This is a genomic window from Sorangium sp. So ce1153 (genome assembly GCF_051521595.1).
Taxonomy (GTDB): Bacteria; Myxococcota_A; Polyangia; order Polyangiales; family Polyangiaceae; genus Sorangium.
Genome location: NZ_CP150361.1, coordinates 6,957,690 through 7,015,360, shown reverse-complemented (window position 1 = coordinate 7,015,360; position 57,671 = coordinate 6,957,690). Strand labels below are relative to the sequence as shown.

Here is a 57,671-nt window from a genome sequence, read left to right as displayed (position 1 = left end):
CAAGGTCCTGAAGAGCGAGTTCCCGAGCCAGCGCGCGCTGGCGTCGCTCCGGCACGAGTACAACGTCCTCCGCGAGCTCGACGTCGAGGGCGTCGTCAAGGCCTACGGCCTGGAGAAGCACAAGAACGGCGTCGCCCTCGTGCTGGAGCGGCCCGGCGAAACGACGCTCCACGACATCCTCCGCGCTGGCCGGCTGGAGCTCGAGGCGGCGCTGAAGATCGCCCGCTCGGCCGCCCGGGTCCTCGACGAGATCCACCGCCGCAAGGTGATTCACAAGGACATCAAGCCGCAGAACCTCCTCGTCGACCCGGACACGCGCGAGGTCCATCTCGTGGGGTTCAGCATCGCCACGCTCCTGCCGCAGGAGACCCAGCAGGCGGTGAGCCCCGAGGCGCTCGAGGGGACGCTCGCGTACATGTCGCCCGAGCAGACCGGCCGCATGAACCGCGTCATCGACCGGCGCACCGACCTCTACTCGCTCGGCGTGACGCTCTACCAGATGCTCACCGGCGTCCTGCCGTTCGCCGAGGGCGAGCCGATGGACATGATCCATGGGCACATCGCGAGGACGCCCGTGCCCCCGTCCGAGCGGGTCCCGGGCGTGCCCGAGGCGGTCTCCCGGATCGTCATGAAGCTCCTCTCCAAGAACGCGGAGGACCGCTATCAGAGCGCCTTCGGGCTCGTCGCCGACCTCGACGCGTGCCTGCGCCAGCTCTCGACCTCCGGCGCCGTCGCGCCGTTCCCGCTCGGCCAGCGCGACGTGCCCGATACGCTGCGCATCCCGCAGAAGCTCTACGGCCGCGACGAGGAGGCGCGCGCGGTGCTCGCCGCCTTCGAGCGCGCCGCCGGGGGCGAGCGCGAGCTCCTCCTCGTGTCGGGGTACTCGGGCATGGGCAAATCGGCCCTGGTGAGCGAGATCCAGAAGGCGATCGCCCAGCGGGGCGGCTACTTCGCCGCGGGCAAGTTCGACCACCTCAACCGCAGCGTCCCCTACGCCTCGACCGCGCGGGCGTTCCGCGAGCTCATCCGGCACATCCTGACCGAGCGGCCGGAGCAGCTCGCGCGGTGGAGCGCGGAGCTCGAGCGGGCCCTCGGGGGCAGCGGCCAGCTCCTCGTCGACCTCGTCCCGGAGCTCCAGTGGATCATCGGCCCGCAGCCGGCCGTCCAGCCGCTCGGCCCGGCGGAGTCGCAGGGCCGCTTCCACGCGGTCTTCAAGGCGTTCCTCCACGTCTTCGCGACGGCCGAGCACCCGCTCGTCCTCTTCCTCGACGACCTGCAGTGGGCCGACCCGGCCTCGCTCAAGCTGCTCCAGGTCCTGGCCGCGGATCCGGAGCGCGCGCACCTGCTCCTCATCGGCGCCTTCCGGGACAACGAGGTCTACGCGGGCCACCCGCTGCGCCTCGCGCTCGGCGAGATCGCGAAGGCGGGCGCGCCGCTGCGCGAGCTCGAGCTCAAGCCGCTCGCCCTCTCTGACGTCGTCGAGCTCCTCTCGGACACGCTCTCCGCTGCCCGCGAGGAGGTCGAGCCGCTCGCCCGCGTCGTGTTCGACCGGACCCAGAGCAACCCGTTCTTCGTGCGGCAGTTCCTGGGCGCGCTCCACGCCGAGGGCATGCTCCGCTTCGAGGCGGGCGCGTGGACGTGGGACATGGAGCGCATCCGGCGGCGCACCGTGACCGACAACGTCGTGGAGTTCATGGCGCGCAAGCTCGCCGAGCTCGAGCCCGACCTCCAGCGCGTCCTCAAGCTCGCGGCGTGCATCGGGCACGAGTTCGACCTGCGCACGCTCGCGATCATCGGCGAGCGGCCGCCGCACGAGACGGTGGCCGCGCTGTGGAAGATCCTGCAAGAGGGCCTGATCTCGCCCGTGGACGCCGACTACCGCCTCGCCCACGCGACCGACGGCGACGGGCGGAGCGGGATCGACTGGCACGTCAACTACCGCTTCTTGCACGATCGCGTCCAGCAGGCGGCCTACTCGCTCATCAGCGAGGACCAGCGGCGAGAGGTGCACCTGCGGATCGGGCGCCTCATGCTCGCCAGCAGCTACGGCCCGGCGCGGGACGAGGCGCTCTTCGACATCGTCAATCACTTCAACATCGCCTCGCCCCTCGTGAGCTCCCCCGAGGAGCGCGCCGCGGCCGCCGAGCTGAACCTCGCCGCCGGCCGGAGGGCCAAGGCGGCCACCGCCTACGAGGCGGCCGCGGGCTATTTCCGCGCGGGCATGGGGTTCTTGCCCGGCGGCGGCTTCGAGGAGCAGTACGACCTCGCCCTCGCGCTGCACAAGGAGCGCGCCGAGGTCGAGTCGCTGTGCGGCGCGTTCGAGGAGGCGGAGCGGCTCTGCGCCGCGGCGCTCGCGCGCGCCCGGACGGCGATGGACAAGGTGTCGATCCACATCGTGCAGGCGAATCAGTACCTGCTCCAGTGGCGCAACCACGAGGCGACCGTGGTGCAGAAGGCCGGCCTCGCGCTCCTCGGGTGCCCGATCCCCGAAGGGCAGGCGGAGGTCGCCGCGCTGCTCGAGCAGGAGCTCGCGGCGGTGCCCGTCCTCCTCGGCGGGCGGAGCATCGAGGAGCTCGCGCGCGCCCCGCGGGCGACGAGCCCCGAGCACCCGGTGATGCTCGAGCTGCTCGTGAACCTGTTCTTCGGCGCGTACAACTCCAGCGATCAGACGCTCGCCAACCTCGCCATCGTGAAGATGGTGACCCTCTCCCTGCAGCACGGGAACAGCGACATGTCCGCGTTCGGATACGTCGCGTACGGGATGGTGGTGGGCCCGCTGCTCGGCGAGTACGCGACGGCCTACCGCTTCGGTAGGATGGCCATCGAGCTGGCCGACCAGCTCGACAACCTCGTCCTGCGGGCCAAGACGTACCACATCTTCTCCGCGGACGTGCACAGCTGGACGCAGCACCTGCGGTGGGCAGACCCTTATTACGACAGGGTCCACGAGCTCGGGCTGGAGGCCGGCGACTGGACGGCGATGGGGTACATGATCAGCCAGAGCGGCTCGGACAGGCTCACCTACGGGATGGCCTTGCCGGAGCTCTCGCAGCTGACCGAGACGCACCTCGCCTTCCTGAAGCGCGCCAGGAGCCACGATATCATCGATATCCTGCTCGCCGGCGTGATCCAGCCCATCCGCTGCCTGCAAGGGCTCACGAGGAGCCAGCTCAGCTTCGACGACGACGGCTTCAGCGAGGCGTCGTACACGGCGAAGCACGGCGGCTCGCCCTACCACATGGGGTGGCTCTATTACGCGAAGATCCGGAATGCCTATCTCTTCGGCGACCGGGCGAGCTTCGCCGAGCTCATGCCGCAGCTCGCCGTCGTCGAGAGCGCCTTGCCCACGCACGCCAAGGTGCCCGAGGCGACGTTCTATACAGCGCTCATGCGGCTCGCCGCCTGGGAGGGCGCCGGCGGCGCCGAGCGGCGGGAGCACGAGGCGCACCTCGAGAGGCTGCTCGCGCGGCTGAAGCGCTGGGCCGACGCCGGGCCGGACAACGTGCTTCACAAGCACCTCCTCGTGCTCGCCGAGAAGGCCCGCGTCGAGGGGCGGACGGCGGAGGCCATGGAGCTCTACGAGCGGGGCATCGAGGCCGCGCGGCAGGCGGATTACATCAACAACCAGGCGCTCGGGAACGAGCTTTACGGCAGGTTCTGGCTCACCCAGGGCAGGCTCGAGTTCGCGGGCATGTTCCTGCGCCGGGCGCTCAACCTGTACGAGCGCTGGGGGGCGAGCGCCAAGGTGAAGGCGCTGCGCGAGGAGCTCGCGCCGCTCTTCGCCCCGGCCGCCGGCGGGCCCGCGGCCATCTCGCCGCTGGCCGCGACGACCGACACCGCCCTCGGCGGGCTCGCCGTGGGCGACCTCTGCGATCTCGCCACGGTCCTGAAGACGGCGCAGGCCATCTCGAGCGAGATCGTGCTCGACAAGGTGCTCGATCAGGTGCTGCGCAGCGTGATCAAGAGCGCCGGGGCGAGCCGGGGCTTCCTGATCCTCGCGCGCGGCGACGCGCTGACGGTCGAGGCGATGATCTCGGTCGACCCGGACACGGTGCGACTCGGGCTCTCGACGCCCATGGAGGAGCGCCTCGATCTCGCCCGCCCGGTGGTCCACTACGTCGCGCGCTCGCGCGAGGCGGTCGTGATCGGGCGGGCCGAGGACGACCCGCGCCTCGCCGACGATCCTCACGTGATCTCGCGCCGGCCGCGGTCGATCCTGGGCTTGCCGCTGCTCCACCAGGGCAGGCTGAGCGGCGTCCTCTACCTGGAGAACCACCTCGCCGAGCACGCCTTCACCGCGGATCGTATCGAGCTCTTGCGGCTGCTCTCGTCGCAGGCCGCGGTGGCGGTGGAGAACGCCCTGCTCTACGCGAACCTGGAGGCCGTGAGCGCCGAGCTCCGGCAGGCCAACGAGCGGCTGGAGCAGGAGGTCAAGCAGCGCACCGAGGAGCTCTCGCAGGCGAACGCGCGCCTGTCGGAGCAGAGCGAGGAGCTGAAGGAGACCAACCTGCGCCTCCTGCACGAGCTCGGCGAGCGCGAGCGCGCCGAGCGAGCCCGCGCCGAGCTGCACGAGGCGGTGATCCAGTTCCAGCGGGCGAAGATCGCGGAGCTCTCGACCCCGCTCGTGCCGATCACCAACGACGTCATGGTCATGCCGCTCATCGGCACGCTGGACGAGGAGCGGGCGCAGGAGGTGCTCCAGACGCTGCTCGACGGCGCGACGCGGAGCCGCGCCCGGGTCGTCATCATCGACGTGACGGGGATCAAGGAGGTCGACCAGCGCGTCGCGAACGCGCTGATCAACGCGGCGAACGCGCTCCGGCTGCTCGGGGCCCAGGCCGTGCTGACCGGCATCCGCGGCGAGGTAGCGCGGGCGCTCGTCGCGCTCGACGTCGACCTGACGCGCATCGTGATCCGCGGGACCTTGCAGAGCGGGATCGCCTACGCCGTCGGGCGCTCGCGCGCCGCGTTCGCATAGCGCCTGGTCAGCCGGATTCGCCCCTGTCGGACGGGAACAGGAACTCCGAAGTCAAGCCTGGATCTCGCGGATGGCTGGGATACCGTGACCTTCATGCCTTCTGTACAAGTCTGCCGCTCCGCCGCCACATCGTGGTTCAATCTCACGGCCCCCCTGGTGATGCTCGTTGCGCTGGGGTGCTCCTCGGAGAGCAACACGAGCGGGAACGCGGGAGGCAGCGGCGGAGGCACGGCCACGGGCGACGCCTCGACGGGCAGCGCCGGCACGGGCGACGCCGCGACGGGCAGCGCCAGCACGGGCAGCGCCAGCACGGGCGAGGCCGGCACGGGCGGCGCCGGCGCGGGGGGAACCGGGGGTTCCGGCGGGACCGGCGGCTCAGCGACGGCGGCGGACGCCGCGGCCATGGTCCCCGACATGGGCGTCGGGACCAACATCGGCAACACGCTGGAGAACACCACCACGTGGGAGACGGGCTGGGGCCAGCCGCTGATCACGAAGACGTTCATCGACGGCATGGCCAGCCATGGCATCAAGACGGTGCGCGTGCCCGTCGCCTGGGACACCTACGCCGCCAACGGCACGATCGACGCTGCCAAGATGGCCCGAGTCAAGGAGGTGGTGGGCTGGATCGAGGCCGCCGGCATGTACTCGATCGTGAACATCCACTGGGACGGGGGCTGGATCTTCAACGAGGACAACGACAACAAGTACAAGCTCACCGACGACGTCAAAGCCAAGTACGCCTCCTACTGGACCCAGATCGCCACGGCCTTCAGCGGCGTTGGCCACAAGCTGATCCTCGAGGGGATGAACGAGGAGGGAAACTACTGGGTCAACGGCGTTCAGGGGGGGACTCCGGACTACGCCGCCCTGAACGAGATGAACCAGATCTTCGTCAGCACCGTGCGCGAGCAGGGCGGCTACAACGCGAGCCGCGCCCTGCTCATCTCCGGCTTCGTGACGGACATCGACAGGACCTGTGTGAGCGATTTCAAGGTGCCTGCGGATCCGGCCGGCACGAAGAGCCTCTTCCTCTCGATCCACTACTACACGCCCTACACCTTCTGCGGCCTCGACACGGTGGAGAGCTGGGGCTCTCCCAAGACGACGTGGGGCACGGAGCCCGAGAAGGCGGAGCTGAAGAGCCTGTTCGACAAGCTCGGCGCGTTCAGCGCCGAGCGTAGCGTCCCGGTCATCCTCGGCGAGTTCGGCGTCACGCTGGGCGAGAACTACCCCCGTGAGCCGGCGTCGCGGCGGCTGTGGATGCAGTCGGTGGTGGAGGCGGCGCAGTCTCGGGGCATCGTTCCCGTGCTGTGGGACACGGGGTCGGAGATCAAGCGCACCGACGGCTCGTTCTCGTCGGAGTGGCAGGCCGTCATGGACGCCGTCGAGCCTTAGCGGCGCCAAGGAGAGCCGAGCTGCGAAATCCGCCCCGTTATCGTGCAGGTGCGGCGGCCGAGAGGAGCTCGAGGTCGACGTCGGCGTGCTGCTCGCGCAGCTCGAGGACGAAGCGGAAGGCCGGAGCAAGCCGAGCGCGTCGGCATCAGCCCGGGCCACTGCGACGACGGCCCCTAGCCCTACTTTCGCGAAGCCGACAGGGGTTGGATGTGTAGACGCACGGCGCGCACCGAAAATCGTGCACGTCCCCTGGATGCGGCGACCTGTCGTCGCTACATGAACGAAAAATGCACATCTTCGAGCGGGAGGTGGACGGTCGCCGCTACCGGATCGCGGCGCAGTCGGTGTGGGACGCGGTAGCGGGGCGCTCGGTCGCGAGGCAGGTTGTCCTCGGGCCGGCGGACCCGCCGCCGACGGTCGACCTCGGGCGAACTCGGACGGTCGGAACGAGGGCGGTGGGGGACGTCGGCGCGCTCGTTTGGGTTGCCGAGCAGCTCGACTTGGTGAGGCTGATCAACGAGGCGTGCGGTGACTACGGCTCGAAGAACGGGCCGTCCGTGGGCGAGATGGCTGTCGCCGTCGCGCTTCAGCGCGCATGCGCGCCGGGCCCGACGTGTGACCTGGGGGATTTCCTAGACGGCGCATTGCCGCGGGTCTCGTGCCTGCCCGGGTCAGCATTCACGGGGCAGGCGTTCCACCGCATCGCGCAGCAGGTCACCGATCAGGAGCTGGAGGCCGCCCAGGTGGCGATCGCTCGGGCGGCGATCGGTCGGTTTGCTCTGTCAGCCGACGTGCTGGCGTTCGACACGACCAACTTCGACACGCACATCGCCACAACGACCCCCGGCGAGCTGGCGCGTCGCGGACACGCCAAGAGCAAACGAAGCGACCTGCGGGTGGTGGGACTCGGCCTGCTCGTGAGCGAGACCGGGCACGTGCCGCTCTTGTACCGCGCCTTCGGCGGCAACAGCTCGGATCAGGCCGTGCTCGAGGAATGCTTGCAAGGGCTGAGCGAGCTGCACAGCGCGCTCGACGCCGGGGAGCAGCGAACCAGCCCCGGTCATCGGACACTCGTACGCGACGGTGGCTTCTGGAGCCCTCAGCTGGAGCTTCATCTGGAAGTCACCGGCTACTACAGCCTCATCTCGTTGCCCCTGGGACACAGCGCGGCCGAATGGGCGCTGCAGCAAGCTGCGCAGAAAGGCGCGATGCGGCACCTGACCGGACAGTACGAGGACGTACGCGCTGCCCGCGTGCGGACCCAGGTCGGCGATCTTGACCGCACGCTCGTCGTCATTGAGAGCCTCACGCTGCTCGAGGGGCAGAAGCGCGGCATCGAAGCGCGGCTGACCAAGGCCAAGGAGGAACTGGGCAGGCTTGAGGCACTGGTGGAGGCCGGCCGCATTCGACGCGCGTCCCTCGAGCAGCGCGTACGCAAGGCGCTCGCGCGCGAGCACTTGGCCAGCTTCGTCTTGGTCGAGATCGACGGTCAGGAGCAGGCCCCGACACTGAGCTGGCGGGTCGACGCCGCTCGCCGGCGAGAGCTCGAGGCAACGCGCCTGGGCAAGCGTGTGCTCTGCACCGACCACCACACCTGGAGCACCGAACGCATCGTCCATGCCTTTCGCGGCCAGTGGAACGTCGAAGAGCTCTTCCGTCGCTCGAAGAAAGGAGGCGTTGTGCCCTGGGGTCCCTCCCATCAGTGGGCCGACGGCTCGCTGCGGCTTCACACCTTCGCGACGGTGCTCGGGCTGATGCTCGTCAGCCTGGCACGCATCGCCCTTGGCACCGACGCCTCCGCCCGCGCCATGATGGACAGCCTCGGCGACATCCGCGCCACGCTGGTCCGGACCGCAACGGGCGCCCAGGGACGGCGCCCCACGATCCCGCTCGCGCCCGAACTGAATGCAGAACAGCGCCGCGCTGCGCGCATCTTCGAGCTCGACCGTTGGCTTCCAGGTCTTTCTTCATCTAGACGCCGACAGAGCGCAGCATCTGGAAAGCAAGCGCCTTCCTAAACCTCAGGAACGCGCGTTGCGAAAGTAGGGCTAGAGTAGCACAGGTCACGCGGGCGCCTCGGCCGGCCGCCGCTGCGTCAGGTTGTGCTGCGGGTGCGCCCTACGTACCGGTTCGCCGTCTCCACATGCCGGTGTCCGTGGCGGCGCGCTGTTTGATCGTCGGTTCGAGCCCCCTCAGTCAGATCTCGCCGTTGGTGTTGGCGCGCTGCGTCGCTCTCGCATCGCATGGCAAGCGTCCGGTCGCAGCCGCTCCGCGACGCGATGCGCGTCGCCGGGCGGACACAACACGGGATTGTCATGGAATTGTTGACGATCGACCAAAGTTGTCGGATCATGCCACTGTAGGCATTGGAACAGTGGCAGAGCAACGTGACAGTCAAGCAAAACGTCGCACAAAATTCCCCCATTGAGGCGCGACTCCGCATGCGTCCAATCGACGTTCCGCAGGCGGACAATCTGGCGCGGGTGCGGCTCGTTCTTAATGCGCTAGCAGAAGGCGAACGAACTCTGCAGCAGATCGCAAAACGAACTAAAATCAGCCATCGCCACGTTCAGTACTACTTGCAGAGCGCAAGAGTCCTCAAATTCGCTACCGGAACTACGATCACTGACTTCGGCGCGAAACTCCTCGCGACGCCGGCGCGATCGTTCGACGAGCGCCATGTATTCAAGCGCGCAATCGAGGGCAGCGATATATTGTTGCCCATTGCCGCAGATCTGTTTAGCGCCGATCCACCGGATCACGCCGCGCTGACGAAACGGATCAAGCAGTGGTCTGGGCTGTCAACCAGTACAGCAGCGCGTCGCGCAAAAACTCTACTCGCCTGGAGGCGCCAGATCCTAGCGCCTCCATCAACAGAAAAGAAATTGTCGCAGCTCTCGCTACCCTTGGAGGGCGTAGCTTCGCCTTCCGCTGGCATTATCGCTCATTCAGCAAGGAGCGCACCAATGTCACTCTCCGCCGATATCGATCGACGACTTGGACTCGCTTTCAGGCCGCACGCACCTATAGAGGATCGCGACGCGTTTCAAGGAAGAGTAGTCGAGCGCGAACGTGTGGAAGCCGCCATTGCTTCTCCAGGGCTGCACGTTATCATCTATGGCGAACGAGGCGCCGGAAAAACGTCTCTCGCCAATGTGTCCGTATCCGGAAACAAGAGCGTTAGGCTATTCTGCGAGAAACGCGCCTCATTTTCTGATCTCTGTGCAAGTATTGTTTTGGAGTACGTTAAGCTGCAGCCACCTCAGCTAATATTTGACGCAACGAGTAATTCGATCCGCGTAGTAAACCAGGTCTTTCGGCTTGATGCTTTGAACGGCAACAGTCTTCGATCGATTCTCCCAACGGGCGAGGACATTTGCATTGTTCTTGACGAGGTGGACAGGCTTGCCAGTCCTGAGACTCTTGGGCAGCTGGCTGAGCTATGCAAGAACCTGTCAACCTATCAAACCAACGTTACCATTATCATGGTTGGTGTAGCGGACACCGCCGACGAGCTGTTGCGTGGGCATGCTTCAAACGTTCGAAATTTAAAACAGGTTCATCTTGGCCGTATGACGGCCGATGAGCTGAAATCTATCCTGCGGCACGGAGAAGCGATCCTGTCTCTTGCGTTCAATCGGGAAGTTGAGACGCGTATCATCGAAGCCTGCGATCTATTCCCCTACTATCTTCACCTCTTGGCCATGAACTCGGCAAAGAGCGCGCTGCGCCGAGGTAGCTCTGAAGTCACTCTGCAGGACTACCTCTCCGGAGTCGAGTCAGCTGCCAGTGATTGTGATGAGACGCTCCGCAGCGTCTATGAAACCGCGGTGCTCTCCGTTAAGCAATCGGAAATATATCGGTTGACCGTTTGGGCAATGGCCGAGATGGGCACCAGTGCCACAGTTGGCCCGATCGCGGAGCGGGTAAATGCGCTTGCGCGAAAGGAGGGGCGAAAAACAGTTACAGTTCAGTCGATTGGCCAGGCCATTCGACGCCTTTGCGAACCCGAGCGCAAAGAAATATTGACGAGTAGAGATCCGTCGTTTTACGGGTTTTCCAACCCGCTTATGAGAGGATATGTCCGACTCATTCGAGAACGCTCATGACGCCGCTCGATTTGGAGCGCGAAGTACTGGATGTCCTTCGCAACTTCTGGCGCATGCGGGCAGCGCTGATTTTTCTGCGTCAAGAAGCAGAGAGTAAAGTAACCGCCTTGGGAAGGCTCACGGTTCGATTCGACAATGTCCCGAACTGTAGCGTTGCTCCGGATTTTTTGCATGGGGAGACGCTTGATACGACGCTCTCGGGCATTGCTTCGTTTGAGCAATCGCGTATGCGAAACGACGTTCTTCTGGCAATGATATCACGGATCGAATTGTATTTTTCCGATCGGCTGGCGGCGCTGGGGCGGCTCCCCAGTGATGCAACACTTGGTCGCTTGCAACGATTGTGCGAATCGATGGCAGTCGTTCCTCGGAAATTTATTGAGTCGTTTGATGAAGTGCGCGAACGGCGAAATGTCATAATTCATCACCACGGGATCGCGACGGCAAGGTATGCTCAGGCAGCGTCGCGGATCCCATCGCTGTCATCTTTGTTGCCCGGCGTGAGCGTTGTTACGGACGAATCATATCTGTCATATGCGGCCGATGTGCTTGTGCAATACGGACGCTACATTCCGTAAGACGCAACCTAACTTTCTTCCGCTGTTCGAAGCGTCTTAGCGTCGCCGCCGAGACATCTTGCCGCCGCTGCCGGCAGATCTCCACGCACCCGGAGTAGACGCAGGCTCAGCGCAAGGATTGAGAGCGTTCAACGTCGGAATGTCCCGGCGTGACCGAGCGCCCGTTAACGCGCCGCTCGGCGCGTGCGTTCTACCGAGGACTACTTACTATCGTAGCTGCCGCTCACGAGCCGCCGCCACAGGCGCCGATCCCATGGGTGAAGATCGACCGGTCGTCCTCCTCGTCTTCCATGGCGTCCGGATCGAACGGTAGCGCCTGCGGATCGACGACTGAGAAGATCGCGCGTTGCTTCTCGTCCAGGAAAGGGTGGATCCGGAGCCGCCCGTCTTTGGCGGCAGCCATCGGTCCCGGTGGGCGCGCCGGCGCGCCGGAACGGCTCCGGGACCTCGTCGAGCGAGAGCCGGCCCGAGCGGGGCGCGGGGTACCGGGCCCGTGCGAGCGACAGGTGCGGAGCGGCCTGGTGTCGGCGAGGCCTCAGCCGCGCCGACGTGGACAAGAGATGGACGCCAACGCTGGCGGCGGTCCGATCTCGCCGGCGCCCACCACGACCTTGTGGCCGCTGCGCCTCGACCTTGGCAAGAGCCGCAATGGGTCGCGCCCATGGCGATGACCGGGAGCATCCCGCCGAATACGTGGCCTGCCCATCACGGGTAGACGTACCCGAGAACGCCCTCATACACATAACAATGCCCATAGCAGAAACCGCTCGGATAATAGTCCTTCGTGTAGTAGTGATCGCCGGCGCTATCAGACCAATATCGGTGGATCGGAACCGTGCCAGCATATTGCTGGGGAAGAATGTGCCCAGTGACGCCTTCGTAGCTATAGTTTATCGCACCCCCTCCCAGCTCGCTCCAATTCGTGGTAAAGAAATGGTCACCAATAGTCTCGTTCCAGTACTGATAAATTGGAACGGTCCCAGTTTCGGCATTGCGAAAGATTGATCCTTCCGATTTTTCGAAACCGTATCCGAAAGTAGCATAACCAAAATCATTTCGAGTGACAGTGTAGTAGTGATCGAGAGCCGAATCGTTCCAGTACCTCCAGAGCGGCGTGAGGCTAATGTCGGGCATCTGCTCGTCATCGAATACCGACGCGCTCGCGACGGCGCCTGTTGGATTGGCCCATCCGCTGCATCCTTCTCGCTCGGTGCACACCTCGAAGCGCTTCATATTCTGAATCCTAGGATAACCGACGAACCAGCACCCGTTGCTCGGTGCCCATACCGTTTTCACCAGTCCAGGCTTATTCCGCAGCTCGTACCAGACGCGGACCCTATTGCCGTCGACCTGGTTGTCGCACCACCAGAAATTCGTGCGATTGACGCAAGCCTTGCCATTTTTACCGTGCTTGACGCATCGGCGCCCGACATCTGGGGCGCACGCCAGCTTGCAAGCCGCAAATCCTCCCAGCCCACATGCGAGGGGGCCCCAGGCGCCGAAGGCCAAGCATCCTGCCGCCACCATGGGCGCAGCTTGGACCCCAACGTCCACAACGCCACAGACGTCGTCGCAGGTTAGCTTCAACGCTTGCTGCGCTTCGCCTACGGGTTCCTCGCTGACCAGTCCGACACTGTCCGCTGGAATGCCATCGTCGCCGACGTCTGTGCCGACCTGGGAAATACCGTCTTCGCCCGAACTTGTGTTGTCATCGATAGCGCCACACGCCGTGACGAACACAGCTGCCATCAGGGCCATCTTCTTCATGCGAATCTCCTCGCGCGTGTTGGAAGAGGTTGGGTATCGATACCCAAGCGCACCAGCGTCCGATGCGGTAGACGCTAGCATGGACCAGTTGTTTACTTTAGTTCCATTCTGGAATCTTGCGCGCAAACACAGCGACCGAGCTCCGCGGACAATAGGCGCGACTCTGCGTGCACGTCCGCGCGCTCTGTCAGCAGCACGCAACGCGAGGGCTCCGGAAGACGGCACCCCGGCCGCAGAACAGGCGTCGAGTTCGCGGAGCTCCACGGCCGCACCGCGCGTGAGCCTCCGAGCGCAGCGGTCCTCGCGGCGTCTCCCGGACCGGTATGCACCCAGGCGTTCCGGCTGGAGTTCGGGCTTAGACGGTCTCGTCGACCGGCAGCAGCGGCGCGGTGAACATCCGTCTGTCGAACCGCCACCCAGATCATGCAGGTGACCCTGATGGACGAGGGCGCCGCCCGGACGGTCACGATGCCCTTGGCTGGGCGGATACGGCGCGCCGGCGCGCCTGCGCGGCGGCGTTCGCGCTGGCGTTCCGCCCGCGAACCGAGCCTCGCTAGTCTGCGATCCTCGCGCGCCCCGCCGGTGCCACCGGCAACCCGAGCGGCTGACCGGTCGCTTCGCAAACAACCCGGGCTGCCACCTCATCCCCGACGGCGCCGCTCAGGGGAGCGGCAAGCTCGGCAACCACGGCAGCCCGAAGCGACGGGTCGGCCGTCGCGATCTCCCCAGCCGCGGGGCTCGCCGGTTGGGCCCATGCCTTTCGAGGGGCTGCGATCGTCGTCGTGCCTACGCGAAATGCCCTCGGAGCCCGCGGATCGCTCCGGTCCGCCACCGCGGGTTCGCCCTCGAGCCATGGGATACTGGTCTCGAGCGGACGTCGCCGCGTCGAAACGTGTGGACACGTCCTCAACGGATCGCGCATGATGAGCGCGCGAGTCGGCCGGGGGGCCGAGCTCCGTCGCACGGCGCGCGCACACACATGATGCGCGCGGGTCGTGCCGGGGCAGGGCGGCTCCTCGCGGGCGGAGGGGTGAGGCGCATGGTGAAGGGGATCGGTCGGTTCATCGTCGGGGTCTGCGTGGCGGCGGCGCTCGCGGCCCTCGGGTGCGAGGGCGGCGGGGGCCAGGCGGCGGCGCCGGGCGGCAAGCCGAAGCTCGCCTACATCACCAACGGCGTCGCGCCGTTCTGGACCATCGCCGAGAAGGGCGTCATCGACGGGGCGAAGGAGTACAACGCCGACGTGAGCGTGGTGATGCCGAGCGACGTCAACGACCAGATGCAGCGGGTCGAGGACCTGCTCATCCGCGGCGTCGACGGCATCGCGATCAGCCCGATCGACGCGGAGAACCAGGTCCCGCTGATCAACAAGGCGGCCGCCAAGACCAAGCTCATCACGCAGGACTCGGACGCGCCGAAGAGCGACCGGATCGTGTACATCGGCATCGACAACTACGTCGCTGGCCGGATGGCGGGGCAGCTCGTGAAGGAGGCGATCCCCGGCGGCGGCAAGGTGGCTATCCTGGTCGGGCGCCTCGAGGGCGACAACGCGCGCAAGCGGCGGCAGGGCGTCCTCGACGAGCTCCTCGACCGCGCGGACACCAGCGCCGGCAGCGACCCGCTGGGCGAGGTGCTGAAGGGGGCGAAGTACACCGTCGTCGCGACGCTGACCGACCAGATCGACGCCGCCAAGGCGAAGAGCAACGCCGAAGACATGATGTCTGCGCACCCGGACCTCGTGGGGCTGATCGGCCTGAACGCGTACCACACGCCGGCCTTGCTCGAGGCGGTCAAGCAGGCAGGGAAGATGAGCTCGATCCAGGTCGTCGGCTTCGACGAGCAGGAGGCGACGCTGCGCGCGATCCAGGACGGCGAGGTGGTCGGCACGGTGGTCCAGAACCCGTACATGTACGGCAAGGAGTCGGTGCGCGTGCTCGCGGCGCTCGTGCGCGGGGACGACGCCGTGGTGCCGCCGGGCAAGTTCATCTCCCTGCCGGCCCGGCAGATCCGCAAGGCCAACCTGCCCGAGTTCTGGGCGGACCTGAAGCAGAAGACGCAAAAATCCCAGTGAAACCGCGGGCTTGCGCCGCGGAGCCCGCGCGGCGCGCCGCCCTGGCCGAAGGCCCCTGACGCGCATGACGCCCTCCTCGCCCGACCCAGGCGCAGCCCCGCTGCTCGAAGCGCGCGGGCTCACCAAGCGCTTCCCCGGCGTGCTCGCGCTCCGCGACGTCCACCTCTCGCTCGGCCGCGGCGAAGTGCTCGGCATCGTCGGCGAGAACGGGGCCGGCAAGAGCACGCTCATGAAGATCCTCGCCGGCGTCGAGGCGCCTGACGCGGGCGAGATGCTCTTCGACGGGCGGCCCGTCGCGCTCGGCTCGGTGAGAGAGGCGCTCTCCCGGGGGATCGCGCTCATCCACCAGGAGCTCAACCTGGCGGAGAACCTCGATATCGCGGCCAACATCTTCCTCGGCCGCGAGCGGCGGCGGGGCGGCTTCATCGACGAGGGCAGGATGGAGCGCGAGGCGCGGGCGATCCTCGCGCGGGTCGGCCTCGCAGAGTCGCCGCGCGCGCTCGTGGGCAGCCTGTCGCTCGGGCAGCGGCACCTCGTGGAGATCGCGAAGGCGCTCTCGGCGAACGCGCGGGTGCTCATCATGGATGAGCCGACGTCGTGCCTGTGCCCGCGCGAGGCAGAGGCCCTCTTCCAGGTCGTGCGGGAGCTCCGCGCGGACGGCATCAGCGTCGTGTACATCTCTCATCGCCTCGGCGAGGTGAAGGCGCTCTGCGACCGCGTGCTCGTGCTGCGCGACGGCGAGAACGCCGGCGAGCTGCCGCGCGAGGAGATGAGCCACGATCGCATCGTGCGGCTGATGGTGGGCCGCGACCTCTCCCAGTTCTATCCGCACGTCCCGCACCCTCCGGGCGCGCCGGTGCTCGAGGTCTCCGGCCTGCGGACGGCGCGGCACCCGGAGCACGCGCTCTCGTTCACGGTCCGCGCCGGGGAGATCGTCGGCGTGGCGGGGCTCCTCGGCGCGGGGCGCACGTCGCTCTTGAGCACGCTGTTCGGGGTCACGCCGGCGGCGGCGGGCGCGGTGCGCGTGGCCGGGCGTGAGCTCACCCCGCGCACCCCGCGCGACGCCATCGCCGCGGGGATCGGCCTCGTCCCCGAGGACCGCCAGCAGCAGGGCATCATCCTGGAGATGGCCATCCGGGCGAACGTGAGCCTCCCGAGCCTGCGCCGGGCGCAGCGCCACGGGGTCCTCGACCGCGCGGGCGAGCGCCGGATGTCGGCGCAGATCGTCCGTGAGCTCGACGTGAAGACGCCGAGCGACGTGCAGCCGGCGCAGCACCTCTCCGGCGGCAATCAACAGAAGGTGGTCATCGGAAAGTGGCTGTCCACATCGCCGCGCGTGCTCTTGCTGGACGAGCCGACGCGCGGCATCGACGTCGGCGCGAAGCACGAGATATACCAGCTGATGGAGCGGCTGGCCGCGAGCGGCATGGCCACCCTGTTCGTGTCGAGCGACATGGAAGAGGTGATGGGCATGTCCGACCGGGCGCTGGTGATGCACGAGGGGCGCATCGCCGGGGAGCTCGGCCGCGCCGAGCTGAGCGAGGAAGCGATCATGCAGCTCGCGACCGGCTGCGGCGCCGCGGCCTGAGCTGGGGCCGGCGGGGCGCGTTCGAGGCCAGAGGAGCATGCCTGTGACGACGACACGTGATGTTGGGGCGCGCGATCCCGCGCCGCCCGCGCTGCCCGCGTCCAGCACGCGGCGGAAGGTGCTCGGCGTCTTCTGGCTGCTCCTCGCCGTCTCGCTCGGCACCGCGCTCCTGAACGGCAGGTTCCTCCTGGCGGAGAACATCGAGAACCTGATCCGGCGGACCGCGCTGTTCGGGATCCTCAGCATCGGGGCCGGCTTCGTGATCATCACGGGCGGTATCGACCTGTCGATCGGCTCCGTGGTGGCGCTCGCCGGCTGCATGCTGCCGTGGCTCCTCACGGTCCACGGCTGGTCGCCTTCCCTGGCCGTGCCCTTGCTGCTCGGCATCGCCCTCTGCATCGGGCTCGCGCACGGGCTGCTGATCACGAAGCTCCGGCTCCAGCCGTTCGTCGTCACGCTGTGCGGGCTCCTGCTCTACCGGGGCACCGCGCGCGGCATCGCGGGCGACCAGACGCAGGGGTTCGGCGTCGGGTTCGAGTCGTTCCGTTACCTGTCGGTCGGCACCCCGTTCTCCGTGCCCGTGCCGTTCCTGTCGTGGATCTCCGAGGGGCGCTTCAGCCCGTATGCGGTGCACCCGTTCACCGGCGTGAAGACGCGCCTTGCGTGGGTCACGTGGATCGACGTCCCGATGCCGTTCCTCCTGTTCCTCGCGGTCGCTGTGGCGGCGTCGGTCTTCCTGAACCGGACCATCTACGGTCGCTACCTGATGGCGCTCGGCCGCAACGAGCAGGCGGCGCGCTACAGCGGGGTCGACACCGACCGGATGACGATCCTCGCGTATGTGATCTGCGCGCTGCTGTCGTGCTTCGGAGGCATGCTGTTCGCGCTCGAGGTCAACTCGGCCCAGCCGGTGGACTTCGGCAATTTCTACGAGCTCTATGCGATCGCCGCCGCCGTGCTCGGCGGCTTCAGCCTGCGCGGCGGCGAGGGCGCGGTGCTGGGCGTCGTCCTCGGCACCGCGCTGATGCAGGTCCTGCGCAACGCCATCAACATGCTCGGCGTCCCGACCCAGATCGAGTTCGCGGTCATCGGCGCCGTCATCCTGAGCGGCGTCATGGCGGACGAGCTGGTCAAGCGCTACGCGGGGGCGCGGCGCAGGGTGGTGGGCTCATGAGGTTGTGTCACAGAGCGCGCGGCTACAGGATCATGGCGCTGCGATGTCGAACTTCGTCACGAAGTCGCCGCGACCGAGCTGCGGGCCGCTCTCCAGCTCGACGTCGTCGAACGTCCTTCCCAGCACGGCGACATGCCCGTTGGAATCGACGTCGAGCCGGTGGAGCATCTTGAGGCTGCCCACGACGGTCCTGCCCTGCGACATAGATCCATCCGCCGAAAGCTGCACGACGAACCCGGCGCCGCCCTCAGCATCGGTGGTGAGCTCTCCTCCTTCGACGGGCATCGTTCCGCCGAACAATCCACCGACCAAAGCGTTTCCGCGGGAGTCCATGGCGAGGCTCTGCGCAATGGAACCCCCGCTGCTGTCGAGGAGCCGGCTGAACTCGTGGTTGCCCTCGGCATCGAACCTTGCCACGAACGCCCTTCGCCTACATTCAGGGGTGTCCAGCAGGCCGCCGCCGAGATCGAGGCCGCACTCCGTCCAGCCCGCGATGAGAGCGGCGTCGCTCCCGTCGACCACCACGCCTCTGACAGCGGCGTCGCTGTTGGTCGCCTCCCATCGTCTGCTCCACAGGTGGCGTCCCGCTGTGTCGAGCCGGACGAGGAACAAGCCGTACGCGAGACTGTCGTCAGGTCCGAGCGGACCTCCTCCGAAGTCGACGGAGCCGCCCTGCCCACCGGTGATGAACACATCTCCGGAAGCACCAAGATGAACGCCGTCGACGTTGACACCCGGGAACTCCTTGCTCCATAGATGCTGGCCCGCCGCGTTCAGCTTGGCCACGAAGGCGGTCCGTAGACCGTCGCTCGCGCTCATGAGGGATCCTCCGCCGAAATCGATCGTCCCCTTGAAGTATCCTGCGAGCACCACATCATCGGTCGTCGGATCAACGTCGACGAAGAGGAAGAGCGGTTCCATCCCGGACGCGCCGCCGAGCCGCTTGCTCCAGATGTGATTGCCAGCGCCATCGAGCTTTGCCACGAAGAGGGACCTGTCTCCGGTGAGCGTCGCGCCGCCGAGATCCATGGCACCCTCGTATGATCCGCCGAGGATCATGTTGCACCGGGAATCGAACGCGATGCTGTCGCCGCGCTGGTCGCTCCTGTTGCCGAAGACCTTACTGAAGACGTGGTTCCCAGCGGCATCGAACTTTGCGACGACGACATCCATGCCCCCTCCGGGGGTCAGCTCGCCGCCGCCGAGATCGATGCGCGGTTGCGCTATCCCCGTCATGCCGAGGTTGCCAGAACGGTCGAATGCGATGGAGTTCAGCTCCAGGAGCAAGATGCCCTTGTCGAAAGGCCGTGCCTCGACCGGCGGGCTGCACTGGTCGGCCGGGAGTTCCGCGCCGCCGTCGCCGCCCCCGTCGCCGTGCCCCCCTCCACCTGCGGCGGGCGCCGCGGCGCCGTCACCGCCGGTGGCTGGTGGGTCGGCGCCCGCTCCGCCTCCGCCTGGGTCGACGACCGTCTCGGAGCACGCGCCCAGTCCGAGCGCGGCCACTCCGAACATTACCCACATCTTTCGTTGTATTACCATGACTCCACTTCATCATTCTACTGTGCCCGCTGACCAAACCCCACCGAAGGTGGTGAGCGACACGGCTTACGTGTCAATGTAACTGTCTTCTCAAAGCGAGCATGGATTGGACGAGGGCGCTGGAATGGGTGGCCCAGCAGCGACGCGGCTACCGGATCATGGCGCTGCGATGTCGAACTTCGTCACGAAGTCGCCGCGACCGAGCTGGGGTCCGCCGTCCAGCTCGACGGCGTCCCATGTTCTTCCCAGCACGGCGACATGCCCCTCGGGACCAACGGCGAGCCGATCGATGTGTTCGAGGTGGCCAATGACGGTCCTGCTCCGCGAGACAGATCCATCCTCGGAGAGTTGCACGACGAAGCCGGCTCCACCCTCAGCATCCGTGGTGAGCTCTGCGCCCTCGATGTCCATCGTCCCGCCGAACAGCCCAGCAATCAAAGCGTTTCCGCTGGGATCGATCCCGAGGCTCTGCGCGACGGAGCCCTCGCTGCTGTCGAGGAGCCGGCTGAACTGGTGGGCGCCCTGGGCATCGAATCTGGCCACGTACGCGCTGCGCCGACATTCGGCGTTCTCCAGCAGGCCGCCGCCGAGGTCGATACCGCACTCAGTCGAGCCTGCGATGAGCGTGGCGCCGCTCGGATCGACCGCCATACCCTTGATGTTGGTGCCGGTGTTGGTGGCTTCCCATCGCTTGCTCGAGCGGTGGTTTCCCGATGCGTCGAGCCGCACGAGGAACAGCCCGAGAGCGAGGCGATCGTCCGGTCCGAGCGGACCGCCTCCGAAATCGATGGAGCCGCCTTGACGGCCCGAGATGGTCACATCGCCAGAAGCGTCAACACCAAGCCCTTCGACGCTGAGGGTGCCGACGAACTGCTTGCTCCAGAGGTGCTGCCCCGCGGCGTTCAGCCTGGCCACGAAGGCGGGCCGCCGGCCGTCGCTCGTGTTCGTCAACGACGCTCCACCAAAGTCGATGGTCCCCTTGAAATCCCCTGCGAGCACCACATCATCCGTCTTCGGGTCGACGGCGATGTGGAGGAAGAGCGGGTCCAGCGCGGATGCGCCGCCGAGCCGCTTGCTCCAGACATGGTTGCCGGCGCCGTCGAGCTTGGCCACGAAGAGGGATCTGTTCCCCTTGAGCGTCGCGCCGCCGAGGTCCATCGCGCCGGCGAACGTCCCTCCGAGGATCAGGTTGCACCTGGAATCGAACGCGATGCTGTCGCCGCGCTGGTCGCTCTGGTTGCCGAAGACCTTGCTGAAGACGTGGTTCCCGGCGGCATCGAACTTCGCCACGACGACATCCATGCCCCCTCCAGGGGGCAGCTCGCCGCCGCCGAGATCGATGCGCGTTTGCGCTATCCCCGTCATGCCGAGGTTGCCAGAGCGGTCGAACGCGACGGAGTAGAGGTCCAAGGGCAAGATTCCCTTGTCGAAAGGCCGAGCCTCGACCGGCGGGCTGCACTGGCCCACCGGGAGCTCCGCGCCGCCGTCGCCGTCGCGTCCCCCTCCGCCTTCGGCGAGTCCCCCGCCGCCCGTAGCGGTCGCCGCGGCACCCCCGCCGCCGGTGGCGGGCGGTTCGGCGCCCGCTCCGCCTCCGCTCGGATCCACGATCGTCTCGGAGCACGCGACCAGCCCCAGCACGACCACCCCGAACGCTCTCCACATCTCTCGTTGCATCCCGTGCTCCTTCGTCGCCCTTCTTCTTCTCTCCCTCACGCGACCGCCCCGGCGTGTCCCGGTGAAGGTTCCGGCAAGCGCCTCGGCGGCGTACGTCGCGCGGCCGGGCAGGGGACGCGCCCGTCTCGACACGGTGCGTAAGGCGTACCGGCGCGCTCGTCGCCAGGAGCTCAGCATAGCGGCGCGCGAGAGCGACCCGATCGCGTGCTAAGCTGAAAATGCGCCGGCGTTGCACGCGGAGCAGGAGCGAGCCGATCGCAGGGGGCACGGCCGCGCTCTCCTGCCATGTAGAAACATCAACGAGATCGCTGGCTTACGGCAGCCGTGGAGCGGCCTCCACGCGGCGGCTGCCCGGTCGAAAGGGGATGGCGTGATGCGGAAGTGGATTTCTTGTGGAACCATAATTTTTCATCTGGCGCTGGGGCTCGCGGGCTGCGCGCTCGAAGCGGAGGAGGACACGCTCGGGGAGTCCGCTGTCCCTTTCGGCCCGGATAGCTCGTCCCCGGTGAACGAGGTGAGGGCTCTCGCTGCGGGCACAGGGGTACCCTCGGTGTGGGGGCCGGCGGACAAATCATTCCTCGGCACCTCGACGACGGCGGCATCGAGGGTCTACTTCACCGGCTACCGCGGCATCGTTTCCGAGGTGTTCTATCCGGTGCTCGACACCGTCAACACCGTCGACTTGCAGTTCATGGTCGGGGATACGGCCAAGACGTTCGTCGACGAGGAGAAGTCGGACCAGTCGCAGACCTACACGGTCACCCAGCCGGACAAGCGCTCCATGCGGTGGCAGGCGACGACCACCAACAGCGGTCACAACTGGCGGATCACCAAGACGATCTTCACCGATCCAGGGCGCAACACGCTGATCCAGCGCGTCAAGTTCGACGCGCTGGGCGGCAAGAACGTCACCCAGTTCAACCTCTACCTGCTCCACAACCCGGCGATGGACAACTCCGGGGCCGGCGACACGTCGAAGACGATAACGCTCTCGGGGGGGCGCACGATGCTCGTCGCCTCCGAGAACAGCCGCGCGTCGGCGCTGGCGATCTCGCGGCCGTGGAAGGTGCTGACCAAGGGCGGCCTGCCGATGGTGTCGAGCGGCTTCGTCGGCGAGACGGACGGCTGGACCGACCTGCTCGGCGGCACCAGCGACAAGACGATGAGCTGGCGCAACGACCTCGCGGCCGGCGGCAACGTGGCGCAGATGGGCTGGGTCGACCTCGGCACGAGCGCCGTCACCACCCTCTCGTTCGACGTTGTGCTCGGCTTCGGCGCCACCGAGACCGAGGCGACGACCACCGCGAACGCGACCCTCGGCAGCAACCTGGCCACGCTGCAGACCACCTACGACAGCGGGTGGAACAGCTACACGACCGGGCTCAACAGCCAGGGCGGCACCGCCGACGACCAGTACTACCTCGCGGCGATGGCGCTCAAGTCGATCGAGGACAAGTCGAACGGCGCCATGATCGCCGGCATGGGCACGCCGTGGGGCGAGACGAGCGGCGACAGCAACAACGGCGGCTACCACCTCATCTGGCCGCGCGATCTGTTCAAGTTCGCAAACGCGCTGGTGACGGCCGGGGACACGTCGACCCCGCCCCGGGTGGTCAACTACCTGTTCAACACCCTGCAGCAGACGAGCGACTGCGGCATCAGCGAGTACAACGCCCCCGGCTGCCCGCAGGGCTACAGCCGTGTCGGCCGCTTCCCGCAGAACGCCTGGGTCAGCGGCTGGCAGTACTGGCAGGGCACGCAGATGGATGAGCAGGCGATGCCGATCATCCTCGCCTGGCGGCTCGGCGCGGCGGTGTACAACCCGCTCTGGCCGAAGATCAAGAAGACCGCCGATTACATCGTCAACGTCGGGCCGTGGACCCAGCAGGAGCGCTGGGAGGAGAACGCCGGGTACTCGCCGTCGACCATCGCCGCGGAGATCGCCGGCCTCGTCTGCGCGGCCACCATCGCCCGCGCGAACGGCGACACGACCAGCGCCGCCCGCTACATGGCCGCCGCGGACTACTGGCAGCAGAGCATCGACCGCTGGACGTTCACCACCACCGGCTTCCACGGCGACGGCAGGTATTACATCCGCATCAACCCCTCGGCGCGGGGCAACTCCGGCGCCGGGCCGCAGGTGTATAACCCCGTGTCCGGCCCTGACGCGGCGATCTCCTTCACGCACGGCAACGGCGGCGGCACGCACGACCAGCGGTACATCATCGACGGCGGGTTCCTCGAGCTCGTGCGGATGGGGGTCAAGCGGGCCAACGATCCTTCCATCGTGGATACGATCGAGGAGTACGACGCCACCCTCCGGCAGACCATCAGTGGCAAGGGCCAGGCCTGGTTCCGCTACAACTACGACGGGTACGGCGAGCGGAACGACGGCGCGAACTACGACGGGCTGAACGGCCGCGGCCGGCTGTGGCCGATATTCACCGCCGAGCGCGGGATGGTCGAGATCGCCACGAGCGGCGCCGGCACGGCTGGCAGCCCCTTCCTGACCGCGGTGAAGGCGTTCTCCACGCCGCAGGGCTTCATCCCCGAGCAGGTGTGGAACAACACGGCGACCATCACGGGCTGGCAGGTCACCAAGCCGGCCTCCGCCACGGCGGGCACGCCGACCCGGTCGATGAGCCCGCTGAACTGGGCCATGGGCGAGTACATCAGCCTCCTCGCGTCGATCCGCGCGGGCAAGGTCGTCGACATCCCGCCGGTGGTCTGCGGCCGTTACAGCACGTGCGTGGTCGCGCCCGCGAGCAACGAGGCCGCCGTGTCGGTGAACGTCACCGCCACGACCGTGGTCGGCCAGCAGGTGTATGTCACCGGCAACACCGCGTCGCTGGGCAACTGGAACACCGATCTCGGCATCCCGGTCGATCCGGCCACGTATCCCGTGTGGAAGAACCGCGTCAACCTGCCGGCCAGCAGCGCGTTGCAGTACAAGTACTACCGCAAGAACGCCGACGGCAGCGTGACCTGGGAGAGCTGGCCGGGCGGCGGCAATCGCTCGCTGAGCACCCCTGCGGCCGGCGGGACGCTCACGCTCAACGACACGGTGACCTGGTAAGACCCGCGGGCGCGCGGGGGAGGGGAGGCGCGAAGAGCGCGGGAGTCGAACGGCGCGCCCGGGGCCCGCAGGCCGCCTGGGGCGCCGCTCGACTCAGCGCTTCATGAGTCCGCAGGCTGCCAGGCGCGCCGCTCGACTCAGCGCTTCATGAGCCCGAGGATCACCTGCTCGGTCTGCTCGACGAGCGCCGCCACGAGGTCGGCCGCGGGCCGCGGCCTGGCGAGGGCGGCGCTCTGGCCTGCCCAGAGGGACAGGTAGTCCTCGCGGTCCGCGGCGGCCGCTGCCCGGCGGATGGGCTGCGTGAGCCAGTTCTGGACCGGATACGCCGGCACGTCGGCCTCGTGCGGCGTCATGGCCTCGACGAACGCGTTGACGATCCCCCGCGCGACGCGGCCGGAGAACACCCGCGTGAGCACGGTGGTCCGGGCGCCCGGCGACGCCAGCGCGCGGCGGTGGCCGGCGCTCGCCCCCGACTCCTCGCAGGCGAGGAAGGCCGTCCCGATCTGCACCCCGTCGGCGCCGAGCGCGAGCGCCGCCGCCACCCCGCGGCCGTCCGCGATCCCGCCGGCGGCGACCACCGGGGTCCGCACCGCGTCCACGACCTGCGGCACGAGCGACAGCGTGCCCACCAGCGACTCGCGCACCGGCCGCAGGAACGCGCCCCGGTGCCCCCCCGCGTCGCTGCCCGAGGCCACGATGACGTCGACGCCGGCCTGGTCGAGCGCGATCGCCTCATCGACCGTCGTCGCGGTGCCGACGAGCGCGATCCCCCGCGCCTTCGCGCCCTCGACGACCCAGCCGGGCGGGACCCCCATGACGAAGCTGAGGACCTGCGGCCGCGCCTCCAGGGCGGCCTCGACCTGCTCCTCGAAGCGCGGGGTGAACGCGCTGGGCACCTCCGGGTCGGGCAGGCCGAGCTGCCGCAGGACGGGCCGCAGGCGCGCCACGTGCCGCTCGAGCTCCGCCGGCTCGATGGTGGACGGCTCACCGGCCTGAGGGACCCACAGGTTCACCGCGAAGGGGTGCGGCGTGAGCCGCCGCAGCTCGGCGACGAGCTCGCCGATCTGCGCCGGCGTCAGGAAGTGAGCCCCGAAGGAGCCGAGCCCACCGGCGTTCGAGACGGCGGCCGCGAGCGCGGTGGTGGAGAGGCCGCCACCGAAGGGGCCCTGGACGATGGGGAGACGCAGTCCGAGCTGTCGTGTGAGGCGCGTGTCGGTCCACATGGGGGAGCTCTATAGCGGTGTTCCGGAGAGAAGGGTAGAACCGCCAGGGGACGCCAGGCAGGGAAGGGGCGCCAACGGGAGAATCTGGGCCTGGTCGCCGCGGCTGACGGCGGTGGCCCCGGCGCGCTCGTCGTCCCTGTCCGTCTCGGCTCGCCCCTCAGAGGTCGTCGATCGGGGGCGGCGCGTTCAGCCAGTTCAGCTCGCTGTCTTGCATGAACTGGGCGGACCACGTGGCCTCGGTGATGTCCCAGGTCTTGTACTCGCGAATCATGCGCACGAATTGCTCGACGCCTTTGGTCGTGGGCTCCGCGGCCAGCGCCTGGATCAGCGGTATGACGCCCGCGGGCCTGTCGGGCGCGGCCTCGAGCACGCGCAGGAACCACTTGTGGTAGGGGTAGAGGAGCTCGTTGTGGGCGAGCACGATGCGGCCGCCGAACAGGGTGAGCCTGGAGACGGCGGTCCGGAGCAGGGGCGTGTCGCGTCGCTTCAGCGCCTCCTCCGAGTACCAGCGCCAGGCCTCGAACTGCGCCTGGAACCGCACGATGCGGGACGCCTTGTCCTCGAGCGGGTAGCGCGCGGCGCGCTCGAGCAGGGCGGAGAGCGAGGGGTCGCCGGAGAAGAGCACCTGAGCGTCCTTGAACGCGTAGCGCGCGGGCTCGCTGCCCCTGGCCGCCACGTCGCCCAGGAAGCCTGCCGACACGTACTTGCCGTCGACGTACCCGCCCTCGTAGGTACAGAGCTCGCGGCTGAAAAAACACGCGCGACCGGTGCGGAGCCGGTCGCGATGCTCCTCGTCCGAGACCACGATCATCACATCGACGTCCGACTCAGGCGAGCAGAACCCGTGAGCGATGGACCCGCCCAGGATGAGGCCAGTCACCCCGGGGGCTTGCTCGAAGTGCTCGACCGTGCGGCGCAGGGTCGTGGCATGGTGTGGGAGGATCTCGGCTTTCTTCATGCGTCGCGGAGGATACATCGAACCCGAACGAAATGGACGCCGGCGAGGTACGGCGCGCCCGCGGAGGATGGCCGAGGCGCCGGCACGGCCAGGGCGAGCCCGCGCCGAGGTGCGACGGCCGCGCCGCCGCCGGCGACGCCGACGACGGGCGCGCGCCCCGTGGCGGAGCGGAAGCCGCCGGCCGGCGCGACGCAGCGGGCGCGAAGTGCGTAATTGCACAAAATTCACAGAACATTCACGTGATCTTGTACTCTGGAGGAGAGATTTATGGCTGGCCCTGTACCGTACGACGCTGCGTTCTATTCCAAACTACAGAACGGCTCCCTGAACTCCGCGCGCCAGGTGGTGCCGGTCTTGATCTCGCTGCTGAAGCCCCGGAACGTCGTGGACCTGGGCTGCGGGATCGGCACCTGGCTGACGGTGTTCAAGGAGAATGGCGTCGCCGATATCCAGGGCATCGACGGGGATCATGTCGACCGCAAAGCCCTGCTGATACCCGAGGACCGGTTCACCGCCCGCGACCTCGGTCGACAGCTGACCCTGGACCGGCGTTTCGACCTGGCTGTCTCCCTGGAGGTCGCCGAGCACATCGACGCCTCGGCCGCGGGCACGTTCATCGACAGCCTGACGCGGCTCAGCGACACCATCGTGTTCTCCGCGGCGATCCCGCTGCAGGGCGGTGAGAATCACGTCAACGAGCAATGGCCGGAGTACTGGAGGGCGCTGTTCGAGGCCCGGGGTTACCGGCTCGTCGACTGCTTGCGCCCGCGGTTCTGGAGCGACCAGAAGGTCGAGCGCTGGTACCGCCAGAACCTGCTGCTGTATGTGAAAGAAGAGCACCTGCGCGCGACGCCGGCCTTGCTGGCGGAATACGAGAAGAACAAGCATAACGTGCTGTCGCTCGTCCATCCCGACGTGTATCTTTATCCTTCCATCCCCTCGCTCCTCCAGTTCATTCGCCGGACGTTCGCCTACCATGTCCGCCGGCGCCTCGGGATGCTGGCCGGGGCTGCGCCGCGCTCCTGAAACAGGCCCGCTCGCGACAGCCGTCGCGTGGACGCGCGGACGTGCGGAGACGCACGGCGCCGGTGCGCGGCTCAGCGCGGAGGCGCGTCCTCGCGGGGCGCGCGCCATGGCCCCGGATCAGGCCTCGGCGACGATCAACGGCACATACATCTCCTGCTCGCACAGCCCGCCATGGACGCCGATGTGCGAGTAGCGCTGCTCGCCTGGCAGCCAGTCTATCATGAGCGCGGCTTCCTTCATGAGCAGGGTGTAATCGCCGATGCGATCGTGCAGCCTCGCGTGGGGTGGCCCCAGGCCAAAGTAGCCCTCCTGCACGAGGTCTGCGCTGGCCTTCAGGTCCGCATGTTCGGCGAGGTGCGTGGTGACGTACTCGACGAACTGCGACCGACGGCTCGCGTCGACATAGCAGTACGCCGCGCGTCGCTCGCCGCAGAGGGGCAAGGAAAGCGTCCGGGCGAGCTCCGGATGGGCGTCGAGCTGGATCGCCCGCTCCGCCTTCATGTCGATGAAGCCGTGGTCGGCCGTCACGACGACCGTGGTGCCGGTCCCGCGAATGCGAGCGAGGAGATCGGCGATCGCCGCGTCGAGCTCCGCGATGTGGGCCGCGGCTTCGCGGCTCGCCACGCCGTGCTCATGCGCCAGCTTGTCGTACTCCGGCCAGTACGCGTAGATGTAGTTGCGAGGCCCGGGCTGACGCACGATGCGCGCGATCGTGCCGAGCATGTGGCCGAGCTCCTCGTACCCATGCACCTGCGCCTTGCCCCGGTGCGCGGTGTTGAACGCAGAGTGCGCGATGTGAGCCGGCGTGACGATGTGGGAGAGCGCGTCCAGGCGATCGAACACGGGGGGGACGTCGAACAGCGCGCCTGCGGGGGCCTCCGGGGGCGCGCCGCCCCGGCGCGTGTGATAAGGCAGCACCGTGAGCACCTCTCCGAGCTCGCGGAAGTACGTGAACCAGCCCGTGACGCCGTGTTGCTGAGGCGCCGTTCCGGTCAGGAAGGTGGTGATCGCGCTGGCCGTCGTCGTGGGAAACACGGACGTGATTCGACCCAGGGTGTGCCGCGCGAGCACGCCCGCTCCGCAGCGCTCCATCAGCGCTGAATGACCGAGACCGTCGATGACGAGGAGGACGACGTTGCGGCTCGCCAGCCGCGTGGGGGGCAGGCTGCGCAGGGGCGGATACGGCCCGCTCTCCGCGCCGAACGCGCGCGCGACCGACGCCATGAGGTTGACGATGCTGCCGCCGTGATAATCGGGCAAGGTCATGAGGATGGGCTCACGGGATCCGCGCGTGGGAGACCTGGTGTCACCGCATCCTAGCGACGGCCCGCGCTTTCGGGAGGGAGGAAACGCAAGACGAACAAGTATGCCGAGGGCGGATCGTTCACCGTCGTCGTCGTGGGACGAGCGCGGGGCGGCTGCTCCAGAGCTTACCGTGGTCCTGCGTGACCACGGCCAGGTTCGTCGTCGGGAAACGCTGTATCAGGGAGGGCAGATGGACGCGAGGTCGACCGGGCACTCCAGGGTGCGCAGCCACTCCGTGGTCAGCGCATCGACCGCATCGGCCCCGTCGCTGTCGGTGGCTGCCTTGATGGCGTCGAGGAGGTCCTGCATGCGCGCGGCCTTCCCCACGTTGGCGGCGTGAAAGGCGCCGAGCGCCCGGTCGAGCAGGTCGACGCCGAGCGCCTCCGCGACCTCGCGGAAGAAGAAAGCCCCCTTCATGTAGGGCACTTGCGACCAGAGCGGGTCGCTCAGGATGTCGATCTCATTGCAGGTGTCCGGCAGCGCGATGGTATTGCGGCCGGCCGCCGGATCGCAGACCGACCTGAGCGAGCACTCATACGAGGCCCACACGTCCACCCCGACCTCCTCGAGCGCGCGGGCCGCCAGGTATGAGGCGGTGCCCTCGGAGAGGATGAAGTCCTCCCAGCAGGCGATGCGCACGCCGTTGCCGAACCAGCCGTGCGCGGCCTCGTGCGCGTTGACCTCCTCGTTGTAGAGAGAGCCGCTCGAGAGGTGCCAGAACGGGTGGTGCTCCATGCCGCCATAGTCTCCGCCGCCCCAGTTGGCCGAGACCGTCCCGACACTGTCGCCGAAGGGGTAGGGGCCGTACGTGGTCTCCAGGAAATCGAACACCTCGACGAGGTGCTCGGTGCCCGCCGCCGCGTCGGCCTCCTGGCCGGGAAGGTGCCATACGCTCACGCGGGTGCCGCCGGAGGTGGTGCCGAGCTCCAGCCGCGTGAGCTCGGCGACCGCGATCGCGGGCATGTAGGAAGGCGCGTCGGTGGGGATGCTCTCGGGGTAGACCGCGGTCATGCCCTCCGGCACCCCGGTCACGCGCATCGTGAACCGCGAGCCGTCCGCGGGATCGGACTTGCACGGGAAGAGGTTGCCGCAGAAATGAGGCCAGAGAAACGAGACCCCCGAGTCGGGCATCCACCCGTCGAAGTCCTCGTGTGGCTTGAAGGTGTAATCGATGATGATCGTGGCGTCGCTCCCGGTCGACGGCACACCGACGTCGAGCCTGCCGGAGCTCACCTCGTGATCGAGGGCGCCCGAGCCATCCGCGACCGACGCGATGTCGAGGTCGCCAATCTCGAACGACGCGGCCGTGCTGTCCGACGCGGCGAGCACGATCGTCGCCCTGCCGGTGAGGCTGGCGAGGTCGAGCTCGAGCGCGGTCGAGAGGATGTCGCGCGTCCAGTCCTCGCCGGCCGGCGGCGTCGTGTGCCCGCCGCCCGAGCCGCCGGTGCCGTCGCCGCCCGAGCCGCCGCTGCCGCCGGTGCCGTCGCCGCCGGTGCCATCGCCGCCCGAGCCGCCGGTGCCGCCGGTGCCGTCGCCGCCGGTGCCATCGCCGCCCGAGCCGCCGGCGCCGTCGCCGCCCGAGCCGCCGGCGCCGTCGCCCGCGGAGCTCGAGCTGCTGGTCACGCCTGAGCCCCCATCACCGCCCGAGCCGCCCGCGGAGCTCGAGCTGCTGGTCGCGCCGGCGCCGCCGCTGCCCGTGCCGTCGTCATCGCCGCAGGCCACCGTCGCCAGGGTCGCCGAGGTCAAGATCGATAACCAGAGGGTGGTGCGTCGCATACGTTCGCTCCTGCAAGAGGGAGGCGCAGCGTAGGCGATGTCGGACCGCGCTCGAAGAAAGCTGCGCTGAGGCCCTCGCTTTCTCGCGGAGTCGCGCCCTGCTCTCCCAGGGCCCACGGCGGCTCGACCCGCGGTCACGCGGTCGCTACGGCTCCCGCGCGCACCGGACCCCGATGCCAGCCGCGCGGTTCGTCGGGACACGGTAGTCGCGCGTGGAGAGGTGCAGCGCCTCCGCGGCGCTGCGCCAGCCGCCGCCTCGCATCACCCGGTCCGTGCCGCCGGTCGTGACGGCGCAGTCCACGCACTCGGGCGGGTAATCTCCGAACCAATCCAGCGTCCATTCCCAGACGCCCCCCGACAGATCCGCTTGCTTGAACAGCCCGTCTCCCTGCGGTGACTTCGACCCGACCGGCAGGACGTCCTCGATCACGCATCCCTCCACGTCGCTGCCATTGCAGGCATACAGCGCGTGGTCGTGATCGAGGGTCTCATCGTCCGCCGAGGCCGACCACGGATACGGGCGCTGCTCGGCGCCGCCGGCCGCGGCGTACCCCAGCTCCGCCTCCGTCGGCAGCCGGCCGCCGTCCCACGCGCAGAACGCAAACGCCATGTACCAGCTCACGCAGTTCATCGGCAGGCGCTCGTTCGCGCCGGGCTCATCCGTCCACACCCACGCCGTGCCCTCCGCATCGCAGAACAGCCCGTTCACGAGCTCCGCGCGGTCCGGCGGCAGCCGTTCGTCCCACGCCGCGTCCCACCCGCTGTCCGCGACCAGCGGGTGCGCGCCGGCGCCCGCCGCCGGCCGACTCCCGGGATACGCGTCCACGAACGCCCGGAACCGCCCCAGCGTGACCTCGAACCGGTCCAGCCCGAAGTCGCTCACCGTGGCCGGGAAAGCCGGGTCGTTACCCCGGTTGAACGTGCCACCGGTCACCGGCTCGCTCGCGCAGCAGCTCTCGTCCCCCGCCGGCCCGCACGTCGCAGGCAGGCCAACGCAGCGACTGCCAGTCTCCACGCCGCCGCCACCGCCACCAGCGCCGCCCTGCTCGTCTATCGGATGATAGGGCTTGTCCAGCCCGACGACCGTCGTACACCCGACAACCGGCAGGCACAGCGCCGCCCACAGCCATCGCGCAGATCGCTTCACCATGCTCCTGTCTCTATTACCGAGGAGAGAGAGAGGAATCAACAGAAACGAGCGGACGCGACAAGAGGGGATGAACGAGGTCGCCCTTCGAGACCTACCAGTCCGGTGGGCTCAGCAGCGTCGGTGCCCGTTGCGCGTTCGAGCAAGTCCTCGCTCAGTCGCGCAATCGCCCGCCGACGGCTTGATGCCGGATCCACCACACGAGCCCAGCCGTCTCGCTGTGTCTTGTCTCTTTTGCCCCTCACGCGGCTGGCATTCGCTGCCGACTCACGCTCGAGATGCACCCCGGCGCGCAGCGTGCATGGGCACCGTGCATCACCCGGCATCCACCAGTCGGCATGCTCGGGTAGAGGGGTAGGGACCGAAGATGAACCAGTTGAGATTGTTCGGCGCTCTGGTGACCACCGCGACGCTCGCTGTCGCTCCGCTCGCTCGTGCGGCCAGCACCACGCCGATCCAGGATCTTGAGCTCGTCGAGGAGACGAGCGCACCCAGCTCGGCGGACGCGAGCGACCGCTGGTCCAGCCATCATCACGGGTATCACGGGTACCACGGGTATCACGGCCACCACGGGCATCACGGCCACCACGGGCATCACGGCCACCACGGCTATTGGGGTTCCAGGGCCGACGTTTCTCCGCGGGCAGGTCTCCCGACTCCGGTCGTGAGCCTGACGGATGGTCAGCGCTGATGTCCTGACGGTTCATGGCGCCGCTGGCAGGCCGAGCGGACGCTCGGCCCCAGCGGCGCCGCGCCGGCGAGGAGGGTCGTCCGGTCGGGCAAGGCGCCGGCACCGCGGGCGCCCTGGGGGTGAGCTGCATGAACGGAACAGCCATGGGCCAGAGACGCGCCATCATTCTGCTCGCCGCCGCGGCGGCGCACCTCGTGGCGGTCTGCCTGGGCGCTCTGCACGTCAACGTCGGAGACGAGGGCTGGGCGCGCCGGGCGGTGAAGTATTACGGCCTGCTCTCCGGAGCTGACAGCGGTTACTCATTCTTCGCTCCGGGGGTCGGGACGTCGCTCTCGGCGAGCTTTCAGGTGAACGGCGCGAGCGGGAAGATCGCGACCGATGTCCTGGAGACGGGGGTGAGCCGTGAAGCAGATATCCGGGTCAGGAACATCATCGGGATGTTCTGGTTGGAGGAGGAGGCGATGGTGAGGCGCTCGCTCGTGGCTTCCTGGGCTGGCAAGGTGCTCGCCAGGCACCCAGACGCCGACAGCGTCGTCGTCCAGCTCGATACGCTCGAGCTCCCCTCGATGGCGGAATACCGCGAGGGGAAGACCACGGGATGGGAGATGAATTATCGAGCCAAATTCGTGCATCACGCGAAGCTCATGCGCGCGCAGCGAAGCGACGGGAGGGCGCCGTGAACGCGCGGTCGATGGCTGATCCCCGGGCCGCGATCGGGCGTGGGTTCGCGCGAGCGTGGGCGGCCGTCGAGCGCTTCGCCTTCGCTCCTGCGTCCGCAGCGCCGCTCGCCGCGCTCCGGGTCGGGCTCGCCTCGGTTCTGCTCATCCAGGCGGGGATGGTCGCTCCTGCGCTGTTCGAGCTCTATGGGCGATCGGGGATCCTGCAGGCACCACTCCTCGACGCGCTCGGGAGTCCTGGGTCCGTCCGGCTCAGCTGGCTGATAGACCGCCTCGCCCCGCTCGGGATCGGAGAGGTGCCCGTCATCGTCGCCGTGGGCGTCTTCTATGTGCTCGCCCTCGTCGCGCTGCTCGCGGGATGGCACACGAGGATGGCCGCGGCAGGCGCCTGGTTCTCCCACCTGGCGCTGATGATGACGGCGGATAGCACGAATTACGGTGTAGACCAGTTCGCCAACATCTTCCTGTTCTATCTCATGTGGATGCCCGCGGGAGCGGCGCTGTCGCTCGACCGATGGCTCGGCCGCACGCCCGGCGGGCCCACGAGCACGGCGCGGCTCGCCCTGCGCGTGGTGCAGGTACACCTCTGCATCGTCTACCTCACGAGCGGGCTGGGAAAGGCGCTTGGCGAGCAATGGTGGAACGGCGATGCCATCTGGCGGACGCTCAACATGCCCGACTATCGCCAGTACGACTTCACCTGGCTGGCCTACCATCCATGGCTCGCGGTGGGCGCAGGCTGGATGGTGCTGCTCATCGAGATCGGCTACCCCTTCATGACCTGGCCGCGCCGCACCCGGCGGCTCTGGGTGGCGGCCACCGTGGCGCTCCACGTCGGCATAGCGGTCTTCATGGGGCTCGCTGTCTTCGGAGCCATCATGGCTGTTCTTACCATCTCCGCCTTCGCCGTGCGGGCAGACCCTCCCCGATCCACGCTCTCTCCACCGAAGCTCCACGAGCTGCTCCGCCCGGTTCCACCAGCTGCTCCACCAAACTCCACGAGCTGCTCATGCCGCTCACCCGTCGTGTGAGCTACGTTGAAGGCCTCACTGACGCAGGGAGGCAAGGCGATGGCAGGAACGACGGACAGCGGCGGCGGACGGCGCGGGAGCCCCTGGAGGATGGCGGTCTGGGGCGCTGCAGCGCTCGTCCTGCTGCTGCCCTTGGTCGCGATGCAGTTCACCGGAGAGGTGGCATGGGACCTCGCGGATTTCGCCATCTTCGGCGCCATGCTGGTCTGCGCTTGCGGCGCCTACGAGCTGGCGGCGAGGGCGACGGGCAACAGAGCATACCGAGCCGCCGTGGGCGTCGCGCTCGCGGCAGCGTTCGTCCTCGTCTGGATGAACCTCGCCGTTGGCATCATCGGGAATGAGGAGAACCCCGCCAACCTGATGGTTGGCGGAGCGCTCGCCGTCGGGATCATCGGGGCCGTCATCGCGCGCTTCCAGCCCCACGGAATGGGACGCGCGATGGTCGCGACGGCGCTCGCTCAGGCCCTGGTCGCCGTGATCGCCCTGGCCGCCGGACTGGGCCATAACTTCGTGCTGACGGGGTTCTTCGTCGCGCTGTGGCTCGCGTCGGCCCGACTGTTCTGGAGAGCGGCGCGGGAGCAAGCGCACGCGGTCGCGGCGCCGTAGGTCCCTCGCGCTCAGGCGGGGACCGCCGCCGGCAGCGGGAGCGTGAAGCACACCCTCGTCCCCCGGCCGAGCTCGCTCTCCACGCGGATCGTGCCGCCGTGGCGCTCGACGAGGTTCTTGCAGATCGACAGGCCGAGGCCCGTGCTCTTCTCGCCGGCGGTCGACCGGGTGCTCGTCCTCCGGAACTTGGAGAACAGGCCGCTGATCTCCTCCGGGCGAATGCCCAGCCCCTGATCCTCGATCGTCACCTCGACAGCGTCGCCGGCGCGCCGCGCGCGCACGGTCACCGTCGTGCCCGGGTGGGAGAACTTGAACGCATTGCTGAGCAGGTTGCTCAGGACCTGCTCGATCCGCTCGACGTCGCAGCGGACGCGCGGGAGCTCGGACGGCACGTCGACGGCCACGGCGATCCCCTTCCGGCCCGCGCTGTGCTCGTTCTGGGAGGCGGCGGCGGCGATGAGCCCTCGCAGATCGGCTTCCTGCGTCCGGAGCGCGACGTTCCCGTGCTCCAGCGTCGTGATGTCGAGCAGGTCCTCGAGCAGCTGCAGCGTGAACCCGGCGTTGGCCTGGATCTTCAGGAGATGGCGCCGCGCTTCCTCGCGCCCCGCGCCAGCCCCGGCGAGCAGCATCGTCGAGAACCACTGGATCGCCGCGATCGGATTGCGCAGGTCGTGCGCGGCGGTCCCCACGAGCTCATGGCTCCTCTGGTTCAGCTCGTCGAGCTGCTGGTTCGCCCGCTCGAGCGCGTCGACCCTCGCCTCGAGATCCGAGAGGAGCCGCTTTCGCTCGCTGAGGCGCCCGTGCTGAGAGAACGCGTCCTTCAGGACGCCGGCGAGCCCCGGCGGGTCCCACGGCTTGGGGATGAACCGGTACACCCCCCCTTCGTTGATGGCCTGGATCGCCGCGTTCGTGTCCGCGTACGCGGTCATGAGCAGCCGGACGGTATCCGGGAAGTCGGCCTTCACCCGCGCGTAGAACTCCGTTCCGGTCATGCCGGGCATCCGCTGGTCGCTGAGGACGACCTGGATGGGGCGCTCGCGCAGGAGCGCGTACCCCTGCTCGGCGCTCTCCGCGACGACGACGTCGTAGTCGCGCCGGAGCTCGCGGCGGAGCGCCTTCAACGTCTCGCGCTCGTCGTCCACGATGAGCAGCGCGCCCCGCGCGCCCGGCACGCGCGACGCGCCCGTCATCGGTCGAGCTCCTTCGGCAGCGTGATCGTCAAGGTGCTGCCCACCCCCGGCGTCGACCGGGCGGAGAGCGTCCCGCCGTGCTGATCGACGATGATCTTGTGCGAGATGGTCAGGCCGAGCCCGGTGCCCTGCCCGACAGGCTTCGTCGTGAAGAACGGATCGAAGATCCTGCCGAGGACGTCGGCGGGCATCCCGGCGCCGTTGTCCTCGAAGTCCAGGGTGACGGCGCGCGCCCCGTCCCGCGCGCGGATCGCGATGCGGCCGTTCCCCCGGCCGCGGCACGCGACCGCCTGGGCCGCGTTGATGAGGAGGTTCAGGAACACCTGGCTGAGCTCCGCCGGCTTGCAGCGCAGCCGCGGCAGCTCGCCCCACTCCACCGTCACCTGGACGCCGTCGCTCTTCAGCGCGGGGCCGGCGATCGCCAGCGTGCTCTCCAGGCTCTCCCGCAGGTCGGATACCTCCACCTCCGTCTGGTCGAGCCGCGCGAAGGTCCTCAGGTCCTCGACGATCTTCTGCACGCGCGCGAGGCCGCCGAGGGTGCCTTTCACGAGATCGCCCGCGTCCTCGCGCAGGAACTCGAGATCGATCTCCTCGCGCAGCGCCCCGGCGAGGCCCGTCACGTCGCCCGGGCCCCCGCGGAGGACGGCTCCCTCGAGCGACTCGTAGGCGGCGAGCAGCCGCGCGAACGACTCTCCCAGCGTGTGCACGTTGCTGCGGACGAACGCGAGCGGGTTGTTGATCTCGTGGGCCATGCCGGCGGCCAGCTTGCCGAGCGCGTTCATCTTCTCCGAGTGGACGAGCATCGATTGCGTGTCCCGCAGCTGCTCGAGCGACCTCTCGAGCGCCCGCTGCTCGGAGACGAGCCGGCGCTGGAGGTTCGTTATCTTCGAGTTGAGCGCGGACACCTCGCCGAGCACGCGCTCGAGCTCGACGACGTCGAACTCGGCGAGGATCACCAGATCCTCCCCCGGCCGCCAGACCTCGCCCCTGAGGCTGTGTGCGATCGAGCGGAGATCCCCGAAGTGCAGGATCCCCCGGTAGATCGGCGCGTCGCCGCGCTGCCCCGCCGCGGCGAGCCGCGCGAAGCCCGGGCTGAGGAGGCGAGCCAGGGCGCCCCCCGGCTCGCCCGCCCCGCCGAGCAGCCGGCGCATGCCGCGGTTCGCGAGCCGCGGCGCGCCGTCCGGCGCGAACACGCCGATCGCGAGCGCGACGGCCTCCATGAGGAAAGAGCCGGCGAGCCGCGCGAGCGGGCCGCTGAGCTCCTGCCCCGGCGGAGCGTCCGCGAGCGACGCTGTCTCGTCTTCTCCTGTTCTTCGCGGCTCGCGCGGATCCATCGGAATTCAGGCCCACCTTCGCTCGCGGTGGAGTCCATGTGTCTTGGCAGGCCGGCGTGAGGCTCGCTACACCAAACGCACCACGCGCCGTCTCCGCAGCTCATCCATCGATGTCCTCGTCGGGGGCCGGAGCGCGGAGGAGCACGGAGGAAGAGAGAGGAGGAAAGGGAGAGATGGAGCGAGCGCCGGCGCGAGAGGCCCTGACCGATCCGATCGACCGCGGGATGCGCGGGGTCCTCGCGGCCGCCTTCCGCCTCGCCGGCGCGTGGGGGCTCGCGCGGCTGCCCATGCCCGGCTGCGTGGCCGTGGCGAGCGGCCAGCTCCGGGGGGAGCCGGTGGAGATGAGGTCTCACGCCTTCGCCGGGGCAGGGTGGGAGTCGCTCCTGATCGCCGCCCTCGAGGACGGCGCGGGCGCGCTGCGCGTCGCGACCGTGTGCGGCCTGCCGGCGCGGGGCGCGCTCCGGCCGCTGCTGGGCGTCGATCTCGTCGCCTTCGGCGGGCGGCTGTCCCTCGTCGCGCTCGACCTGTCGCCGACCGACGCCGCGTTCTGGCAGGAGCACGCGCGCCCGCTCCTCGAGGCCGTCCACGCCCGGGCCGCGGCGAAGCTCGCGCCGCGGAGGCCGCCCGCCTTCGCCGCGGGCGCCCTGTCGCCGCTCGCGCTGATCGCGGGCGTGAGGCCCGGCGCCGAGCGCGCCGCGTTCGACGCCGCCGCCGGCCTGCTCGACGCCCTGCGCGGCCTGCCGGCGCTCGACCCGGCGCGCCCCGGCGAGCGAGGCGAGGCCGCCTTTCGCCGGAACCTCGCGCTGCGCCGCGCGGAGCTCTCGAACCGCAAGGAGGCGGACGTCCTCGCGGCGATGTTCGGCCGCGCCTTCGCGGATCGCTACCTGCGCGAGCACCTCTTCCGCGTGGCGTGAGCGCGCGCCGCCCTCGCCGGCGCGGGCGCGGTCACGCGCCGCGCGCCGCGAGGAGCTCCTGCGCCAGGTGCACGGCCCCCTCCGCGGTCGGCGCCGAGCCGTCGGCGCCGAGCTGCCTCCAGAGGTCGTGGACGACGCGGAACGGCTGGCCGCCCACCAGGACGAGGACGTCCCTGCACCGGCCGTCGTCGCGCGCGGCGGCGATCAGCTCGTGGACGCTGACGAGGTGCTCGCCGAGCGTGGCCGAGACCGCGAGGACGTCGGCCTTCCTGCGGGCGACCTCGCCGAGCACGTCGTCCGCCGGCGTGCTGGCCCCGAGGTAGAACGTGTCCCACCCCTCCATCTCGAAGAAATCGGCGACGAAGCGCGCGCCGATCTCGTGGAGGTTCCCGTCCACGGAGGTGGCCACGAGCCGGCGATCGGCGCGGTGGGCGTTGAAGACGAGCGGGTAAAGCTGGCTCAGGACCGTCTGGGTGACCGCCGTGCAGTAGTGCTCCTCGGCGACGCTGAGCTGATTGAGCTGCCAGAGCCTGCCGATCTCGTACTGGCACGGCTGGAAGACGTGCGCGTAGAGGTCCTTGACCGGCGTGTCCGCCTCGACCGCCTCCCGGATGAGCCGCAGCGCGCGCCCCCGGTTCCCCTGGAGCAAGGCGTCGAGGTAGCCGCACGCCAGGGGGCCGAGCGGGGCCTCGAGCTGCACGAAGCTGGGGAGCTCGACGGGGCCCGAGGTGAGCCGCTCGAGCGCCGCCGCGAGGTACCGGCGCGGCGCCTCGGCGAGGTGCTCGGGGAGCGCGATCGCGATGGCGTCGCCGAGCGCGCCGAGGTGGCTCACGAGCTCGGCGGGGTCGAGGCCGACGCTCGTGAGCAGCGTCTGGGCCCATTCCGCGTAGTCGCTGAACAGCGCGGGCGCCTCCAGGTCGACCGCCGCGGCGAGCTGGGCGAGGTGGCGCCGGGCGTCCTCCAGGCTGTGGGCGCGCCGCCCGCCGTGGGCGACAGCGTCCCCGGGGCGCCGCATGTAGCTGAGCGCGACGCTCAGCGGGGCGACGCGCGGCGTCGAGAGCGCGAGCGCCTCCGCCGCCGAGGCGGCCTCGCCCGGCGCGGCCATGGCGGCGGGGATGGCCGCGAGCGCGGCCGGCGTCACGAGCGGCGAGGCGTCGAGGCGCCGCCGGCCGGCCGCCAGGGCCTCCTGCGCGAGCGCGGAGCGCGCCGGGGCGAGCTGCTCCCCGATGGCCTCGCTCAGCGCGTCCAGCGCGGCGCCGAGCGTGCTCCGCGGCACGCCGATCCCCTCGAGGAACACCGCGGTGAAGGCGCAGTACTCGCCGAACTGCTCGGCGCCCGAGGCGCGCAGCGCCGCCGACAGCGCGTCGAGGTGCGCCCCGATGTCCTCGCGGCAGCGCTCGAGATCACCCCGCTCGCCCGGAGCCCCCCGCGCCGCGGCCGCCAGCCGGCCGATCGCCGCGTCCGTCAGGGACTCACGGCGATCGAGGAGCTCATCGGCCGTCCTGTCGCGTTCTGTGATGACCATGCAAGTGTATCTTGTGAGGAGCGATCGCCGGCGCACGTCCGATATCGCACGGACTCGCTCGGGATGCCCCGCGGGCGCGCGCGCCGCGCGCGGGAGGGAAGGGAGGGAAGGGAGAGGAAGAGGGCGCGGCGCCGCCGGCCCCGGCCGTCCGCCGCGCTTGGCGGACATCCTCCTTCGAGGTACCGTCTCTCCAGCGTCGCGGGGAAGCGTCATTGCCAGGCGCGGGAGCTGAAGAACGATGTCGATCTCCTTGGTGCGGAACAGCTACGGCAAGTCGAGGGTGCGGCTGGTCAAGGTGCGCCGCGCGGCGGAGCGGCACGAGCTCACCGACATCGACGTCGACATCGAGCTCGAGGGCGACTTCGACGACGCCTACACGCAGGGCGACAACAGCAAGGTGCTCCCCACGGACACGATGAAGAACACCGTGTACGCGCTCGCCAAGTCCCACCCGGTCGAGCCGATCGAGGATTTCGGCGTCCTCCTGGCCGAGCACTTCCTCGGCAAGCCCCACGCCCGGCGGGCGAGGGTCGCGATCGCGGAGAAGGTCTGGTCGCGCATCGACGCGGGCGGCGCGCCGCACCCGCACGCCTTCCTCCGCGCCGCGGGCGAGCGCCGGACCGCGGAGATCACGGCGGTCCCTGGCGACGTCGCGATCGTGTCCGGCATCGAGGACCTGCTCGTGCTCAAGACCACCGGCTCTGCCTTCTCCGGCTTCCCGCGCGACCAGTACACGACGCTCAAGGAGACCGACGACCGCATCCTCTCGACCCTCATGGTGGCGCGCTGGCGCGCTCCGGCGGGGCGCCGCGACGAGGCCCCCACGGCGACGTGGGAGAGCGCCCGCCGCGCCCTGCTCGAGACGTTCGCCGGGCAGCACAGCCTCTCGGTGCAGCACACGATCCACGCGCTCGGCGAGGCGGTGCTCGCGGCGTGCCCGGCCGTCGACGAGCTGAGCCTCTCGCTGCCCAACAAGCATTGCCTGCTCGTCGATCTCTCGCGCTTCGGGCTCAGCAATGACAACGAGATCTTCGTCCCGGTGGACGAGCCCCACGGGCTCATCCACGCCACGATGAAGCGCGGTGGCTGACCGGCGCGCGGGAGGGCTATCCTCTCGCGCCCGATGGCCCGCGAAGCACCGCCCCGAGATCAGGCTGACGAGGACGGCGCGCTCCTCGATCGCATCCGGAGCCACCCGCTCCGCCGCTTCCTCGGCCCCCCGCGGACGTACCTGCTCACGCGCTTCGTCCTGCTCCGCCTCCTCGGCTTCGTCTACTTCATCGCTTTTTTCTCGCTCGCCCGGCAGCTCGGCCCGCTCCTCGGCCCGCAAGGCCTCTTGCCCGCCGACCGCTTCCTCGAGCGCCTCCTCGCCGTGACCGGCTCCGAGGGCGCGGCGTTCCGCCGGCTCCCCACGCTGTTCCTGTGGCTCGGCGCCTCCGAGGGCGTCCTCCAGGCCGCCGCGTGGCTCGGCGTGGCGCTGTCGCTCGCGGTGTGCGCCGGCGTCACCAACGCTGTCGTGCAGCTCGCGCTCTGGGCGCTCTACCTCTCGTTCGTGCACATCGGCCAGGTCTTCTACGGTTACGGCTGGGAGCACCAGCTCGCCGAGACTGGCTTTCTCGCCGTCTTCCTCTGTCCGGTGCGCGGCTTCCGGCCGTTCCGGTCGCCGCCGCCGCCCGTGGTCGTGATCTGGCTCTTTCGCTGGCTCATCTTCCGGATCATGCTCGGCGCCGGCCTCATCAAGCTCCGCGGCGACCCGTGCTGGCGCGACCTGACCTGCCTTGTCTATCACTACGAGACGCAGCCGGTCCCGAGCCCGCTGAGCTATTACCTCCACCAGCTCCCGGCGCCGGCGCACACGGTCGGCGTGCTCTTCAATCACCTCGTGGAGCTCGTCGTCCCCTGGTTCGCCTTCGGCCCCCGGCGCGCGCGCCACGTCGCCGGCGTCTTCCTGGTGCTCTTCCAGTGCATCTTGATCGCGAGCGGCAACCTCTCCTTCCTCAACTGGCTCACCATCGTGCCGGCGATCGCCTGCTTCGACGACGGCGCGCTCGGCCGGCTCTTCCCGGCGCGGCTCCGGGAGCGCGCCGCGGCGCTCGCGGCGCAGCTCTCCCCGTCGCGGGCGCACCGCGCCGCCGCCGCCCTGCTCGCGATCCTCGTGCTCTGCCTCAGCGTGAACCCGGTCATGAACCTGCTCTCGCCGCGGCAGTCGATGAACGCCACCTTCGACAGCTTCGGTCTGGTGAACACCTACGGCGCGTTCGGCAGCGTCGGCCGGGAGCGCTACGAGGTCATCCTGCAGGGCACGAGCGACGAGGCGCTGGGGGAGGGGACGCGGTGGCTCGAGTACGACCTGCCGTGCAAGCCCGGCGACGTGCGCCGGCGCCCGTGCTTCATCACGCCGTACCACTACCGCCTCGACTGGCAGATCTGGTTCGCGGCGTTCGGCAGTTACGAGAGCGAGCCGTGGCTCGTTCATTTCATCTACAAGCTCCTCTCGGGCGACGCGGGCGCGCAGCGCCTCCTCGCCGGCAACCCTTTCCCTGGCGCGCCGCCCCGGTACATCCGCGCCGAGCTCTACCGCTACAGCTTCACCCGCGTCGGCGACGGGAGCGGCGCGTGGTGGCGCCGCGTCCGCGTCGCGGAGTACCTGCCGCCGCTGTCGGTCGACGACCCGGCGCTGCTCCGCTTCCTCGCCGCGTACGGGTGGCTGCCGGCCTCCCGCGCGCCCGCGCCGTTCTGATTCGATCATCGTCGAAGTAGATTGACAGCCGCGCGCGCGTCCGGTCGACCGCGCGCGCGCCTGCACCGGCGCGCCGGGCGCGATCCGATTCGACGGCCGTCGAACCAGATTGACGGCCGCCGCGCGCCCGCTATATTCGTTTCGATGGCCATCGAAGCAGATCCTCCGGCGCCCGAGCTGGGCCTCGACGCGCGCATCGGCGTGCTCAAGGCGCTCGCGGACGCGTCGCGGCTGCAGGTGGTGAACGCCCTGCTGGAGCGGCCTCACTGCGCCGAGGAGCTGGCCGAGCGGCTGGGGCGCGCGCCGTCCACGGTCTCCTTCCACCTCCGGAAGCTCGACGAGGCCGGCCTCGTGACGAAGCGCAAGACCCAGTACTACCTCGTCTACGCGCTGCGCGACGACGTGCTCCGCCTCTCGCTGAGGGAGCTCGTCACGGTGCCGTCGGCCGGCGGCGGCCCGGCGCGGCGGCGCGTCGAGCGGGCCCGGAGCCAGGTGATGCGCTCGTTCTTCCGCGGCGGCGTGCTGGTGCAGATGCCGAAGCAGTGGCGCAAGCGGCGCATCGTGCTCGAGCAGTTCCTCGCCAGGTTCGAGGCGGGGCGGCGCTACCGCGAGCAGGAGGTGAACGCGATCATCCAGGCGCTGTACCCCGACCACTGCACGATCCGGCGGATGCTGGTGGACGAGGGCTACATGGCGCGCGACGGCCAGTTTTACGAGGTGATCGAGGGGGGGACCCCAGGGGCCGGGGCGGCGACCGAGACGCCCGAGGCGGCGACAGGGACGCCCGAGGCGACGAAGAGGAAAGCGGGAGAGAGCACGATGGAAACGCGCAAGGAGCTGAAGCGGCAGTATCTCGAGACCCCGAAGCAGGCGGGCATCTTCCAGGTCAAGAACACGGTGAACGGCAAGGTGCTGCTCGGCAGCAGCACGAACCTCCACGGGCCGCTCAACAAGCACCGTTTCATGCTGTCGATCGGCGGGCACTCGAACCAGGAGCTCCAGAAGGACTGGAAGCAGCACGGCGCCGACGCCTTCACGTTCGAGGTGCTCGAGGTCGTGCCGCAGAAGGACGAGCCGGGCTTCTCGCTCGCGGACGAGCTCACCCTGCTCGAGCAGATCTGGCTGGAGAAGCTGTCGCCCCTCGCCCCGCGCGGCTACAACACCACCACGCGGATCCGCGAGTGAGCTGGGGCCGCGGCGCCTGAGGGCGGCTCAGCTCCCGCGCGCTCGGTCTCCACGCCTGCCCGGTGAGGGCGAACGGAGGGCGAGCTCGCTCCGTCGCGGTACGCCGCTCACTCGGCGGCGGGCGGAGGGATCTCGATGTGCGCCGTGGCGCACGACGTGCAGAAGACGCTCTTGTTGCCGGGATAGAACGCTTCATAGTCGACGCTGCGCTCGAGGCTCACCAGCTCGCGCTGCGTGTCGTCGTCGACGACCTTGACCGCATAGACCTCTCCATCCTCGAGGTCCGTGTTCACGTCGGGCAAGAAACCGATCCTGATCTCCCAGTGCGTGTTGGTCGGGTCCAGGTCCGCGAGCTCGCAGACGACCCTCCCGCCCTCGATCGCAGCGTCCGCGCTGAGCGGCACGTTCGGCGGTCGGGGCGCGTCCGAGCTGAGCGTCAGCGTTGCGCAGCGCTGTTTCCAGCACGCCTCGACCGTCACATGCGCCGGCGCGTCCGCGGTGAGCCCGATCGGCCCCGAGATACTGACCCCATCCCCGCAGCCGATCTCGTTCCCGTCGCACACCGGACACCCCGCGGTGAGCGCAACGAGCCCGAGGAGGGCTGCCACGGCGGCCGCCGCACGCAGCCTCGCTCGGCGCGTCGCGCCGCCGGGCGGGCGGGCGTCCCGGTGCCGCGTGAGAGACGGATCGATGTCCTGGATGATCGCGGCCCAGATGCCACTCACCTTCATGTTCACTCCGTTGTTCCGGCCAAGCTCCGCGCGCCGGAGGGACCTGCGGTGGAATCGGCCCCTTACCCGAACACGGTAAGTCTGCACCGAGCCTCTCACCAACGTGCGGAGCCTGCAAGTTCGATCCATGGGCGCGCGGCGGGGCGCGGCGTTCCAGCACGTTCTTGGCGGGCATATCCGGCGTCGCCGTCCTCGACGTCGCGGCGCCCCGCTCCACGGCGCCGCTGCACGCGCGCCCGCCCTGCGCCGCGCCTCTGCCGCGCTCGCCCTGCGTCGCGCCGCCGCCGCGCCCGCGCTCCGCCGCGCCGCCGGAGCTCCCGGCGGCCGCGCCGCGCCCGCGCGACGCCCGCTTTGTGTCCCCCAGAGGTCTTGCATTTTTGCCGCGGTAGCTTGCTTTCCTGGGCGTTGTCTTGCGCCATTGCAAGATCCATCCTCGCCTCATGAACAACGCAGCGCCCGCTCCCAGCTCCTCCTCCAAGCTCCACGTCGTGCTCGGCGCCGGCCAGATCGGCCCGCGCGTCGCGGAGCGCCTGCTCGCGCAGGGCCACCGCGTCCGCCTTGTGCAGCGCACCCGCCGCGCCCCGGAGCGGCCGGGGCTCACGTCGATGGGCGGCGACATCACCGACCTCGCGTTCGCCGAGGAGGCCACGCGCGGGGCCAGCGTGGTCTACGACTGCATGAACCCGCCCTACCACCTCTGGGCAACGCAGCTCTTGCCCATCGCCCGGGGCGCGGTGCACGGCGCGAGCAAGGCGGGCGCGAAGCTCGTCGCCCTCGACTGCTTGTACATGTACGGCATTCCCGACGGGGCCATGCGCGAGGATTCGCCGCGCCGCCCTTGCAGCAAGAAGGGCGCGCTGCGCGTCGAGGTCGAGGAGATGCGCCTCGCGGCCCAGCGCCGCGGCGACGTGCGCGTGGCCATCGGCCGCGCCAGCGACTTCTTCGGCGCCGACCTCCCGTTCTCCTTCTGGAGCGACCGCTTCTACGCGCGCGCGCTCGCCGGGAAGGCCGTCGAGTGCATGGGCGATCCCGACATGCCCCACGCGTACACGTACGTGGAAGACGTGGCGCGAGGCCTCGTGACCCTGGGCGAGCGCGAGGAGGCGATGGGCCACATATGGCACCTGCCGACGGCGCCTGCGGAGAGCACGCGCGCGCTCGCAGAGCGGCTGGGCCGCGCCCTCGGGCTCGAGGCGAAGGTGGCGCGACTCCCGCGCTTCGTGCTGCGCGCGATCGGCCTCTTCTCGCCCTTCATGCGCGAGGTCGCCGAGATGGCCTACCAGTGGGACGTGCCCTATGCCATCGACGACACGCGCTTCCGCGAGGCCTTCGGCTGGTCGGCGACTCCGGTGGACCGGCAGGTGGCGGAGGTCGCGGCCTGGGCCCGGAACCGGTACAAGCTCGCCGCCCCGCGCGCCGGGCGGGCGACATCCGCTGCTTAGCCTGATCGGCGCACGAACGAGCGCCGAGCGCCGCGAGGCTCTCGGATCGCACCGGAGCGGAACATGCCAGCCGGGCCACAGCCCCAGCGAGGGCCTTGACAGGCACGGTTGAAGGCGGGGAGATGGCGCTCTGTCTGGAGGGCACCATGCGTCGTTCTTCCCTTACTCCGGTACCTTGCCTGCTGGTCGTCACGCTCGGCCTCGCGTCCTGCGACGCTGGCCAGCCCGCGCCCTCCGACGGGTCGAGCGCCGGCGGCGGCGGGGCCGCGGGGGCCTCCGCCTCTTCCGGCTCTCCGCCCGGCCACGGCGGCTCGCCGCCAGGCGACGTCAGCTCGTCCTCCGGCGACGGCGGGGCTCCCGGCGTGAGCGCCTCGGTCGGCTCGGGGGCCGGGGAGGGCGAGGGCGGGGGGCCGGAGCAGACGCCGCCTGTCGGCCCCATGGTCAACGGGATCCAGTGGGCCGACACCTCGGGCAAGCCCATCCAGGCGCACGGGGGCGGGGTGATCAAGGTGGGCTCGTACTATTACTGGTTCGGCGAGAACCGGAACCCGGACGGGACCTTTTATGCCGTGTCCTGCTACCGCTCGGCGGACCTGCGGCGCTGGGAGTTCAGGAACCATGTCCTGACCATGGACTCGGACCAGGACCTCGACCCGGCGAACATCGAGCGCCCGAAGGTGGTCTACAACGAGTCCACGGGCAAGTTCGTGATGTGGATGCACTGGGAGAACGGGGTGAACTACGGCGAGGCGCGGGCCGCGGTCGCGAGCTCGAGCACCGTGGACGGCGATTACACGTACCACGGCAGCTTCCGGCCGCTCGTCGACAGCGGGGTGACCGATCACGGCAAGCGCGGGTACATGTCCCGGGACTGCGGGCTCTTCGTCGATGACGACAGGAAGGCGTACTTCATCTCTGCCTCGAACGAGAACTACGATCTCAACCTGTACGAGCTGACCCCTGATTACCTGGCCATCGGACGCCTGACCGCCGTGCTCTTCCCCGGCGGACACCGGGAGGCGCCGGCGCTGTTCAAGCGGAACGGCACCTACTTCCTGCTGACCTCCGGGGCCACGGGCTGGTCGCCCAACCAGGCCAAGTACGCGACCTCGCGCGCGCTCGGCGCCGGCTGGTCGGCGATGACCAACGTCGCCGACGGCACGACCTACCACTCCCAGTCGACGTATGTGCTCCCGGTCCAGGGCAGCGCGGGGACGGCCTACCTCTACATGGGCGATCGCTGGGCCGGCGCCTGGAGCGGGCGGGTCAACGACTCGACGTATGTATGGCAGCCGATCTCGTTCCCCTCGGACACCACCATGAGCATGAGCTGGAACAACACGCTGACCATCGACACGGCGGCCGGCGCCGTCACCGGGGCGACGAACAACTTCAAGCTCGTCAACAGGCACAGCGGCAAGGTGATGGAGGTCGCGGGCGCGTCGTCCGAGGACGGGGCGGCGGTGGTCCAGAACCCGGACAGCGGCGGAGACAACCAGAAGTGGAGCCTGAACTACAATGGATCGGGCTACTTCCGGCTCACCAACGTCAAGAGCGGCAAGGTGCTGGACGTCCCTGACGAGTCGACCAGCGACGGGATCGCGCTGAAGCAATGGGCCAACCACGACGGCGACAACCAGGCGTGGCTGCTCATCGACGTGGGCGGCGGCGATCACCAGATCAGGAACAAGAAGAGCGGCAAGCTCATCGGGGTGGTCCAGGGCTCCACCGACGACGCCGCGGCCGTCGAGCAGCGGTCGAGCAGCGGCGGCGAGGAGCAGCGCTGGGAGCTCGTCGTCGCGAATTGACCCGGGGGCTCAGCCGCCCGATCCACCCCTCGTCCCCATCATGCCGCCGCGCCGGCCCGCCCGGCGAGCTCGGCGCCGATCAGCGCCGCGACAGCTGAGCCGCCGTCGGGGCCGAGCTGGTCCTGCGTACGAGCGCCGCCCAGGTCCCCCGGACAGGACGATCTCGCGAGAGCCGGGCTCGTCGGACCGTTCATGCGGGCGCCTCGGCCGGCCGCCGCTGCGCACTCCTCCGCCCTCCGGATCGAGGACATCCGCGCGCCGGTCCATTTCGATTGACGCCTGTCATGTGAACGTTCACATTTGGCGCCAGGTATCCTTCGGCGTTGCGCTGGACAGGTGCGTCATGCGCACCGGGCCTTTCTCCTCGTGCGCTTTCACCGTGGCGGTCGGGCTGCTGGCTCCAGGTGAGGCGCGCGCAGGGGGAGGACCGCGCCGGCGCACGTGCTCGATCGGCCTCTCTGCTCCGCGACGTACCGCCGCTCGCGAAGCTCTGGCAGGGCTCGCGGCGGCATCGCTGCGGGTCGGTTCCTCACCGAATTGACGTGATCTGGAAGCGGCGCGGTGCTCCGCGCGGGCGGCTGGCTCACCTTGCGATCGAGGCAAAAATCATGCGTGAGAGTCACGATTCCACCGTTCATCACGTCAAGCTGCTGGTTGCGGCGTCGATCACGGCGTTCGCGGGGTTGGCTGCCTGTTCGTCCGACGGGACGAGCCCCGACCTGGCTGGCGGCGACAGCGCGGCCAGCGGCAGCGCAACCGGCGGCGCCGACGCCGCTGCAGGAGCCGGAGGAGCGGCAGCGGAGGGGGGAAGCGGCAGCGCCGGCGCGATGGCCGGTGGCGGAGCGGGCGACGGCGGAGGCGGCGGCGGCGGCGAGGTGCCAGACGAGACCGGGACGCGGCAAGCGGCGTACTACGTGTCGCCTTCCGGCAGCGACGACAATCCAGGCACGGCCAGCGCGCCGTTCAAGACGGTCACCAAGGCGCGCGACGTCGTCCGCACCGTCAACGCCGACATGACCGGCGACATCTACGTTTACCTCCGAGCTGGCACGTACAGCCTCACCGACGCCATCGCCTTCGCGCCGTCGGATTCGGGCACGAATGGCCATCGCATCTACTATCAGGCTTACCCCGGGGAGAGGCCCGTCTTGAGCGGCGCGACGAAGGTGACCGGATGGGCCCCGGACACAGGCAACATCTACAAGGCCAGGCTGGACCGGACGACGAAGCTGCGCAACCTGTACGTGAACGATGCTCGTGCCCTGATGACGAGCAAGCGGGTCACGTCGCGCGGAGGCGTCGGGACGTACAGCGTGACGGCCGGGCAGCACAGCTGGGCCTGGGCGAGCGGCCGCGGCAGCGACGGCGCCAAGTACGACCTCGACGCGGTACCTGCCATCGCCAGCAACAAGGACGACCTCGAGATCGTGAACGGCACCACCTGGAACGAGAATATCGTCTGCGTTCGCGATGTCACCACCACGCCAGACAACTTCCGCGCGCTGCTCTTTCAACAGCCCTACGGCGCCATCGCGCAAACCCCCGGCTGGAACTCGGGCTTCAGCGTCTCTGGTACCCACACGATCTACAACGCGCGCGAGTTCTTGAGCTCACCGGGGCAGTTCTATTTCGACAAGACGACCGGCACCCTCTACTACTACCCGCGGCAGGGCGAGGACATCGAACAGGCCGACGTGCAGGCGCCGATCGCAGAGAAGCTGATCGACATCGCCGGCGCCTCCACGGCCAGCCGCGTCAAGAACCTCACCTTCCAGGGCATCACCTTCGCCAACACCGACTACAACCTGTACAGCGTGGACATGTCGCACGGCAAAGCGACGGTACAGGGCGCCACCATCTATGTCGCTTACGGCGACGGCAACTGGCACAACAGCAAGTACGAGATTACCGATACGCTGCCCGGGATGATCACGGTCAACAACGCCGACTCGATCGACTTCATCGGCAACGTGGTGAAGCACAGCGGCAATGAGGGCATCTCCTTTGTCAACGACGTCGTGAATTCCAGCATCATCGGCAACTACATCACCGACATCGCCGGCAGCGGCATCACGGTCGGCCACCCGCAGCACCTGTACGTGGGCGACACCGGCCCGCACCAGAAGTTCGGCTCGGGTACCGAAGGCATCTGTAAAAACGACACCATCAGCAACAACCTGCTGTACGACGTGAGCTCACTGCCGGGTTTCGGTGGCCATTCGGGCATCACCGCGTTCTTCGTCGATGGCCTGAAGATCACCTACAACCAGATCCAGAAGACGGCCTACAACGGCATCAACCTGGGCTGGGGCTGGCGGAACTTCCCTGACTCGACCACCTGCAAAGACAACGCGATCAACAACAATCGATTCATCGATACCTTGAGCAGGCTGCACGACAGCGGCGCGGTCTACACGCTAGGCCAGATGCCGGGCACGACCATCAACGAGAACTACGTCAAGGGCATTCCGCCCGCGACGAGCGGCCCCACGTACGGCTTGCACAACGACGAGGGCAGCGCGTACATCACGCAGAACGACAACGTGCTCGACATCGATCCCGGCGTGAAATACACGATCAACTGCGAGGATTTCGGGGCCAAGCACCACCTCACCATCCTGAGGACGTACGCGACCGTGAACAAGATGGGCGTCAACCCGCCCGACAGCAGGATCGACCCTCCGGTCGCGGTGCCGGACAACATGTGGCCGGCAGCGCAATACGATATCTGCCTGAGCTCCGGCGTCCAGGAAGAGCACCGGGGCATCATCCCCAGCAGCCTGCTCGCGGTTCCAGACTACGTGTTCCCGGCGAGCGCCTCGGTGGCATCCGGCACCACGGCGATCAAGATCAGGAGCGCCGGCGCGGCGGCCAGCGCCGTCTGGCTCGCGCCGGCCGGCACCGGCACGTTCACGGAGGGCGCGACGATGACGAAGGCGGCGGGGGACGCGACGTCCATCGCCGTGCCGGCCAGCGCCGGAACGTACAAGCTGTATGTCCTCGATGCGCAGGGCAAAAAGCTCGGTGAATCGGCGGCGCAGCTGCGGGTGCGCTGACATGCCGCGCTGGGCGCTACAGCAGTGGCGCCCAGCTTGTGTCCCGGTTCAGGTGGACGCCACCGCCGTCCTCCGACGACGACGGCGGATCAAGGTCGACAGCGCGGCTGCGAGAGCGACCAGGGAAGTTCCGACGGACTCCCCCGAATGGGCCCTGCCGACCGCGCACGATCCAGAATCAGCGCTGTCCGTCGGGCCGCCCGCCGTGACGGCGCCGCCCGTTCCACCGCTCCCGCCGCTCCCGCCTGCGCCGCCCCCGCCTGCGCCGCCGCTTCCGCTTGCTGCGGTGCCGCTCGCCGCCGTGCTCCCAGCGGTGCCGCCGCCCATGCCACCCTGGCCCTGTCCGCCACCCCCGCCGGCTCCTCCGGCTCCTCCGGCTCCGCCGGCGCCTCCGCTTCCCCCCGCCCCACCGCTGCACTCCTCTATCTCGGGATCGACCGGCCCGGCCTTGTCGAGACCCAGAAAGGGGATGACGTGCTCGGCGGGAAATAGCGCGTCGGATGGGCCGTGATCGCCGCCCATCGAGGTGAACGCGTCGAGGACCACGTAGCCGCACTCATTCTCCCAGCGCTGCCGCGTCGCATCGTGGTTGCCGAGCCGGACTCCCGTGTCGGTCGACGTCGGTCTCGTGTTCACGCCCAGAACATCGGTCCATTGCTTGATGGCCTCTGTATGGTTCGGGTACCTGATGATCGTGTCGGCATCGCCGTGGAAGAGCTGCAGCCGCGGGCGATGTCCCGTGTACCCCGGGGCCAGCGATCGGGCGATGTCCCCCCATTCTTGCGCTGTGTGGGTCACCGAGCCCCCCGCGCACGCGCCGCTATATCCGCCGTTGTTGCCCGACTCGTTGGCGGCGCGGCACCCGGCCGGCATGCCCGCGAACGCGGCGCCTGCCTTGAAGACGTCCGGGTAGAGGGCGAGCAGCAGCTCGGTCATCATGCCGCCGGACGAATCTCCCGTCGCATAGACGCGATCCGCGTTGCCTCCGTACGTGTCGATCGCGTACTTCACCATCTGCCGGATGGCGTGACTGTCGCCGCCGCCCTCGCGCGTGCGCGTCTTGTTCGACACGACGTCCCAGCACCTTCCGCTGCTGGGGACGACCATGATGAAGCCATGCTCGTCCGCCGCGTCGACGATGCCCCCGCCGCGCGCCTGACCGAACACAGCGCTGGCGGTCCCGCCGCAGTAGTGCACCAGCGTCAGGATCGGAGGATTCGGCGCCACGTGGTCCGGGACATAGACGTGCATGGTCACGTCACCAGGCAGACCGCTCACTCCCCAGTCGTTGACCTGCTGCAACGTCGCCGCTTCCGCGGAGGGCACCGACCCCAGCATGGCGGCCAGCAAGGCGCCCCAGGCAGTCCGATTTCGGCTCATGATGCAGTTCTCTCCTGTGTGTGAATTTGCTCTCTCGAACCAACCAAGGCTGCGGCAGCATGGCGCCGGCGATGCCAATGGCGAATCGCCACGTCACCTCGGATGACAGAAGGTTCCTTGCGCGATCCGCCTTCCTCCTGCTGACGATGGCGAAGCAGACCATCCGGGCGGAGTCGGCGCCGAGATCGATCGGAGGACGAAGGCCCCCGTGGTCACGACGACCCGTGCATGGCGAAGCAAAAGGATACCGAACGGGTCGATTGTGAGCGTTCACATAAGCGACGTCAATTCCAATCGACCGGCCCTGCCATGGCGCCCACGATACTCATCGCGGCCGAAGGCGCGGAGCCGGAGCGAGTTGCCGAGCACCGACACGCTCGACAGCGACATCGCCGCGCTCGCGAGGACCGGCGACAGGAGCCAGCCGGTCAGCGGGTACAGCAGGCCCGCGGCGATCGGGATCCCGATCACGTTGTAGACGAAGGCCCAGAACAGGTTCTGCCGGATCGTGCGCAGCGTGGCGCGCGCGAGCGCGAGCGCCGTCGGCAGGCCGGCGATGCCGCCGCGGAGCAGCGCCACGTCGGCGGAGGCGACGGCGATGTCCGTGCCGCCGCCGAGGGCGACACCCACGTCGGCGCCGGCGAGCGCGGGCGCGTCGTTGATGCCGTCGCCGACCATCGCCACCCGGCGGCCGGCGGCCTGCTGCTCGCGGACGATCCGCGCCTTGTCCTCCGGCTTCACCTCCGCGAACACAGCGCGGATGCCGAGCTCCTCGGCGACGGCGCGCGCGGCGCCCGCCCTGTCGCCGGTCACCATGGCCACCTCGACGCCGAGCTGCTCCAGGGCCGCGATGGCGCGCCGCGCCTCCTCGGTCGGCCGGTCGGCGACCGCGACGAGCCCCGCGAGCCGCCCGTCGATCGCCACGAACGACGGCGTGCGGCCGTGCGCGGCCAGGCGCTCGGCCTCGGCCTCCAGCGCGTCGGTCGCGACGCCCGCGCGCCCCAGCCACGCCCCGGTGCCGGCGCGCACGAGGCGGCCCGAGACGCGCGCCTCGACGCCGTGGCCGATCTCGGCGCGGAACCCGGAGGCCGGCGCGAGGCCGACGCCGCGGCCGCGCGCGCCCTCGACGATCGCGCGCGCGACGGGGTGCTCGCTCTCGTGCTCCGCGGCCGCGACGAGGCCGAGCAGCTCGGCCTCGCCGTGGCCCCCGAGGGCGACGACGTCCGTCAGCGCCGGCCGCCCCGAGGTGAGCGTCCCGGTCTTGTCGAGCAGCACCGTGTCGACGCGGCTCGCCGCCTCGAGCGCCGCGCCGCCCTTCACGAGCACGCCGAGCTCCGCGCCGCGCCCCGTCCCCACGGCGACGGCCGCCGGCGTGGCGAGGCCGAGCGCGCACGGGCACGCGATCACGAGCACCGCGACGAACCGCTCCACCGCCGTGGCGAGGCCGCCGGTCGTGGGGTCGACCGCGAGCCACGCGACGAAGGTCACCGACGCGACGCCGAGCACGACGGGGACGAAGACGCCGCTCACCACGTCGGCCAGCCGCGCGATCGGCGCGCGCGACCCCTGCGCCTCCTCGACGGCCTCGACGATGCGCGCGAGCGCGGTGTCCGCGCCGGTCTTCGTGACGCGGAAGGTGAGGGCGCCGCTCTGGTTGAGCGTCCCGCCGAACACGGCCGAGCCGGCGGTCTTGTCGACGGGCATGCTCTCGCCGGTGAGCATCGACTCGTCGACGGCGGACGCGCCGCGGACCACCTCGCCGTCGGTCGCGATGCGCTCGCCTGGCCGCGCCAGCACGAGGTCGCCGGGCGCGAGCGCCGCGGCGGGCACCTCCTCCTCGGCGTCGCCGCGGACGCGCCGCGCCGTCTTCGGCTGCAGGGCGACGAGCCCGCGCACCGCGTCGGCGAGCCGCTTCCGCGCGCGCGCCTCGAGGAGCTTGCCGATCAGCACGAAGGTCACGATCGCGGCCGCTGCCTCGAAATAGACGGGCGGCAGGTGGCCGTGCGCCGCGTGCGGGAACAGGCCGGGCGCCACGACGGCGGCGGTGGAGTAGAGCCACGCGGCGCCGGTCCCGAGGCTGACGAGCGTGTTCATGTCCGCGGCGCGGTGCCGGAGCGCGCTCGCGGCGAGGCGGAAGAACCGGCGCCCCGGGCCGAGGACGACGACGGTCGCGAGCGCGAGCGAGAGCCAGCGCCCGGCGGGGCCGTCGAGCGCCGGGACGGCGCCGTGGGACATGGCCACGACGAGCAGCGGCGCGGTGAGCAGGGCGGCGATCGCGACGTCGCGCCGGAGCGACCGTTGCTCCTTCTGCTCGGCCGCGTCGAGGGCGGCGGCGCGCGCCGAGGCCGCCGGGCGCGACGCGGCGACCGCGGCGGCGGGGACCTCGGGCGAAGCGGCTGCCGGGACCCCGGGCGACGCGGCGGGCGCGAGGGCGCCCGCGATCGCGGGGAGGGCAGGGGAGCCGGCCGGCGCGGCCACCTCGGGCGCCTCGGGGATGTCGGGCACCTCGTACCCTGCGTCCACGATCGCGCGGGCGAGCGCGGCGGGCGTTGTCGCCCGCGCGTCGTAGGCGACGGTCGCCCGCTGCGTCACCAGGTTGACTGCTGCCTCCTGGACGCCGGGCGCCGCGCGCAGCGCCTTCTCGACGCGGCGCACGCACGCCGCGCAGGTCATGCCCTGCACCGGGAGGTCGGCCCGCGCGCGCGGCGCGGCGGGCGAGGCCGTCGCTCCGGTCGGCTCCACGGGCTGGGGGATGGTTGCCATGCTTCTCCTTGCGCGCTGCGCGAGCGCGCGGCTCGCCTCCGGTCGCCCTGCCTCCGCTCGCCGGGCGCGCGGCCCCTCCGGCCATGACGATCTACCCCAGGAGGCCCGCGCGAGCAGCGGCGTCGTTTCGAAGCGCCCCCGCGGCGCCGGCGCCGGCGCCTCGCCGGCTGGGCGCGGGCGAGCGTGCGGTGCTACGTCCGCGGGCGCACATGCAGCAAATCCTTCCCGCGCTCGGGGTGAGCGCTGTCGTGTTCATCTCCACGAACATCGACGACATCCTCCTGCTCACGGCCTTCTTCTCGGATCCGGACTTCACCCCGCGCCAGGTCGTCGCCGGTCAGTTCCTCGGCATGGCGGCGCTCGTGCTGGCGAGCGTCGCGTGCGCGCTGCTCGCCGTCCGCGTGCCGGAGGGGTGGATCGGCCTGCTCGGCCTGGCGCCCCTCGCGCTCGGCCTCCGGGGCCTGTGGGCGCTCTGGCGAGGCCAGGAAGCCGAAGAGGGCGACGACGCCGACGACGCCGACGACAGACCGCGTGGCCGCGCGGCGCGCTTCCGATCGCTCGCGGTGGCGACCGTGACCGTCGCCAACGGCGGGGACAACCTCGGCGTTTACATCCCGCTGTTCTCCAGCTCCCCCGGGCTCATCCCGCTGCACGCGGCGGTGTTCGCGGTCATGACCGGCGCCCTGTGCGCGCTCGGCCACCACCTCGTCAACCACCCGGTCCTGGGCAGCCGCATCCGGCGTCATGGCCGCGTGGCGCTGCCGTTCGTCCTGATCGGCCTGGGGCTCTGGATCCTGTCGGACGCCATGGTGCTCGTCCGACCGGAGAGCGCGGACGGCTCGCCGCGAGCGAGCGTCGATGGAGCCACCGCGCTCGGGTGAGCGGCCAGGCCAAAGCCCGTCCGACTCCTCACCTCTCTTCTCCTCTCCTTTCCTCTCCTTGCCGCCATTCAGTGCTCCCGTGCCGGCCTGTCCTCGAGCCACGTCGGTCGTACCGCTGTCGGTCCAGGCATCACGAGCAGGGTTTACCGGTCCAGGGTGGCAGGGAGAGTGGAATTTTCTTCGACGAATCCGGCTGACTGGAACATGTGCTCGCTGCCTGCTCCAGCCAGCATCTGCTGCCTGCTCTGGCAGGCACCCGGGGGTCGATGGGGTATCGGCCGCCGGGCGTGTCGCGGTAGCGCCGCCGCATTCCCGTGGAGATCGAGCGGATCGAGGCACATGGCGCGATGTCTGCTTGAGCGTTCGCGACGGCGGCCGTGCGTTCCCGCGGGCCTCGCCGCTCTCCGAGCGTGCATGAAATGTTTCAATCAAGAGAACATTCGCCTCTGACCGTCGTCCACGGCGCGATCCGTGAAACGGCGCTCGCCGGTCGCGTCTTTGTGCCGGGTGGGTCGTCCTGCGACGGTGCTCAGGCCATGACGCTCCCGGACGCCGCGGGGCCTGTGGCGCTCGAGCACGCGCACGAGCGCGGGCGTACAGGAGGCGAAGGTGCCCGTCGCCCGATGTGATGCAGCCGGTCGGCTCGCCATCGACGCGGCGCTCGAGCGGGGCGAGGCGGTCGTCCTGCCCGCCCCGTCACCGCTGGCCTACGTGGTCGCCGCGAAGACGGCCAGGGCCGTGAACCAGGCCAAGGGGCGACCTGACAATCACCCCGTCGCCGCGTGGGAGCCGCGCTTCGAGCAGCTCGCGCCGCACCTCGCGCTCGACGAGGTGGAGCGCCGCCGCCTCGGCTGGTTGCTCGGGGTCGAGCGGGTGACCGCCCTCGTGCCACAGGCCCGCGACGCCGCCACGCCGAGCTGGCTCGCGCCCGCCGCGCGCTACGGCATGGCGCTCCTCTTCGGCGTCACGTGGGAGCCCATCGCCTGGCTGCTCGAGCGCCACGCGCCGCTGTTCGTGAGCAGCGCCAACGGCGCCGGCGCGTTGCCGGCGATCGACCTGCGGCAGGCCCTTGCGGGCTTCGGGCCCGAGGTGTGGGTGCTCGACGGAGACGCCCTGCGCGACCGCGCGCGGCCACACGCTTCCACGACGACGCTCCGCTTCGTCCCCGGCCGCGGCTGGGAGATCCACCGGCGCGGCATCCAGGACACCCTCCGCGCGAACGCCGGGCGCAGCGACTACCTCGCGGACGTCCTCGCCCGCGCCGACGCCGCCCTCTTCCAGAGACCGTTCCCCCGGCGACAGGACGGACGCGCAGGGCGCCAGGCGCGGCGCTCGCCGCCAGCGGACCGCGACGGCCCGGCGCTCCTTCACGGTCCCAGGGGCCGTCGCCCGAGGCATCACGCGGCGTAGCTCGGCCGCCCAGCGGCGCGCCGCAGGGAACCCTGGCAGGACGGTTCTGCGCGGGCCAACCGTCTCGATCCGTCGGAACGAATTTGCGCAGGCGATCGTCGCGCTCACGGCCGGATCGCCCCGGAACCGCTCCGCCACGTCGAGGAGCGGCGCTCATCGGACGCGGAGGGGTCGACAGTTCGACTCCGTTCTGGCGCGGCGCCTCGCGGACAGAGACCGAGGGCGATGGAGAAGGCGCTTTTGAAAAACGTTGACCCTGGCATGAAGCTGCGTTTCCCTGGGAGACGGCCATCTGACCTTGCGCCAGGGAGGGACTCGCCGCAGGCGGAGCCGCTCAGGCGCGCACGAGCTGGGAGCGACTGCCGCCGTGAACGATAGCCTTGATTTTACGTTCGCCTGGGAGAGCGCTGCGGGCGTCGGCGGGCCTTGGACTCACCTGCGAGTGGTCGCCTTCCGCGGTGCCGAGGCCATCGCCAGCCTGTATCGGTATGAGATCACCGCGCTGGCCCGGGAGCCTGCGCCCGAGGTCGATCCGGACGAGCTGATTCAGAGGAGCGCGACGTTGCGCCTCGCGACGCTCACACAACCGTCGTTCCGCGTGGTGCACGGCATCGTCGTGGAGGCGGAGGAGCTCGGGCCGGTGCCGGGCGGCATGCTTTATCGCCTCGTGCTCATGCCCCCACTCGCGCGCGCGATGCACCGGACGCGTTGCCGTATCTTCCTGGAGAAGACGACGCGGCAGATCATCGAGGCGGTCCTCCAGGACGACCCGGCGCTCCGCCTCGAAACGGGCGGGATCGTCTCCCCGGACAGCGGCGACGAGGTGAGCTTCGCGCCGGCCCGCGAGGTGTTCACCTGGCGGCTCACGGATCCCTCACGGGTCGACAACGTCGCGACGCGCCCCTACTGCGTGCAGTACAACG

General features: G+C 69.5%; 39 protein-coding genes (2 of these 39 cut by a window edge). 24 read left to right on the top strand and 15 right to left on the bottom strand.

The genetic code is table 11. From position 1 onward, the window contains the following. From WME85_RS25225 to WME85_RS25205, 5 genes are all read left to right on the top strand, one after another. Window positions 1-4,978, top strand: partial view of an AAA family ATPase gene (locus tag WME85_RS25225; RefSeq protein ID WP_437841781.1) — the 3' portion only. Its footprint begins 80 nt before the window's first position; the window shows 4,978 of its 5,058 coding nt (coding positions 81-5,058); its start codon lies off the left edge, out of view; the stop codon is at window positions 4,976-4,978. Between the two features lie 93 nt (window positions 4,979-5,071). After that, on the top strand, window positions 5,072-6,376 hold the full coding sequence (locus WME85_RS25220) for a glycoside hydrolase family 5 protein (RefSeq protein ID WP_437841778.1): 1,305 nt from the start codon (window positions 5,072-5,074) through the stop codon (window positions 6,374-6,376). Between the two features lie 287 nt (window positions 6,377-6,663). Further along, window positions 6,664-8,394: an IS1634 family transposase gene (locus WME85_RS25215; RefSeq protein ID WP_437841775.1), complete on the top strand. Its 1,731-nt coding sequence runs from the start codon at window positions 6,664-6,666 to the stop codon at window positions 8,392-8,394. A 423-nt stretch (window positions 8,395-8,817) separates the two neighbouring features. Further along, complete coding sequence (locus tag WME85_RS25210; protein ID WP_437841772.1) at window positions 8,818-10,485, top strand: nSTAND1 domain-containing NTPase; 1,668 nt, start codon at window positions 8,818-8,820, stop codon at window positions 10,483-10,485. After that, window positions 10,482-11,063, top strand: coding sequence for a hypothetical protein (locus WME85_RS25205; RefSeq protein ID WP_437841769.1), 582 nt, complete (start codon window positions 10,482-10,484; stop codon window positions 11,061-11,063). The genes WME85_RS25210 and WME85_RS25205 overlap by 4 nt, the downstream gene beginning before the upstream one ends. 223 nt (window positions 11,064-11,286) lie before the next feature. On the opposite strand, the gene WME85_RS25200 is transcribed toward WME85_RS25205, so the two are convergent. Together WME85_RS25200 and WME85_RS25195 are read right to left on the bottom strand one after the other, a co-directional pair. Then, a complete protein-coding gene (locus tag WME85_RS25200) occupies window positions 11,287-11,466 on the bottom strand; it encodes a hypothetical protein (RefSeq protein ID WP_437841767.1) in 180 nt (59 codons plus the stop codon). A gap of 302 nt (window positions 11,467-11,768) precedes the next feature. Continuing rightward, window positions 11,769-12,830, bottom strand: coding sequence for a hypothetical protein (locus WME85_RS25195; protein ID WP_437841765.1), 1,062 nt, complete (start codon window positions 12,828-12,830; stop codon window positions 11,769-11,771). 1,039 nt (window positions 12,831-13,869) lie between these two features. Here WME85_RS25195 and WME85_RS25190 point away from each other — a divergent pair. The 3 genes from WME85_RS25190 (at window position 13,870) to WME85_RS25180 (ending at window position 17,660) form a co-directional block, all read left to right on the top strand. Next, entirely contained in the window at window positions 13,870-14,898 is a 1,029-nt protein-coding gene (locus WME85_RS25190; protein ID WP_437841763.1) for a sugar-binding protein, read from the top strand. A gap of 64 nt (window positions 14,899-14,962) precedes the next feature. Beyond that, complete coding sequence (locus tag WME85_RS25185) at window positions 14,963-16,486, top strand: sugar ABC transporter ATP-binding protein (RefSeq protein ID WP_437841761.1); 1,524 nt, start codon at window positions 14,963-14,965, stop codon at window positions 16,484-16,486. Between the two features lie 37 nt (window positions 16,487-16,523). Then, complete coding sequence (locus WME85_RS25180) at window positions 16,524-17,660, top strand: ABC transporter permease (protein WP_437841759.1); 1,137 nt, start codon at window positions 16,524-16,526, stop codon at window positions 17,658-17,660. Window positions 17,661-17,690: 30 nt separating this feature from the next. Here the strand turns inward: WME85_RS25180 and WME85_RS25175 are convergent, their stop codons facing one another. Then, entirely contained in the window at window positions 17,691-19,199 is a 1,509-nt protein-coding gene (locus WME85_RS25175; protein WP_437841757.1) for a hypothetical protein, read from the bottom strand. Between the two features lie 156 nt (window positions 19,200-19,355). After that, window positions 19,356-20,873: a hypothetical protein gene (locus WME85_RS25170; protein ID WP_437841755.1), complete on the bottom strand. Its 1,518-nt coding sequence runs from the start codon at window positions 20,871-20,873 to the stop codon at window positions 19,356-19,358. A 373-nt stretch (window positions 20,874-21,246) separates the two neighbouring features. On the opposite strand from WME85_RS25170, the gene WME85_RS25165 reads away from it, so the two are divergent. Next, complete coding sequence (locus WME85_RS25165) at window positions 21,247-23,949, top strand: glycoside hydrolase family 15 protein (RefSeq protein ID WP_437841753.1); 2,703 nt, start codon at window positions 21,247-21,249, stop codon at window positions 23,947-23,949. Window positions 23,950-24,086: 137 nt separating this feature from the next. Here WME85_RS25165 and WME85_RS25160 read toward each other — a convergent pair whose 3' ends face one another. After that, entirely contained in the window at window positions 24,087-25,172 is a 1,086-nt protein-coding gene (locus WME85_RS25160; protein ID WP_437841751.1) for an NAD(P)H-dependent flavin oxidoreductase, read from the bottom strand. Between the two features lie 157 nt (window positions 25,173-25,329). Further along, complete coding sequence (locus WME85_RS25155; protein WP_437841749.1) at window positions 25,330-26,130, bottom strand: nucleotidyltransferase domain-containing protein; 801 nt, start codon at window positions 26,128-26,130, stop codon at window positions 25,330-25,332. 267 nt (window positions 26,131-26,397) lie between these two features. On the opposite strand from WME85_RS25155, the gene WME85_RS25150 reads away from it, so the two are divergent. Further along, window positions 26,398-27,156 carry a methyltransferase domain-containing protein gene (locus WME85_RS25150; protein WP_437841746.1) on the top strand — a complete coding sequence of 253 codons (759 nt, stop codon included), beginning with the start codon at window positions 26,398-26,400 and terminating at the stop codon, window positions 27,154-27,156. A 117-nt stretch (window positions 27,157-27,273) separates the two neighbouring features. Here the strand turns inward: WME85_RS25150 and WME85_RS25145 are convergent, their stop codons facing one another. The 3 genes from WME85_RS25145 to WME85_RS25135 all read right to left on the bottom strand — a co-directional run bounded on the left by WME85_RS25145 (window position 27,274) and on the right by WME85_RS25135 (window position 31,387). After that, the gene (locus WME85_RS25145; protein WP_437841744.1) at window positions 27,274-28,422 is read right to left on the bottom strand and encodes an alkaline phosphatase family protein; all 1,149 of its coding nucleotides are present in this window, start codon (window positions 28,420-28,422) and stop codon (window positions 27,274-27,276) included. Between the two features lie 216 nt (window positions 28,423-28,638). Beyond that, the gene (locus WME85_RS25140; RefSeq protein ID WP_437841741.1) at window positions 28,639-30,237 is read right to left on the bottom strand and encodes a M1 family metallopeptidase; all 1,599 of its coding nucleotides are present in this window, start codon (window positions 30,235-30,237) and stop codon (window positions 28,639-28,641) included. Between the two features lie 145 nt (window positions 30,238-30,382). Continuing rightward, window positions 30,383-31,387, bottom strand: coding sequence for a formylglycine-generating enzyme family protein (locus tag WME85_RS25135; RefSeq protein WP_437841738.1), 1,005 nt, complete (start codon window positions 31,385-31,387; stop codon window positions 30,383-30,385). Between the two features lie 364 nt (window positions 31,388-31,751). Between WME85_RS25135 and WME85_RS25130 the strand changes: the two genes are divergently transcribed. The 4 genes from WME85_RS25130 to WME85_RS25115 all read left to right on the top strand — a co-directional run bounded on the left by WME85_RS25130 (window position 31,752) and on the right by WME85_RS25115 (window position 34,389). After that, window positions 31,752-32,075: a hypothetical protein gene (locus tag WME85_RS25130; protein ID WP_437841736.1), complete on the top strand. Its 324-nt coding sequence runs from the start codon at window positions 31,752-31,754 to the stop codon at window positions 32,073-32,075. Between the two features lie 143 nt (window positions 32,076-32,218). Further along, on the top strand, window positions 32,219-32,755 hold the full coding sequence (locus WME85_RS25125; RefSeq protein ID WP_437841733.1) for a hypothetical protein: 537 nt from the start codon (window positions 32,219-32,221) through the stop codon (window positions 32,753-32,755). A gap of 11 nt (window positions 32,756-32,766) precedes the next feature. Continuing rightward, complete coding sequence (locus tag WME85_RS25120) at window positions 32,767-33,783, top strand: hypothetical protein (RefSeq protein WP_437841731.1); 1,017 nt, start codon at window positions 32,767-32,769, stop codon at window positions 33,781-33,783. Between the two features lie 39 nt (window positions 33,784-33,822). Next, the gene (locus WME85_RS25115) at window positions 33,823-34,389 is read left to right on the top strand and encodes a hypothetical protein (protein ID WP_437841728.1); all 567 of its coding nucleotides are present in this window, start codon (window positions 33,823-33,825) and stop codon (window positions 34,387-34,389) included. A gap of 11 nt (window positions 34,390-34,400) precedes the next feature. Here WME85_RS25115 and WME85_RS25110 read toward each other — a convergent pair whose 3' ends face one another. Further along, complete coding sequence (locus WME85_RS25110) at window positions 34,401-35,579, bottom strand: ATP-binding protein (RefSeq protein WP_437841725.1); 1,179 nt, start codon at window positions 35,577-35,579, stop codon at window positions 34,401-34,403. Next, a complete protein-coding gene (locus WME85_RS25105; RefSeq protein ID WP_437841722.1) occupies window positions 35,576-36,913 on the bottom strand; it encodes a sensor histidine kinase in 1,338 nt (445 codons plus the stop codon). The genes WME85_RS25110 and WME85_RS25105 overlap by 4 nt, the downstream gene beginning before the upstream one ends. A gap of 173 nt (window positions 36,914-37,086) precedes the next feature. Here WME85_RS25105 and WME85_RS25100 point away from each other — a divergent pair, with 173 nt between their 5' ends. Beyond that, a complete protein-coding gene (locus tag WME85_RS25100) occupies window positions 37,087-37,827 on the top strand; it encodes a hypothetical protein (RefSeq protein ID WP_437841720.1) in 741 nt (246 codons plus the stop codon). Between the two features lie 31 nt (window positions 37,828-37,858). On the opposite strand, the gene WME85_RS25095 is transcribed toward WME85_RS25100, so the two are convergent. After that, a complete protein-coding gene (locus WME85_RS25095) occupies window positions 37,859-39,352 on the bottom strand; it encodes a cobalamin B12-binding domain-containing protein (RefSeq protein ID WP_437841718.1) in 1,494 nt (497 codons plus the stop codon). A 238-nt stretch (window positions 39,353-39,590) separates the two neighbouring features. On the opposite strand from WME85_RS25095, the gene pucL reads away from it, so the two are divergent. The 3 genes from pucL (at window position 39,591) to WME85_RS25080 (ending at window position 43,277) form a co-directional block, all read left to right on the top strand. After that, complete coding sequence (gene pucL, locus WME85_RS25090; protein WP_437841716.1) at window positions 39,591-40,442, top strand: factor-independent urate hydroxylase; 852 nt, start codon at window positions 39,591-39,593, stop codon at window positions 40,440-40,442. 33 nt (window positions 40,443-40,475) lie between these two features. Continuing rightward, window positions 40,476-42,092, top strand: coding sequence for a lipase maturation factor family protein (locus WME85_RS25085; protein WP_437841714.1), 1,617 nt, complete (start codon window positions 40,476-40,478; stop codon window positions 42,090-42,092). A 144-nt stretch (window positions 42,093-42,236) separates the two neighbouring features. Beyond that, complete coding sequence (locus WME85_RS25080) at window positions 42,237-43,277, top strand: metalloregulator ArsR/SmtB family transcription factor (protein ID WP_437841712.1); 1,041 nt, start codon at window positions 42,237-42,239, stop codon at window positions 43,275-43,277. A 107-nt stretch (window positions 43,278-43,384) separates the two neighbouring features. On the opposite strand, the gene WME85_RS25075 is transcribed toward WME85_RS25080, so the two are convergent. Next, a complete protein-coding gene (locus WME85_RS25075) occupies window positions 43,385-44,008 on the bottom strand; it encodes a hypothetical protein (RefSeq protein WP_437841709.1) in 624 nt (207 codons plus the stop codon). Window positions 44,009-44,448: 440 nt separating this feature from the next. Here WME85_RS25075 and WME85_RS25070 point away from each other — a divergent pair, with 440 nt between their 5' ends. The 3 genes from WME85_RS25070 to WME85_RS25060 all read left to right on the top strand — a co-directional run bounded on the left by WME85_RS25070 (window position 44,449) and on the right by WME85_RS25060 (window position 50,314). Further along, window positions 44,449-45,450 carry an NAD-dependent epimerase/dehydratase family protein gene (locus WME85_RS25070; protein ID WP_437841707.1) on the top strand — a complete coding sequence of 334 codons (1,002 nt, stop codon included), beginning with the start codon at window positions 44,449-44,451 and terminating at the stop codon, window positions 45,448-45,450. A 146-nt stretch (window positions 45,451-45,596) separates the two neighbouring features. Then, complete coding sequence (locus tag WME85_RS25065; protein ID WP_437841704.1) at window positions 45,597-47,258, top strand: RICIN domain-containing protein; 1,662 nt, start codon at window positions 45,597-45,599, stop codon at window positions 47,256-47,258. 542 nt (window positions 47,259-47,800) lie between these two features. Then, window positions 47,801-50,314, top strand: coding sequence for a right-handed parallel beta-helix repeat-containing protein (locus WME85_RS25060; RefSeq protein WP_437841702.1), 2,514 nt, complete (start codon window positions 47,801-47,803; stop codon window positions 50,312-50,314). Window positions 50,315-50,362: 48 nt separating this feature from the next. Here WME85_RS25060 and WME85_RS25055 read toward each other — a convergent pair whose 3' ends face one another. Both WME85_RS25055 and WME85_RS25050 read right to left on the bottom strand, forming a co-directional pair. Further along, window positions 50,363-51,694, bottom strand: coding sequence for an extracellular catalytic domain type 1 short-chain-length polyhydroxyalkanoate depolymerase (locus WME85_RS25055; protein WP_437841699.1), 1,332 nt, complete (start codon window positions 51,692-51,694; stop codon window positions 50,363-50,365). A gap of 270 nt (window positions 51,695-51,964) precedes the next feature. Further along, on the bottom strand, window positions 51,965-54,457 hold the full coding sequence (locus WME85_RS25050; protein WP_437841697.1) for a heavy metal translocating P-type ATPase: 2,493 nt from the start codon (window positions 54,455-54,457) through the stop codon (window positions 51,965-51,967). A gap of 209 nt (window positions 54,458-54,666) precedes the next feature. On the opposite strand from WME85_RS25050, the gene WME85_RS25045 reads away from it, so the two are divergent. From WME85_RS25045 to WME85_RS25035, 3 genes are all read left to right on the top strand, one after another. Further along, window positions 54,667-55,338, top strand: coding sequence for a cadmium resistance transporter (locus WME85_RS25045; RefSeq protein ID WP_437841694.1), 672 nt, complete (start codon window positions 54,667-54,669; stop codon window positions 55,336-55,338). Between the two features lie 609 nt (window positions 55,339-55,947). Next, window positions 55,948-56,748: a Sua5/YciO/YrdC/YwlC family protein gene (locus WME85_RS25040; protein WP_437841692.1), complete on the top strand. Its 801-nt coding sequence runs from the start codon at window positions 55,948-55,950 to the stop codon at window positions 56,746-56,748. A gap of 442 nt (window positions 56,749-57,190) precedes the next feature. Further along, a protein-coding gene (locus WME85_RS25035) for a type VI secretion system Vgr family protein (RefSeq protein ID WP_437841690.1) crosses the window boundary here: on the top strand, window positions 57,191-57,671 show its 5' portion. 1,910 nt of this gene lie beyond the right edge of the window; 481 of the gene's 2,391 nt are visible here — the first part of the coding sequence; the start codon lies at window positions 57,191-57,193; its stop codon lies beyond the right edge, outside the window.

Excerpts from the sequence above, each read along its gene's own strand:
- WME85_RS25045 (WP_437841694.1), top strand. The coding sequence starts at position 54,667 with ATGCAGCAAATCCTTCCCGCGCTCGGGGTGAGCGCTGTCGTGTTCATC.
- WME85_RS25155 (WP_437841749.1), bottom strand. The coding sequence starts at position 26,130 with ATGAAGAAAGCCGAGATCCTCCCACACCATGCCACGACCCTGCGCCGC.
- WME85_RS25075 (WP_437841709.1), bottom strand. The coding sequence starts at position 44,008 with ATGAAGGTGAGTGGCATCTGGGCCGCGATCATCCAGGACATCGATCCG.
- WME85_RS25175 (WP_437841757.1), bottom strand. The coding sequence starts at position 19,199 with ATGGTAATACAACGAAAGATGTGGGTAATGTTCGGAGTGGCCGCGCTC.
- WME85_RS25180 (WP_437841759.1), top strand. The coding sequence starts at position 16,524 with ATGCCTGTGACGACGACACGTGATGTTGGGGCGCGCGATCCCGCGCCG.
- WME85_RS25095 (WP_437841718.1), bottom strand. The coding sequence starts at position 39,352 with ATGGTCATCACAGAACGCGACAGGACGGCCGATGAGCTCCTCGATCGC.
- WME85_RS25130 (WP_437841736.1), top strand. The coding sequence starts at position 31,752 with ATGAACCAGTTGAGATTGTTCGGCGCTCTGGTGACCACCGCGACGCTC.
- WME85_RS25120 (WP_437841731.1), top strand. The coding sequence starts at position 32,767 with ATGGCTGATCCCCGGGCCGCGATCGGGCGTGGGTTCGCGCGAGCGTGG.
- WME85_RS25105 (WP_437841722.1), bottom strand. The coding sequence starts at position 36,913 with ATGGATCCGCGCGAGCCGCGAAGAACAGGAGAAGACGAGACAGCGTCG.
- WME85_RS25125 (WP_437841733.1), top strand. The coding sequence starts at position 32,219 with ATGGGCCAGAGACGCGCCATCATTCTGCTCGCCGCCGCGGCGGCGCAC.
- WME85_RS25065 (WP_437841704.1), top strand. The coding sequence starts at position 45,597 with ATGCGTCGTTCTTCCCTTACTCCGGTACCTTGCCTGCTGGTCGTCACG.
- WME85_RS25110 (WP_437841725.1), bottom strand. The coding sequence starts at position 35,579 with ATGACGGGCGCGTCGCGCGTGCCGGGCGCGCGGGGCGCGCTGCTCATC.
- WME85_RS25165 (WP_437841753.1), top strand. The coding sequence starts at position 21,247 with ATGCGGAAGTGGATTTCTTGTGGAACCATAATTTTTCATCTGGCGCTG.
- WME85_RS25145 (WP_437841744.1), bottom strand. The coding sequence starts at position 28,422 with ATGACCTTGCCCGATTATCACGGCGGCAGCATCGTCAACCTCATGGCG.
- WME85_RS25205 (WP_437841769.1), top strand. The coding sequence starts at position 10,482 with ATGACGCCGCTCGATTTGGAGCGCGAAGTACTGGATGTCCTTCGCAAC.
- WME85_RS25190 (WP_437841763.1), top strand. The coding sequence starts at position 13,870 with ATGGTGAAGGGGATCGGTCGGTTCATCGTCGGGGTCTGCGTGGCGGCG.
- WME85_RS25160 (WP_437841751.1), bottom strand. The coding sequence starts at position 25,172 with ATGTGGACCGACACGCGCCTCACACGACAGCTCGGACTGCGTCTCCCC.
- WME85_RS25070 (WP_437841707.1), top strand. The coding sequence starts at position 44,449 with ATGAACAACGCAGCGCCCGCTCCCAGCTCCTCCTCCAAGCTCCACGTC.
- WME85_RS25100 (WP_437841720.1), top strand. The coding sequence starts at position 37,087 with ATGGAGCGAGCGCCGGCGCGAGAGGCCCTGACCGATCCGATCGACCGC.
- WME85_RS25195 (WP_437841765.1), bottom strand. The coding sequence starts at position 12,830 with ATGAAGAAGATGGCCCTGATGGCAGCTGTGTTCGTCACGGCGTGTGGC.
- WME85_RS25140 (WP_437841741.1), bottom strand. The coding sequence starts at position 30,237 with ATGCGACGCACCACCCTCTGGTTATCGATCTTGACCTCGGCGACCCTG.
- WME85_RS25220 (WP_437841778.1), top strand. The coding sequence starts at position 5,072 with ATGCCTTCTGTACAAGTCTGCCGCTCCGCCGCCACATCGTGGTTCAAT.
- WME85_RS25050 (WP_437841697.1), bottom strand. The coding sequence starts at position 54,457 with ATGGCAACCATCCCCCAGCCCGTGGAGCCGACCGGAGCGACGGCCTCG.
- WME85_RS25215 (WP_437841775.1), top strand. The coding sequence starts at position 6,664 with ATGCACATCTTCGAGCGGGAGGTGGACGGTCGCCGCTACCGGATCGCG.
- pucL (WP_437841716.1), top strand. The coding sequence starts at position 39,591 with ATGTCGATCTCCTTGGTGCGGAACAGCTACGGCAAGTCGAGGGTGCGG.
- WME85_RS25200 (WP_437841767.1), bottom strand. The coding sequence starts at position 11,466 with ATGGCTGCCGCCAAAGACGGGCGGCTCCGGATCCACCCTTTCCTGGAC.
- WME85_RS25150 (WP_437841746.1), top strand. The coding sequence starts at position 26,398 with ATGGCTGGCCCTGTACCGTACGACGCTGCGTTCTATTCCAAACTACAG.
- WME85_RS25185 (WP_437841761.1), top strand. The coding sequence starts at position 14,963 with ATGACGCCCTCCTCGCCCGACCCAGGCGCAGCCCCGCTGCTCGAAGCG.
- WME85_RS25135 (WP_437841738.1), bottom strand. The coding sequence starts at position 31,387 with ATGGTGAAGCGATCTGCGCGATGGCTGTGGGCGGCGCTGTGCCTGCCG.
- WME85_RS25170 (WP_437841755.1), bottom strand. The coding sequence starts at position 20,873 with ATGCAACGAGAGATGTGGAGAGCGTTCGGGGTGGTCGTGCTGGGGCTG.
- WME85_RS25080 (WP_437841712.1), top strand. The coding sequence starts at position 42,237 with ATGGCCATCGAAGCAGATCCTCCGGCGCCCGAGCTGGGCCTCGACGCG.
- WME85_RS25055 (WP_437841699.1), bottom strand. The coding sequence starts at position 51,694 with ATGAGCCGAAATCGGACTGCCTGGGGCGCCTTGCTGGCCGCCATGCTG.
- WME85_RS25115 (WP_437841728.1), top strand. The coding sequence starts at position 33,823 with ATGGCAGGAACGACGGACAGCGGCGGCGGACGGCGCGGGAGCCCCTGG.
- WME85_RS25085 (WP_437841714.1), top strand. The coding sequence starts at position 40,476 with ATGGCCCGCGAAGCACCGCCCCGAGATCAGGCTGACGAGGACGGCGCG.
- WME85_RS25210 (WP_437841772.1), top strand. The coding sequence starts at position 8,818 with ATGCGTCCAATCGACGTTCCGCAGGCGGACAATCTGGCGCGGGTGCGG.